The sequence below is a fragment of the Rhodococcus sp. NPDC058505 genome, from assembly GCF_042720095.1.
GTDB lineage: Bacteria > Actinomycetota > Actinomycetes > Mycobacteriales > Mycobacteriaceae > Rhodococcus_G.
On record NZ_JBHXNB010000001.1, the window covers coordinates 113,231 to 170,901 of the forward strand.

Annotated in this window: 36 protein-coding genes (2 of these 36 running past the window's edge); 13 read left to right on the forward strand and 23 right to left on the reverse strand. The window is 72.4% G+C overall.

Going from position 1 to position 57,671, the window contains the following annotated elements; all coding sequences use genetic code 11:
* Positions 1 to 346, forward strand: partial view of a prephenate dehydrogenase dimerization domain-containing protein gene (locus ACFWPA_RS00540; RefSeq protein ID WP_378507173.1) — the final stretch only. Its footprint begins 527 nt before the window's first position; only the last 346 of its 873 coding nucleotides appear in the window; its start codon lies off the left edge, out of view; it ends in the stop codon at positions 344 to 346.
* On the forward strand, positions 343 to 1,287 hold the full coding sequence (locus tag ACFWPA_RS00545) for a diiron oxygenase (RefSeq protein ID WP_378507172.1): 945 nt from the start codon (positions 343 to 345) through the stop codon (positions 1,285 to 1,287). The genes ACFWPA_RS00540 and ACFWPA_RS00545 overlap by 4 nt, the downstream gene beginning before the upstream one ends.
* Before the next feature lie 9 nt (positions 1,288 to 1,296).
* Here ACFWPA_RS00545 and ACFWPA_RS00550 read toward each other — a convergent pair whose 3' ends face one another.
* The 8 genes from ACFWPA_RS00550 to ACFWPA_RS00585 all read right to left on the reverse strand — a co-directional run bounded on the left by ACFWPA_RS00550 (position 1,297) and on the right by ACFWPA_RS00585 (position 32,033).
* Positions 1,297 to 1,749, reverse strand: a complete 453-nt coding sequence (locus ACFWPA_RS00550) for a VOC family protein (RefSeq protein ID WP_378507171.1) — start codon at positions 1,747 to 1,749, stop codon at positions 1,297 to 1,299.
* 78 nt (positions 1,750 to 1,827) lie between these two features.
* Positions 1,828 to 2,184 (reverse strand): hypothetical protein, encoded by a 357-nt coding sequence (locus ACFWPA_RS00555; RefSeq protein WP_378507170.1) that lies wholly within the window; start codon positions 2,182 to 2,184, stop codon positions 1,828 to 1,830.
* The gene (locus ACFWPA_RS00560; RefSeq protein WP_378569387.1) at positions 2,181 to 2,660 is read right to left on the reverse strand and encodes a hypothetical protein; all 480 of its coding nucleotides are present in this window, start codon (positions 2,658 to 2,660) and stop codon (positions 2,181 to 2,183) included. Before ACFWPA_RS00560 ends, ACFWPA_RS00555 begins: the two co-directional genes overlap by 4 nt.
* A 58-nt stretch (positions 2,661 to 2,718) precedes the next feature.
* Positions 2,719 to 3,258, reverse strand: a complete 540-nt coding sequence (locus ACFWPA_RS00565; RefSeq protein ID WP_378569389.1) for a hypothetical protein — start codon at positions 3,256 to 3,258, stop codon at positions 2,719 to 2,721.
* Between the two features lie 72 nt (positions 3,259 to 3,330).
* Positions 3,331 to 3,969: an RES family NAD+ phosphorylase gene (locus ACFWPA_RS00570; RefSeq protein ID WP_378569391.1), complete on the reverse strand. Its 639-nt coding sequence runs from the start codon at positions 3,967 to 3,969 to the stop codon at positions 3,331 to 3,333.
* Between the two features lie 8 nt (positions 3,970 to 3,977).
* Positions 3,978 to 4,574, reverse strand: a complete 597-nt coding sequence (locus tag ACFWPA_RS00575) for a hypothetical protein (RefSeq protein WP_378569393.1) — start codon at positions 4,572 to 4,574, stop codon at positions 3,978 to 3,980.
* A gap of 47 nt (positions 4,575 to 4,621) precedes the next feature.
* Positions 4,622 to 31,519, reverse strand: coding sequence for a non-ribosomal peptide synthase/polyketide synthase (locus ACFWPA_RS00580; RefSeq protein ID WP_378569395.1), 26,898 nt, complete (start codon positions 31,517 to 31,519; stop codon positions 4,622 to 4,624).
* 190 nt (positions 31,520 to 31,709) lie between these two features.
* On the reverse strand, positions 31,710 to 32,033 hold the full coding sequence (locus ACFWPA_RS00585; RefSeq protein ID WP_378507284.1) for a hypothetical protein: 324 nt from the start codon (positions 32,031 to 32,033) through the stop codon (positions 31,710 to 31,712).
* 315 nt (positions 32,034 to 32,348) lie between these two features.
* Here ACFWPA_RS00585 and ACFWPA_RS00590 point away from each other — a divergent pair, with 315 nt between their 5' ends.
* Entirely contained in the window at positions 32,349 to 32,687 is a 339-nt protein-coding gene (locus tag ACFWPA_RS00590; RefSeq protein ID WP_378507164.1) for an RNA polymerase-binding protein RbpA, read from the forward strand.
* A gap of 62 nt (positions 32,688 to 32,749) precedes the next feature.
* Here the strand turns inward: ACFWPA_RS00590 and ACFWPA_RS00595 are convergent, their stop codons facing one another.
* The 5 genes from ACFWPA_RS00595 to ACFWPA_RS00615 all read right to left on the reverse strand — a co-directional run bounded on the left by ACFWPA_RS00595 (position 32,750) and on the right by ACFWPA_RS00615 (position 37,886).
* A complete protein-coding gene (locus ACFWPA_RS00595; protein WP_378507163.1) occupies positions 32,750 to 33,526 on the reverse strand; it encodes a polyprenol monophosphomannose synthase in 777 nt (258 codons plus the stop codon).
* Positions 33,523 to 35,205, reverse strand: coding sequence for an apolipoprotein N-acyltransferase (lnt, locus tag ACFWPA_RS00600; protein ID WP_378507162.1), 1,683 nt, complete (start codon positions 35,203 to 35,205; stop codon positions 33,523 to 33,525). Before lnt ends, ACFWPA_RS00595 begins: the two co-directional genes overlap by 4 nt.
* Positions 35,195 to 36,772, reverse strand: a complete 1,578-nt coding sequence (locus tag ACFWPA_RS00605) for an amidohydrolase (protein WP_378569398.1) — start codon at positions 36,770 to 36,772, stop codon at positions 35,195 to 35,197. The genes lnt and ACFWPA_RS00605 overlap by 11 nt, the downstream gene beginning before the upstream one ends.
* Positions 36,773 to 36,778: 6 nt before the next feature.
* Positions 36,779 to 37,339, reverse strand: a complete 561-nt coding sequence (locus ACFWPA_RS00610; RefSeq protein ID WP_378507160.1) for an FxsA family protein — start codon at positions 37,337 to 37,339, stop codon at positions 36,779 to 36,781.
* Positions 37,340 to 37,526: 187 nt separating this feature from the next.
* Positions 37,527 to 37,886 carry an Rv2640c family ArsR-like transcriptional regulator gene (locus ACFWPA_RS00615; protein ID WP_378507159.1) on the reverse strand — a complete coding sequence of 120 codons (360 nt, stop codon included), beginning with the start codon at positions 37,884 to 37,886 and terminating at the stop codon, positions 37,527 to 37,529.
* 94 nt (positions 37,887 to 37,980) lie between these two features.
* Between ACFWPA_RS00615 and ACFWPA_RS00620 the strand changes: the two genes are divergently transcribed.
* Positions 37,981 to 38,475 (forward strand): ArsI/CadI family heavy metal resistance metalloenzyme, encoded by a 495-nt coding sequence (locus ACFWPA_RS00620; protein WP_378507158.1) that lies wholly within the window; start codon positions 37,981 to 37,983, stop codon positions 38,473 to 38,475.
* Between the two features lie 49 nt (positions 38,476 to 38,524).
* Here the strand turns inward: ACFWPA_RS00620 and ACFWPA_RS00625 are convergent, their stop codons facing one another.
* The 8 genes from ACFWPA_RS00625 to ACFWPA_RS00660 form a co-directional block, all read right to left on the reverse strand.
* Positions 38,525 to 38,938, reverse strand: a complete 414-nt coding sequence (locus tag ACFWPA_RS00625; protein ID WP_378507157.1) for an arsenate reductase ArsC — start codon at positions 38,936 to 38,938, stop codon at positions 38,525 to 38,527.
* A gap of 4 nt (positions 38,939 to 38,942) precedes the next feature.
* Positions 38,943 to 40,043, reverse strand: coding sequence for an ACR3 family arsenite efflux transporter (arsB, locus tag ACFWPA_RS00630; RefSeq protein ID WP_378507156.1), 1,101 nt, complete (start codon positions 40,041 to 40,043; stop codon positions 38,943 to 38,945).
* Positions 40,040 to 40,429, reverse strand: coding sequence for an ArsR/SmtB family transcription factor (locus tag ACFWPA_RS00635; RefSeq protein ID WP_378507155.1), 390 nt, complete (start codon positions 40,427 to 40,429; stop codon positions 40,040 to 40,042). The genes arsB and ACFWPA_RS00635 overlap by 4 nt, the downstream gene beginning before the upstream one ends.
* A gap of 61 nt (positions 40,430 to 40,490) precedes the next feature.
* Entirely contained in the window at positions 40,491 to 41,582 is a 1,092-nt protein-coding gene (locus ACFWPA_RS00640; RefSeq protein WP_378569400.1) for a hypothetical protein, read from the reverse strand.
* A 486-nt stretch (positions 41,583 to 42,068) separates the two neighbouring features.
* The gene (locus ACFWPA_RS00645; protein ID WP_378569521.1) at positions 42,069 to 42,830 is read right to left on the reverse strand and encodes an alpha/beta hydrolase; all 762 of its coding nucleotides are present in this window, start codon (positions 42,828 to 42,830) and stop codon (positions 42,069 to 42,071) included.
* A 231-nt stretch (positions 42,831 to 43,061) separates the two neighbouring features.
* Positions 43,062 to 43,673, reverse strand: coding sequence for an AAA family ATPase (locus ACFWPA_RS00650; RefSeq protein WP_378569402.1), 612 nt, complete (start codon positions 43,671 to 43,673; stop codon positions 43,062 to 43,064).
* A 49-nt stretch (positions 43,674 to 43,722) separates the two neighbouring features.
* Positions 43,723 to 44,574, reverse strand: coding sequence for a trypsin-like serine protease (locus ACFWPA_RS00655; RefSeq protein ID WP_378569404.1), 852 nt, complete (start codon positions 44,572 to 44,574; stop codon positions 43,723 to 43,725).
* Positions 44,575 to 44,659: 85 nt separating this feature from the next.
* Positions 44,660 to 45,745 carry a heparan-alpha-glucosaminide N-acetyltransferase domain-containing protein gene (locus tag ACFWPA_RS00660; RefSeq protein ID WP_378569406.1) on the reverse strand — a complete coding sequence of 362 codons (1,086 nt, stop codon included), beginning with the start codon at positions 45,743 to 45,745 and terminating at the stop codon, positions 44,660 to 44,662.
* Between the two features lie 100 nt (positions 45,746 to 45,845).
* Between ACFWPA_RS00660 and ACFWPA_RS00665 the strand changes: the two genes are divergently transcribed.
* The 6 genes from ACFWPA_RS00665 to ACFWPA_RS00690 all read left to right on the forward strand — a co-directional run bounded on the left by ACFWPA_RS00665 (position 45,846) and on the right by ACFWPA_RS00690 (position 51,519).
* The gene (locus tag ACFWPA_RS00665) at positions 45,846 to 46,517 is read left to right on the forward strand and encodes a response regulator transcription factor (RefSeq protein ID WP_378507282.1); all 672 of its coding nucleotides are present in this window, start codon (positions 45,846 to 45,848) and stop codon (positions 46,515 to 46,517) included.
* A gap of 115 nt (positions 46,518 to 46,632) precedes the next feature.
* Complete coding sequence (locus ACFWPA_RS00670; protein WP_378569408.1) at positions 46,633 to 47,673, forward strand: sensor histidine kinase; 1,041 nt, start codon at positions 46,633 to 46,635, stop codon at positions 47,671 to 47,673.
* Positions 47,674 to 47,870: 197 nt separating this feature from the next.
* The gene (locus ACFWPA_RS00675; RefSeq protein ID WP_378507281.1) at positions 47,871 to 48,935 is read left to right on the forward strand and encodes an integrase; all 1,065 of its coding nucleotides are present in this window, start codon (positions 47,871 to 47,873) and stop codon (positions 48,933 to 48,935) included.
* Positions 48,936 to 49,074: 139 nt separating this feature from the next.
* Entirely contained in the window at positions 49,075 to 49,374 is a 300-nt protein-coding gene (locus ACFWPA_RS00680; protein ID WP_378569410.1) for a hypothetical protein, read from the forward strand.
* 37 nt (positions 49,375 to 49,411) lie between these two features.
* Positions 49,412 to 50,107, forward strand: a complete 696-nt coding sequence (locus tag ACFWPA_RS00685; protein ID WP_378507148.1) for a response regulator transcription factor — start codon at positions 49,412 to 49,414, stop codon at positions 50,105 to 50,107.
* On the forward strand, positions 50,104 to 51,519 hold the full coding sequence (locus tag ACFWPA_RS00690; protein ID WP_378507147.1) for a sensor histidine kinase: 1,416 nt from the start codon (positions 50,104 to 50,106) through the stop codon (positions 51,517 to 51,519). Before ACFWPA_RS00685 ends, ACFWPA_RS00690 begins: the two co-directional genes overlap by 4 nt.
* Here ACFWPA_RS00690 and ACFWPA_RS00695 read toward each other — a convergent pair.
* Complete coding sequence (locus tag ACFWPA_RS00695; protein WP_378569412.1) at positions 51,478 to 52,530, reverse strand: alpha/beta hydrolase; 1,053 nt, start codon at positions 52,528 to 52,530, stop codon at positions 51,478 to 51,480. The two genes, ACFWPA_RS00690 and ACFWPA_RS00695, sit on opposite strands and share 42 nt — an antisense overlap.
* 148 nt (positions 52,531 to 52,678) lie before the next feature.
* Between ACFWPA_RS00695 and ACFWPA_RS00700 the strand changes: the two genes are divergently transcribed.
* A complete protein-coding gene (locus tag ACFWPA_RS00700; protein ID WP_378569414.1) occupies positions 52,679 to 53,266 on the forward strand; it encodes a dihydrofolate reductase family protein in 588 nt (195 codons plus the stop codon).
* 13 nt (positions 53,267 to 53,279) lie between these two features.
* Here the strand turns inward: ACFWPA_RS00700 and ACFWPA_RS00705 are convergent, their stop codons facing one another.
* Complete coding sequence (locus ACFWPA_RS00705) at positions 53,280 to 55,307, reverse strand: TerD family protein (RefSeq protein WP_378569416.1); 2,028 nt, start codon at positions 55,305 to 55,307, stop codon at positions 53,280 to 53,282.
* Between the two features lie 234 nt (positions 55,308 to 55,541).
* On the opposite strand from ACFWPA_RS00705, the gene ACFWPA_RS00710 reads away from it, so the two are divergent.
* Both ACFWPA_RS00710 and ACFWPA_RS00715 read left to right on the forward strand, forming a co-directional pair.
* Complete coding sequence (locus ACFWPA_RS00710) at positions 55,542 to 56,315, forward strand: TSUP family transporter (RefSeq protein ID WP_378507143.1); 774 nt, start codon at positions 55,542 to 55,544, stop codon at positions 56,313 to 56,315.
* A gap of 21 nt (positions 56,316 to 56,336) precedes the next feature.
* Positions 56,337 to 57,671: the 5' portion of a TldD/PmbA family protein gene (locus ACFWPA_RS00715; RefSeq protein WP_378569418.1), read on the forward strand. Its footprint extends 180 nt past the window's final position; only the first 1,335 of its 1,515 coding nucleotides appear in the window; its start codon is at positions 56,337 to 56,339; its stop codon lies beyond the right edge, outside the window.

Below are 57,671 nucleotides of genomic sequence, written 5' to 3' on the forward strand. Positions count from 1 at the left end.
CACCCACGCCGCGGTGCTCTCGTTCGGGTTGGCGCTGGCCGACCTCGGGGTGGACGCCGACGAGACGGCCGCGTTGGCGCCGCCGCCGTTCGCGGTGCTGTCGGCGCTGCTCGCGCGGATCACCGGCGGCACCGCAGAGGTGTACCGGGACGTGCAGGTCGCGAACCCGGGCGCGGCGGCGGCGCGGGAGGCGTTGGCGCGGGCGGTGTCCCGGCTGTCGGCCGCCGCGGCGGCCGACCCGGGCGACTTCGCCGGCCTGCTCGCCGACGCGGGCGCACCCCTCGCCGACCACGCCGCCGGGTACGCCGACCTGTGCGCGCGCCTGTTCGAGGGGACGGTCCGATGACCGGCAGGCTGCCCGCCCACGATCCGGCCGATCCGGTGGAGACGGCGGTGATCCGCGGCCTGGTCCGGAGCTGGCCGCGGCGGGCGACGGTGCGGCGCACCGAACCCGACCTGGACGGGCCGACGATGGACGACCTGTTCGACCCGGCCCGCGCCGACTACCCGGCGGCGCTGCTGCCGTTCACCGGGCATCCGGTGTACGAGGGGCTCGACGGGACCGCGCGGGCCCGGATCCGGTCGTGGGCGTGGATCGCCTACAACAAGAACGTGATGGACGTCGAGCAGGACGTGGTGACACCGGGTTTCGGGTTGCTGTTCCGGGATGCGTTCGGCACCGGCCTGTCCGACACGGCGCGGGCATCGGTGCTGCAGGCGATGGTCGACGAGGAATATCACACGCTGATGCACCTGAACGGGTCCGCGCTGGTCCGGCGCAGGCGCGGATGGCCGCTCCCGGACGCGGCGCTCCCCGACGCGCTGCTGGTGCGCAGGCACCGGGACGCGGTCGCCGCGGCGGACACGCCCCGCGCCGCCGCGTTGACCACGCTGGCGTACGCGACGGTCGCGGAGACGTCGATCGGCGACTACCTGGCGTTGATTGCCGACGACGACACGGTCCAGCCGGTGCACCGGGCGACCATCGCGCTGCACCGCCGCGACGAGTGCGCGCACGCGTCGGTGGCGGCGGAGCTGCTCGTGCTGGTGCACGCGGGGCTCGACGCCCGCGACCGGGGCACGCTGATCGCGGCGCTGCGCGCCGGTGTCGACGCGTTCACCGCCACCGACCTGTCGGTGTGGTCGGCGATCCTGCACGCCGAGAACGTGACCGGCGCCGACGCGATGCTGCGCGAGGTCGCCGCCGACCCCGACCGGCGCCGATTCCTGCAGGACTGCACCGCGATTGACCGCCTGCTTGACCGGTTCGCCGTGCCAGGTCCGTGATCGGCACGCTCAGGAGTCGCGGGCGGCGCTGCGCGTCAGGTCCTCGGCGAGCATCACGATGATGCCGCTGGGGCCGCGGACGTAGGTCAGCCGGTAGAGATCCCGGTAGGTTGCGACGCCGCGCAGGGGGTGGCAGCCGTGCCGGGCGGCGGTCGCGAGGGCGGCGTCGAGGTCGTCGACGGCGAACGCGACGCGGTGCATGCCGATCTCGTTGGGGCGGGTGGGTGTCGTCTCGATCGGATCGGGGTGCAGGTACTCGAAGAGTTCGAGGCGTCCGGTGCCGTCGGGGGTGTGGAGCATCGCGATGCGGGCGTGGTTGCCGTCGAGGCCGACGGCGGTGTCGGTCCACTCGCCGCTGACCGTGTCCCGCCCGAGGACGGTCAGGCCGAGGTCGGTGAAGAAGCCGACCGCCTCGTCGAGGTCCCGGACCGCGATGCCGACGTTCTCGAGTCGAATGGGCATACCTGTAGGCTAACGCGTCTGTGCCGCTTGCGTTCCTGGCATGCCGTGGGCGCCGTGCCCCACGGCCTGGAGATCGTCCTACTCCGTGGCCTTGGGGTGTCCGGTGCCCGCGGCCTTGAACCACAGGGTGCGCCGACCGGGATCGACGAGATACCACAAGCGGCCGCCGGCAGTGACCTCGTACTGCCACTGCTCCATCACCGACCCACCGTGCACGGCGGTCGCCAGCGAGCCCTTGAGCTGATGGTGTCGCGAGGTCGGGGCGGGAGTGTCCGGACGCGACCGCAGCTCGCGCCAGCAGGCGAGGGTGTTCGCCTGCGCCTGCTGACACAGCGCCTCCCAGCCCTTGACCGCGTCGGTGGTGGCGAACCGCAGCTCCCACCCGCCAGCCGGGTCCGCTGGCGGGGCGACCCGGTCGCCGCGTTTCGGGCTCACGCAGGGTCGCCGGGCGCGGGAACCTCGCCGAGGTCGTCGCCGGTGTCCGCGGCCAGGATCGCGGCCAGCTCTGGGTCGGCGAACGCTTCGGCGGTGTGCCGCCAGGCGTCGATCACGTGCACCACCGGGGTCGGGTTGTCGAGCGACTCGGCCGCCCGCAAAGTGGCGACCAGCTCGACGATGAACTCCTGCACGTCGTCGCGGGGCAGGAACGCCACCCACGGGAACACCTCGGGCAGCACATCGGTCACCACCTCCCGTGCCCGCGGGTCACGTTGCATCACCGCCACGAACATCCGCGTCGTCACCGACGCCGCGGTGTGCTCGAGCTCGGCCCGCGCCGCCGTGGTCAGTACCAGGTCCTCGGCGTCGCGACGGCGCACCAGCAGCGACTGGGCGGTCGAACGCCGCAACCGTTCGACCGTCGCCTTCCCTCGCAGTTGCAGGTCGGAGAACGACACTTCATCCACCGTCATGCATCTAAACTACTTCTAAAGTCTGCGGAAGTCGAGCTTCCGACAGGATCGGCCATGGTCAGCCGCGCCCCGGCACCACCGCGATCGTGCCGGTGCACACCGCGTTCTGCGGATTGACGAACCACCAGCCCGCGCCGGTCTGCACGGTGACGGTGAAGTCGACGGTCCCGACGCCGGTCCAGGTGCGGTTGATCGGGATGCCCGGCTTCTGCTGCCAGGCGGCCTCGTCGCTGACGCTGCGGCCGGAGGCGCCGGTGGTGGTGTTGTGCCAGTCGACGAGGACGCGGGTGCCGTACCAGTTGGGGCCGATGCTCGGGATCAGGCCGCCGGGCGGCGTCGGCAGTTCGTTGCCGCCGCTGAGCAGGATCGCCGGTTCCAGTTCGCCGCCCGGCGGGCGGGACTCCCCCGACGCGGCGTGCACGGTCCAGGTGAACGGCGGCGCCCAGAACAGCGGATTCGCGCTGGAGCAGGTCATCGTCGTCGAGGTCGGTGCCGGGTCCGCGGCCGCAACCCCGACTCCCCCGACGACGGTCGCGGTGGCCAGCCCGGCAGTGACGGCGGCCGCGGCGGCCGCCCGGCGCACGAGTCGAGTACTCATCATGTCCTCCCCTTGGTCATGAAGCATGGTCCTGCCAGGTTATTCGTTCGCGCAACGGAATTCATTACGGCGTCAGGGTGCGAGCGCGGCGTTGTGCGGGGTGAGCAGGGCGCCGAGCAGGTGGTGGCCGTCGGCCGAGTCCAACGGGATGACGCCGCCGACCGCGACGACGGCCGGATGCGAGGGCACGTCCGGGGGTGCGGCGAGCATCCAGGACAGCGTGTTCTCGTCGTGTCGGGGCCGGAACCCGATGCCGTCGGCGTCCGGGTTGGCGGCGAGAATGGCCGCAGCCCATCGCCGGGTGTGGAGGTAGCCGGACGGATCGCATTTGGTGAGCCACACTTCGGCGTTGATCCGGGCGGCCCCGGTCCCGGTCAGGTCGACCACCCGCACCGCGCGGGTGGTCTGCAGTTCGCTCAGCACCCGGCCCGCGATCCGCACGCGCGGGATCAGTCGGGGTGACTGGCCGACGGGCAGGCTCCGGCACAGCGTCTCGGCGACGGCGGCCGCCGGGCTGTCGCCCACGTACAGGTAGGCATACGAGCCGTCGAGACTGTCGTACCGGCCTCCGACGCGTGGTCGCGGCCGGGGGGTGGGATTCAGGTCGGCCGCGCCGCGGGCGGCGCTGTGAATCCGCCAGAGGGAGGTACCCGCCGCGATCGTGGTGATCCGGGCGGCGGGAAGCGGTACGGGTGGATCCGGGTAGGTCACGCCGCGGCTCAGTCTGCGGTCAGGTCATCGGCCATGTCGCGCAGGTCCTCGTCGTGCCCGCCGGCGGCGGCGAGCTCGGCGGGCGGGCGGGGGTCATCGGCGAACGCGGTCGGGGTGAGCCACCAGGAGGCGACGCCCCACGGGTCATCCTTCGCGCCGAGGCGGGCATTGATCTCGGCGACGATCGGCAGCACCCGCTTGCGCGCGGCATCGAATTGGAAGGCCGGATAGAGCTTTTGCCCGCCGACGGGCAGCGCGACGACGGTGCCCGACGCGGTGAGGCGACTTGCGGTGTTGCGGCTGGTGGCGGATCGGCCGAGCACCCGGCTGACGGTCGTGGAGTCGAGCATCTCGTTGGCGTCGACGATCGCGCCGAGGGCGTCGGTGACGATTCGGGTGCGGGCGACGGCCGCGGCCGCGGGATTGGTCACCACCCGCTCGTGGTGGAGCGCGAGCGTCGGGCTCATCGCGAGCAGCGCCGTGACGTCGTCGCGGACCGGTCGCAGGGTCGGCCGCCGGGAGATCTCCGCGGCGACGAGCTCGACGAGGTCCTCGTCGGACAGGGCGTGGATGGAGTCGCGGACGCGATCCTTGTTGGCGAGCATGGCGGCCTCCTCGGGTGCCACCACTGTATCGCGTACCTTCCGTGTCGTCACGGCGCGTGGTGCGTCGCCAGATACTCGTCGAGGACGGGCCCGACGACGGCGAGGACCTCCGGTTCGATCATCTGGTTGTGCTCGCAGTCCACCTCGACCTCCCGGATGCCGCCGGTGACGGCGCCGCGCCACTCCTGCGGCGAGTGGTCCCCGGTCGCGGACCGGCCCGCGCGGAAGAACAGCAGGTCGCCGTCGAACACGTCGGGCCGGAACGCCCGCATCAGGCGCGTCGAGTCGGTGAATCCGGCGTTGATCCGGTGCAGGTGCTCCGCGGTCAGGCCGGTGTCCTGTCCGAACGATTCGTCGAGCAGCTCGACCGCCCGCTCGTAGGTCAGGTCGTCGTCGCCCGCGGGCAGGTCCTCGATGCCGAGGCCGTGCAGCAGTTCCCCGACGGTGAGGGTGTCGGGGGTGTCGTCGTCGGCCTCGACGTAGCTGTCCATGATCGCCAGCGTCGCCACCTCCTCACCGCGCGAGCGGAGTTCGACCGCGACCGCGTGCGCGATCACCCCGCCGAGGGACCAGCCGAGCAGGTGGTACGGCCCGTGCGGCTGCACCGCCTGCAGCTCCCGCACGTAGCGGGCCGCGAGGTCGGTGACCGAGGTGATGTGCGGGCCGCCGCTGAGGACGGGCAGCTGCAACCCGTACGCGGGGCGGTCCGCGGACAGGTGCCGCATCAGCCCGGAGTAGCCCCAGGACAGCCCGATCCCGGGATGGATGCAGAACAGCGGCGCCTTGCTGCCCTGGGTGCGCAGCGGAATCAGCACGCTGAGGGCCCGGTCGACGGGAGCGGAACCGCCGGGTTCGTCGACGGCGAGCGCGATCCCGCGCGGCGTCGGGTCCAGGAACACCGCCTGCAGCGGCAACCGCACACCGAGCCGGGACTGGATCTCCGCGACCAGGCGGGTCGCGACGATCGAGTTGCCACCGAGGTCGAAGAAGCTGTCCACCGCCCCCACCCGCTCGACCTCAAGAACCTCCTCGAAGATCTGGACGACGGCGCGTTCGGTTGCGGTGGCGGGCGGCTGGTACAGGTCGGTGCGGGAGCCGAACTCCGGCGCGGGCAGCGCGCGACGGTCCAGCTTGCCGACCGGGGTCATCGGGACCCGGTCCAGGACGGTGACGGCGGCGGGCACCATGTGCGCGGGCAGCCGCGCCGCGGTGTAGGCGCGCAGCTCCCCCGGGTCCGGGCGCAGGCCGTCGACGCCGACGACGTACGCGGCGAGCATCGTCGCGCCGGACGGTCCGGTGTAGCCGAGGGTGGCGGCGAAGCCGACCGCCGGATGCCCGGACAGGACGGTGTCGATCTCGCCGAGCTCGATCCGGAACCCGCGCACCTTCACCTGGAAGTCGCTGCGGCCCAGGTACTCCACCACGTACCTGGTCGCCCCGTCGGCCCCGGCCGTGCCGTCGGTCGCCGGGCGGTCGGGCACGGCCCGCCACCGGACGACGTCGCCGGTGCGGTACATCCCGGTGCCGGGTTCGCCGAACGGGTTGGCGACGAACCGGCCCGCGGTCAGCCCGGGGCGATGGTGGTAGCCGCGGGCCAGACCCGGCCCGGCGATGTACAGCTCGCCGGGCACCCCCACCGGGACCGGGTGCAGCCGGGTGTCGAGGATCATCTCCTCGAACCCGATCGCGGGGCGGCCGATGTCGACGGCCCGGTCGGCGCTCATCGGTTCGCTGACGCTGGCCTGAATGGTGGTCTCGGTGGGGCCGTAGCCGTTGAACATGTGCCGGTTCCGGGCCCACTTGGCGACCAGTTCGGGCGGGCACGCCTCGCCGGCGACGGCGAGCACGGCGAGGTCGTCGAGCCCGTCGTCGTCCATCGACGCCAGCGCGGTCGGGGTGATGAACGCGTGCGTGACCCGTTCGCGGCGCAGCAGGTCCGCCAGCTCGGTGCCGCCGAACACGGTGGGCGGCACGATCACCACGTGCGCGCCAGCACCGAACGCCATCATCAACTCGAACACGGAGGCGTCGAAGCTGGGCGAGGCGAGGTGCGAGACCCGGGAGTCCGGTGTCACCCGGAACCGGTCGTGTTCCTCGGCCGTCAGGTTGGCGATGCCGCGGTGGGTGACGATGACACCCTTGGGCAGGCCGGTGGACCCGGACGTGTAGATCAGGTACGCCGGGTGCGCCAGGTGCAGCGGGGCGACGCGGTCGGCGTCGGTGACCGGGTCCGCGGACAGGGCGTCCAGCTCCCGGCGCAGCGCGTCGTCGTGGACCAGCCACGACACCGTGTCGGGGAGCCCGTCGCGGTGGTCGGGGACGGTCAGGCCGAGGACCGCGGCGGAGTCCCGCAGCATGTACTCGATCCGGTCCGTCGGGTACGTCGGGTCCACCGGGACGAAGCCGGCACCGGCCTTCGCGACCGCCCAGATCGCGAGCACCTCCTCCAGCGACCGGGACAGCCCGAGCGCGACGAACGTCTCCGGCCCGACGCCGCGGGCGATCAGGGCCCGGGCGAGACGGTTGGACCGCTCGTCGAGTTCCCGGTAGCTGACCCGGCGGTCCCGGAACGTCAACGCGACGGCATCGGGGTCGACGGCGGCCGCGTCGGCGAGCAGGTCCGGCCACAGCCGGGGGGTGCCGCCGGTCCGCCCGTGCGCGGGCGCGTACTCGGCCAGTTCGACGGCGCCGAGCAGGCCGACGTCGCCGACCGGGCAGGCCGGGTCGGCGGTGACCGCGCGCAGGATCCGCAGGAACCGGTCCGCGAGCGCGCGCACCGTCGCCGGGTCGAACAGGTCGGTGGCGTAGTCGAACGCCGCGGTCATGCCGTCCGGGGTGCCGTCGTCGTCGAACCGTTCGGCGAGGATCAGCTCCAGGTCCTCCTTCGCGACCCGGGTGGACAGGTCCATCGCCTCCGCGGTCAGCCCGGGCAGCTCCAGGTGCGGGGTCTCGGCGTTCTGGAACTCGAGGGACACCTGGAACACCGGCGAATAGGACGTGGACCGGGGCGGGTTCAGCTTCTCCACCAGCAGCTCGAAGGGCAGGTCCGCGTTGGCGAACGCGTCGAGGTCGAAGTCCTTGACGCGGGCGAGGAAGTCGGTGAACGACTCCGCAGCGTCGATCCGGGAGCGCAGCACGAGGGTGCCGACGAACATGCCGATCATCTCGTCGAGCGCGGCGTCGCCGCGGCCCGCGATCGGGGTCCCGATCGCGATGTCGTCGGTGTCGCCGAGCCGGGCCAGCATCAGCGCGTAGGCGGCGTGCACGGCCATGAACACGGTCGCGCCCTCGCCGCGGGCCAGGTCGGTGACCGCGCGGTGCAGGTCGGCGGGCACCGCGAACTCGACCCGGTCCCCGCGCATCGTCTGCTGCAGCGGCCGCGGCCGGTCCGCGGGCAACACGATCACGTCCGGCAGGCCGTCGAGCGCGTCCCGCCAGAACCGCCACTGCCGGGCGAGCAGCGACTGCTCGTCGTCCTCGGAGCCGAGGACGCGATGCTGCCAGAGCGTGTAGTCGGCGTACTGCGCGGGCAGCGGCGCCCACGCCGGGGCCCGGCCCGCGCTGCGGGCGACGTACGCGGACATCACGTCCCGGGCCAGGGTGGCGAGCGAGACGCCGTCGGCGCTGATGTGGTGCACCACCACGACCAGGGCGTGGTCGTGCGGGGCGAGGGTGTACAGCGCGGCGCGGACCGGGACCGCGGCACCGACGTCGAAGCCCCTGGCCGCGAATTCGGTGATCCGCGACGGGAGGTCGCCCGGTGTCGAGTGCTCCAGGCTGAACTCGGTCAGCGCCGCATCGGTCCCGACGATGCGTTGCGTCGGCCTGCCGTCGACGACCGGGAACAGGGTGCGCAGCGACTCGTGCCGGTCCAGCACGTCGGTGACCGCCGCGCGCAGCGCCGCGACGTCGAGGGTGCCGGTCAACCGGACGGCGAGCGGAATGTTGTACGCCGGTGAGGTGGTGTCGAACTGGTTGAGGAACCACATCCGCTGCTGCGCGAGGGAGATCGGGATGTGGTCGGGGCGGGGGCCCGCGGTCAGCGCGGGCCGGGCGCGGTCGCGGTCGCCCGCGTCGATGTGGGCGGCGAGGGCCCGGACGGTGGGCGCCTCGAACAGGGCCCGGACCCCGACCGTGGCGCCGACGGCGCTCGCGAGGCGGGCGGTGACCCGCGTCGCGATCAGGGAGTTGCCGCCGACCTCGAAGAAGTCGTCGTCGATGCCGACCCGGTCCACGCCGAGGACGTCGGCGAACACGTCCGCGATGGACCGCTCGAGGGGGGTGGTCGGGGCGACGTACCCGCCGGTGGTGGTCGTGAATTCCGGCCGGGGCAGCGCCGCCCGGTCCAGCTTGCCGACCGGGGTCAGCGGGATCTCGTCGAGGACGGTGATCGCGGCGGGCACCAGGTGCGCGGGCAGGCGGTGCGCGAGTCCGGCGGTCAGGTCGGCGGGGTCGAGGCGGTGCCCGGTCGCGGGCATCACGTAGCTGGCGAGGGCGGTGTCCCCGGACGGGCCGGGCACCGCGACGGTCACCGCGAACCCGACGCCCGGGTGCGCCATGATCGCGGCGTCGATTTCGCCGAGTTCGATCCGGAAGCCGCGGATCTTCACCTGGAAGTCGCTGCGGCCCAGGTATTCGAGGGTGTAGTCGCCGGTGCCGACGCTGCGCGTCCAGCGGACGATGTCGCCGGTGCGGTACATCCGCTCGCCGGGGGCGTACGGGTTGGCGACGAACCGTCCCGCGGTGAACCCGGGCCGGTCGTGGTAGCCGCGGGCCAGCCCGAGTCCGCAGATGTACAGCTCGCCCGGCGCGCCCACCGGCACCGGTTGCAGGTGCGCGCCGAGCACCAGTTCCTGCACGCCGCGGATCGGGCCGCCGAGGGTGATCGGCCGATCCGGGGACATCGGGTCGCTGATGTTCGACATCACCGTCGTCTCGGTGGGGCCGTACGCGTTGTGCAGCAACCGCTCCGGTGCCCAGCGGGTGACCAGGTCCGGCGGGCAGGCCTCGCCGCCGAACACCACGTGCGTGAACTCGCCGAGCCCGTCGGGGTCGACGGTGGCCAGGGCGGCGGTGGTGACGAACGCGTGGGTGATCCGTTCCGCCTTGATCAGCTGCGCGAGCTCGGTGCCGCCGTAGACGGTCGGCGGGGCGAGGACCATCGTCGCGCCCGCCCCGAACGCCTGCAGGTACTCGAACACGGAGCCGTCGAAGCTCGGCGTCGAGAAGTGCAGGGTCCTCGATCCCGGCGCCGCGGCGAACCGGTCGAGCTGGTCGCGGGCGAAGTTGTCGAGGCCGGTGTGGGTGACCACGACACCCTTCGGGGTGCCGGTCGAGCCGGACGTGTACACCAGGTAGGCGGCGTTCGCGAGGGCGATCGGGGCGCGCCGGTCGGCGTCGGTGACCGGGGCGTCGGACTCGGCGGCGCACCGGTCGGCGACCGCGTCGGAGTCGAGGTACAGCCACGGCACCGACTCGGGCAGGGTGCCGCGGTGCGCGGTCAGCGCGAGGCCGACGGTGGCACCGGAGTCGGTGAGCATGTGGGTGATCCGCTCCGGCGGATAGTTCGGGTCCACCGGCACGAACGCGGCGCCGGTCTTCGCGACCGCCCACATGCACAGCACCGACGACGGGGACCGCGCGATGCCGACCGCGACGAACGACTCCGGTCCGGCGCCGAGCCCGATCAGGACCCGCGCCAACCGGTTCGACTCGAGGTCGAGGTCGCGGTAGGTGGTGGTGTGCCCCTCGTAGCTCAGGGCGGCGGCGTCCGGGTCGAGGGCCGCCGCGTCGGCGAGGATCTGCGGCAGGGTGCGCACCGAGCGGCCGGTCGGCCCGGACACCGGCAGCAGTTCGGCGAGCTCGACCGCGTCGAGGGCGTGGGCCTGCGCGACGCCGGTGTCGGGGTGCAGCGCGAACAGTCGCAGCACCCGGTGCACCCGGTCCGCGATCACCGCGACCTCGCCGCGGCCGAACGCGTCGGAGTACTCGAATTTCAGGTTCAGGCTGTCGGTTTCGGAGGCGACCAGCGCCAGCGGGTAGTGCGCGGAGTCGCGGCCGTCGACGCCGGCCACCCGCATCCCGGCGATGTCGGTGTCCTCGCTCAACCCGGCCCGGTCGACGGGATACGACTCGAAGACGGTGAGGGTGTCGAACACCGACCCGGGGCCCGCGGCCTGCGCGATGGCGGGCAGCCCGAGCAGGTGGTGGTCGAGCAGGCCGGCCTGCTCGGCCTGGAGGGTCTCGAGCAGCTCGGCGAGGGTGTCGCCGGGGCGCAGGGTCACCCGCACCGGGATGGTGGTGATGAACAGGCCCACCATCTCCTCGATGCCGGGGATCTGCGGCGGCCGCCCGGAGACGGTGGCACCGAACACGACGTCGTCGCGGCCGGTCAGCGCGCCGAGCACGACGCCCCACGCGGCCTGCACGACGGTGTTGACGGTGACGCCGCAGGCGCGGGCCGTTTCGTGCAGCGCCGCGGTGTCCTCGGCGGGCAGCCGCAGGGAGTACTCGCGGGACCCGGCGGGGGCGGGCTGCCCCGGCGCGGTCGGCGCGAGCAGCGTCGGATCCCCCAGGTCGCCGAGATAGTCGCGCCACACCTGCTCGGACCCGGACCGGTCGCGGCGGGCGAGCCAGTGCAGGTAGTCCCGGTAGTGCCGCACCCGCGGCAGCACCGACGCGTCGCCGTCGGTGGCGTACAGGGTGAGCAGGTCCCGCAGGATCAGTGGGGTGGACCAGCCGTCGAGCAGGATGTGGTGATTGGTCAGGACCAGCCGGTACTCCCCCGGCGCGATGGTCACCAGCAGCATCCGCAGCAGCGGCGGCGCGGTCATGTCGAAGCCGGTGGTGCGGTCGGTGTCGAGGATCCGGACGAATTCGGCCTCGGCGACGCCGCGGCGCATCGTGGACAGGTCGACGACCCGCCACGGCAGCGCGGCCCGCGCGGGTACCACCTGGACGGCGGTGCCGTCCGGTTCCACCTCGAACGCGGCCCGCAGGTTCGGGTGCCGCTGCAGCAGCGCCTCGCCAGCGCGGCGCAGCCGGTCGGCGTCGACGGTGCCCCGCAGGTCCAGGGTCAGCTGCACGACGTAGGGGTCGACGGTGTGCTCGGTGAGCCGGGCCTGGAACAGCAGCCCGGCCTGCAGCGGCCCGAGCGACCAGATCTCCGTCAGCTGCGGGTAGCGGCGCTCGAGCCGGTCGATGGTGGGCTGGTCCAGGTCGACGAGTGGCACGTCGGACGGGGTGAGGCCGCCGGAGGCGGGGTCGGTGGCGTGCCGGGCGACGGCGGTCAGCGCCTGCACCCACAGGTCGGCGAGCAGGGTGACCTCCTCCGCCGACAGCACCCCGGACGGGAAGTCCCAGGTGGCGCGCAGGCGGGGGCCGTCGGGGCCGGCGAGGGTGACGGCGTTGACGTCGAGGACGTTCGCGACGGGCAGGGCGGGGTTCGGGGCGTCGTCCAGGTCGACGTCGGAGACCGGCATCCAGCCGTCGTCGGTGTCGGTGCTCGCGCCGCCGCCGAGCCTGCCCAGGTAGTTGAAGCCGACCTGCGGGGTCCGGGCGTCGGCCAGCGGCGAGTCGCCGGCCGCCGGGTACCGCAGCATCCCGAAGCCGATGCCATGCCCGGGGACGGCGAGCAGCTGTTCCTTGACGGCCTTGATCGCGGCGCCCGCGGCGGGGCCCGCGTCGAATGCCTCGTCCAGGTCGATGCCGGTGAGGTCGAGGCGGACCGGGAACATGGTGGTGAACCAGCCGACGGTCCTGGCCAGGTCCGCGCTGCCCGCCGACCCGGCGCCGACGGCGTCCTCCTCGCGGCCGTGGCCCTCGAGGGTGATCAGTGCGTCGGCGTGGAACTGGCCGCGGTCCGCGCGCCAGCGGGTCAACGCCAACGCGAGCCCGGTCAGCAGGCCGTCGTTGACGCTGCCGTGGAACGATTCCGGGACCGCGGTCAGCAGCGCCTCGGTGACGTCCGGCGGCACCTGCACCCGGACCCGCCGGGTGGTGGCGGCCACGTCGACGGCCGGGTCGATGGCGCGGGCACCGAGCAGCGGGTCCGGTCCGGCGAGCACCGACGCCCAGTGGTCGAGTTCGGCGCTGTGGTCGGTGCCGGCGAGGGCGTGCGCCCAGGTCCGCATCGACGTGCCGGTCGGGGCCAGGTCCGGTTCCGTCCCGGCGGCGAGCTGCGACCACGCGATCGCCAGGTCCGGGACCAGCACCCGCCACGACACACCGTCCACGGCCAGGTGGTGCACGACGAGCAGCAGCCGCCCGGCGCCGGTCGGCGGGTCGAACCACACCGCCCGCAGCACGATGCCGCGTTCCGGGTCCAGCCGCCCGGCGGCGTCGCGCAGCGCCAGCGCCGCGCCCGATTCGAAGCCGGGGCCGGTGACGGCGTCGACGGGCACCCGGGTCACCAGCGTGGCGGGGTCGACGGTCGCCGGCTCCGGCACCACGACGGTGCCGGTCGCCCGGTCGAGCCGGGCCCGCAGCATGTCGTGCCGGTCGAGCACCGCGCCGAGGACCCGCTCGAGCCGCTCCCCGGTCGCGTCCGGGGGCAGCGTCAGCAGCGCCGTCTGGGTGTACCGACCCAGATCGGCGGTGCCGCTGGCCCGGTCGAGGAACCACCGGGTGATCGGGGTCGCCGGGAACGCGCCGATCCCGCCGCCGGGCAGCTCCGCGAGCACCGCGCCGTCGTCCGCGGACGCGAGCTCCGCGACCTCCGCGAGCGCCGCCACCGTCCGGTGCTCGAACACCTGGCGCGGCGTCAACGTCAGCCCGGCGTCCTTCGCCCGGGCGACCAGCTGGATCGACATGATGCTGTCGCCGCCGAGCGCGAAGAACGAGTCGTCGACCCCGACATCCCCGGTCCCGAGGACCTCCGCGAACAGGTCGGCGACGGTCGCCTCGGTGCCGCTGGCCGGGGCCCGGCCCGCGCCAGCGAGGGCGCCGAAGTCCGGTTCCGGCAGGGCCTTGCGGTCCAGCTTCCCGTTCGCGGTCAGCGGCAGCCGGTCCAGCGCGACGAACGCGGCGGGCACCATGTGCGACGCGAGTTCGGCGGCGAGGTGCTCGCGCAGCACGGCGCGGTCCAGGGTGGTGCCCGGCTCGGGAACCGCGTAGCCGACGAGCCGGGTCCGGCCCGCGCCGTCGTCGTGGACCGAGGCGACCGCGGCGGCGACGCCGGGGACGCGGAGCATCTCGGCCTCGATCTCCCCCAGCTCGATCCGGAAGCCACGGATCTTCACCTGCATGTCGCTGCGGCCCAGGTATTCGAGTTCGCCGCCGCGGCTCCAGCGCGCCAGGTCGCCGGTCCGGTACATCCGGGTGCCCGGCGTCCCGGCCGGGTCGGCGACGAACCGTCCCGCGGTCAGGTCCGGGCGGCCGAGATACCCGCGGGTGAGCTGATCGCCCGCGACGTACATCTCCCCGACGACGCCCGGCGGCACCGGGCGCAGCCGCCGGTCCAGGATGGTCACCCGCAGGCCGGGGATCGCGCGTCCGACGACGCTCGCCGAGGACGCCGCGGCGAGCGCCGGGGTCAGCGGCAGCCGGGTCACGTGCACGGTGGTCTCGGTGATCCCGTACATGTTCACCAGTTCCGGCTGTGCCGCTCCGTGCCGGGCGTACCAGCGGCGCAGCTGCGCGAAGTCGAGGGCCTCCCCGCCGAAGATCACGTACCGCAGGCCCGACAGCAGGTCGGCACCGCCGTCCGCCCCCGTGTCGGCGCCGCCGACGGTCCGGTCCGCCTCCGCGAGTTGGTAGAACGCGGTCGGGGTCTGGTTCAGGACCGTGACCCGTTCCCGCTCGAGCAGGTCGAGGAACCGCTCCGGGGAGCGGGCGGTGTCGTGGTCGACGACGACGAGCCTGCCGCCGTGCAGCAGCGGACCCCACAGTTCCCACACCGAGAAGTCGAAGGCGAAGGAGTGGAACATCGTCCACACGTCCGTCGGCCCGAAACCGAAGCTGTCGCGGGTGTTCTCGAACAGGGTGAGCACGGCGGCGTGCGGAACGAGGACACCCTTGGGGCGGCCGGTGGACCCGGAGGTGTAGATGACGTAGGCGATGGACTCCGGGGCTAGGGGTGCGCGGCGGTCGGCGTCGGTGACCGGGTCCGCGGACGCGGCGGCCACCCGGGCCGCCACCGCGGGGTCGTCGAGCAGCAGGGTCGGGACGTCGCCCGTGGGCAGTCGGTCCAGGTCGGTGGACGCCGTCAGGGTGCACACCGGCGCGGCGTCGGCGAGCATGAATGCCAGCCGGTCCGGCGGGTAGCTGACGTCCAGCGGCAGGTATCCGGCGCCGGACTCGATCACCGCGAGCAGCGCGACGACCAGGTCGATGCCGCGGGGCAGCGCGACCGCGACCAGGGTGTCCGGGCCGGCGCCCGCCGTGACCAGCACCCGGGCCAGCCGGTTCGCCCGTTCCCGCAGCTCCCGGTAGGTGAGGGTGTCGGGGCCTGCGGTGACGGCCGCCGCGTCCGGGTCGGCCTGCGCGGCGGCGGTGAACGCGTCGGCGAGGGTGGTCCGGGGCGTCGGCCTGCCCGGCAGGTTCCAGTCGGCGGCCATCGCGTCCCGCTCGGCGGCGGTGCGCAGGTCGATCTCGGACACCGCCCGGTCCGGGTGGGCGCGCAGCGCCGTCACCAGCCGCCCGAAGCGGTTCACGATCGACGCCGCGGTCGCCTCGTCGAAGACGTCGCTCGCGTAGGTGAGGGCGCCGGTGATGCCCGCCGGGGCGCCGTCCTCGGTGAACGTCTCGGCGAGGGTCAGCTGCAGGTCGAACTTGGCGACCGGCAGGTCGGGCTGGATCGGGGTGACGGTCAGCCCGGGCAGCGTCAGCGTCGGCAGCTCGTTGTTCTGGAACTCGAGGAGCACCTGGAACAGCGGCGTGTGGCTGGTGGAGCGGTCCGGTGCGAGCGCGTCGACGAGCACCTCGAACGGCAGATCGGTGTGCTCGAACGCGGCGACGTCGCGGGCCCGCATCTCCCCGATCAGTTCCCGGAAGGTGCGCTCGGCGGGGACCGGGCTGCGGAGCACCAGGGTGCCGACGAACATGCCGACCATCTCGTCGAGCGCCGCGTCGCCGCGGCCCGCGACGGGAGTGCCGATCGCGAGGTCGTCGGCGCCGGTGAGCTTCGCCAGCAGCACCGCAAGCGCCGCGTGCATCGTCATGAACATCGTCGCGCCGCCGGTGCGGGCCAGCTCGGCCAGCGTGCGGTGGGTGTCGGCGTCGAGGCGCAGCGGGACCCGGCCGCCGCGCAGGGTCCGCTGCGCGGGCCGCTGCCGGTCCGTCGGCAGCGCGAGCACCTCCGGCAGCCCGGCGAGTTCGGTGGTCCAGAAGTCGAGTTGGGCGGCGTGCCGCGACTGCGGGTCGGCGGGGTCGCCGAGCAGCCGCCGCTGCCACAGCGCGACGTCCGCGAACTGCACGGCGAGCGGCTGCCCGCCGGGAGCCGTTCCCGCGGCGCGGGCGCCGTACGCGGCCATCACGTCCCTGGCCAGCGGGGTCATCGAGAAGCCGTCCGCGCAGATGTGGTGCACGACGATCGCGAGGACGTGCTCGGTGGAGACGTCCTCGAGCGGGGTGGGCGCGACCGCGAACAGGGCCACCCGGACGGGGACGGCCGCGGTCACGTCGAAGCCGTCGCCGACGAAGTCGGCGAGCCGCGCGGCGAGGTCCTCCTCGGTGACCGGCCGCACCGGCAGCTCGGCGGGGGCGTCGTCGACGCCGAGCACCACCTGTTCGGGCTCGCGGTCCGCCCCGAGCGGGTACACGGTGCGCAGGGTCTCGTGCCGGGCCCGCACGTCGCGCAGCGCTGCCGCGAGCGCATCGACGTCCAGGTCGCCGGACAGGCGGACGGCGAGCGGAATGTTGTATGCCGGTGAGCCGGTGTCGAACTGGTTGAGGAACCACATCCGCTGCTGCGCGGCGGACAGCGGCACTCGCTCCGGCCGGGGCCCGGCGACGAGTGCGGGGCGGTCGGCGCCGCCGGTACTGTGCGCGATCAGGTGCGCGACCTCCCGCACCGTTCGCGCCTCGAACAGGGCCCGCACTCCGACCGGGCTGTCGAGGGTCGCGGCGACCCGGGCCGCGACCCGGGTCGCGATCAGGGAGTTGCCGCCGAGGTCGAAGAAGTCGTCGTCGGCGCCGACCCGGTCGACGCCGAGCACGTCGGCGAAGACATCGGCGACGGTCTGTTCGATCGGGCTGGACGGCGGAACATACTGTGCGGCAGCAAAATCTGGTGCGGGGAGCGCGGAGCGGTCCAGCTTCCCGACCGGGGTGAGCGGGATCGCGTCGAGGAACGTGACGGTCTCGGGAACCATGTGCGCGGGCAGCCGGTCGCGGACGAACTCGCGCAGGGCCGCCACCGACGGCCGGGTGCCGTGCGTCGTGACGTACGCGACGAGATGGGTGGCCTCCCCCACCTGGTGGGCGAGGGTGACCGCGAAGTCGACGTCCGGGTGCGCGGCGACGGCGGAGTCGATCTCACCGAGCTCGATCCGGAAGCCGCGGATCTTCACCTGGAAGTCGGTGCGGCCCAGATACTCCAGCTGGTAGATGAGGTCCCCCGCCGTCGATGTCACCCCGACCACGTCGCCCGCCTCGGCGGGATCGGCGGGGATCCAACGCACCAGGTCCCCGGTCCGGTACATCCGCTCCCCCGGACCGCCGAACGGGTTCGCGACGAAGCGGCCCGCGGTGAACCCGAGCCGATGGTGGTAGCCGCGGGCCAGGCCGGGACCGCACAGGTACAGCTCGCCGGGCACCCCCGGCGGCACCGGCTGCAGCCGGGTCCCGAGCACCACCTCGGACACCCCGAGCAGCGGTCCGCCGATGCCGACCGGTCGGCCGGGCTGCAGCGGGCCGCTGATGTCGGCCATGACCGTCGCCTCGGTCGGCCCGTAGCCGTTGAAGAACCGTCGGGTCGGTGACGCCTCGACCCAGCGGGTCACCAGTTCCGGCGGGCAGGCCTCGCCGCCGACCACGACACCGGTGAACTCGTCGAGGCCCGCCGGGTCGACCGTCTCCAGCCCGGCGGTCGTCACGAACGAATGGGTGACGTGCTCGCTCGCGAGCAGGTCGGCGAGTTCCGCGCCGCCGTACACGGTGGGCGGGGCGATCACCATCGTCGCGCCGGGACCGAACGCGAGCAGGTAGTCCAGGACCGAGCCGTCGAAGCTCGGCGACGCGAAGTGCAGGGTGCGCCCGTGTTGGTGGGTGCGCAGCCGGTGCTGCAGTTCGCGGGTGAAGTTGTCCAGGCCGCGGTGCGGCACCACCACCCCCTTCGGGGTGCCCGTGGACCCGGAGGTGTAGATGACGTACGCGGTGTCGTCGAGGCGCAGCGGCGCCCGGCGGTCCGCGTCGGTGACCGGGGCGGCGGACACCGAGCCGAGCAGCTCGGCCGCGTCCGGGCCGTCGTTGACCAGCCAGATCACCCGGTCCGGCAGCCGGTCCACGGTGGCGGTGTCGGTGATGCCGAGGACCGCGCCGGAATCGGTGAGCATGTGGGTGACGCGGTCGGGCGGATAGTTCGGGTCCACCGGGACGAAGGCGGCACCGGACTTGGCGATCGCCCAGATCGCGGTCACCGACTCCACCGACCGGGCCAGGCCCATCGCGATTGCCGTCCCCGGGCCCGCGCCCCGCGCGATCAGCAGCCGCGCCAGCCGGTTCGATGTCGCGTCGAGGTCCCGGTAGCTGACCGAGCGGCCGCCACCGGCGCCGGGATCGCGCAACGCGATCGCGTCGGGGTCGATCGCGGCCGCGTCGGTGAGGATCCGCGGCAGGGTGCGGTGGGGGGTCGCGGGCAGACCCCTGGCCGGGACCAGGTCGGCGTTCTCGTCGGCGGTGAGCAGCCGCAGCCGCGCCAGCGGCAGGTCGGGGGTGGCGACCAGGGTGGTGAGGATGCGTTCGACGCGGCGGCCGAGTCGTTCGACGTGTGCATGATCGAACAGTTCCGGGAAGTACTCCACCTTCAGGGTCAGCGCGTCGTCGTCGGAGGCGATCAGCGCGACCGGGTAGTGCGCGGTGTTCGCGGTGTCGTGGATGCCGGTCACGTGCATCCCGGCGATGTCGGTCGCGGCGGTCAACGCGTCCCGGTCGACGGGGTACGACTCGAAGACGGTGAGGGTGTCGAAGACGGCGCCGGGACCGGCCGCGGTCTGAATGTCGGACAGGCCGACATGATGGTGGTCGAGCAGATCGGCCTGCTCGGCCTGCAGCCGGGTGAGCAGTTCGAGCAGCGTCTCGCGTGGGTCGAGGGTCACCCGCACCGGCAGCGTGTTGATGAACAGGCCGACCATCGTCTCGATGCCCCGCACCTGCGGGGGCCGGCCCGCCACCGTGCCGCCGAAGACGACATCGTCGCGGCCGGTCAGTTCGCCGACCAGGATTCCCCATGCGGCGCGGATCATCGTCGACACGGTGGTGCCGCGGTCGCGGGCCAGGGTGCGCAGCGCGGACGCGGTGTCGGCGCCGAGGTCGATGCGCACCTCGTCGGCGGTCGGTCCGGTGGGGCGGCCCCGCCCGAGCAGGGTCGGTTCGGTGACCCCGGCCAGCGCCTCCCGCCAGGCGCGCACGGACTCCTCCCGCGGGCGGCGGGCCAGCCACCCGAGGTAGTCGCGGTAGGACGGGACCCGGGGCAGCTGCCGGTCGTCGCCGTCGGTGACGTACAGGGTCAGCAGGTCCCGCAGCACCAGCGGCATCGACCAGCCGTCGAGCAGGATGTGGTGGTTGGTGAGCACGATCCGCTGCTCGTCCGGTCCGAGCCGGATCAGCATCAGGCGCAGCAGCGGCGCGGTGTCCATGTCGAAGCCGCGGGCCCGGTCCTCGGTCATCAGCCGGTCCAGCGCCCTGGCCTGCTCGGTGGGCGGATGCCCGGTCAGGTCGATCTCCGTCCACGGCAGGTCGACGTGCCGGTGCACGATCTGCACCGCGCGGCCGGTGTCGTCGGCGACGAACGCGACCCGCAGGTTCGGGTGCCGGTCCAGCAGCGCCTGCCCGGCGCGACGCACCCGCGCCGGGTCCGCGCCGCGCACCTCGAGGGTCAGCTGCACCGTGTACGAGTCGACGGCGCGCTCGCCGGCCGCGTCCTCGCCGTCCCTGGCGCTCGCGGCGTGGAACAGCAGCCCGGATTGCAGCGGCGACAGCGACCACACGTCCTGCAGGTCCGGGGTGCGTCGTTCGAGCCGGTCGATGGCGGGCTGGTCGAGCTCGACCAGGTCCAGGTCGGTGGGGGTGAGGCCGCCCGCGTCCGGCCCGGCGACGTGGCCGGCGAGCGCGGCCAACGCGGCCGTCCACAGGTCCGCGATCTCCCGGACGTCGGCATCGTCGAGGACCCCCGACGGGTACGCCCAGGTGGCCCGCAGCACCGGGCGGTCGTCGACGAGGGTGGTGACGGCGTTGACGTCCAGCGCCGCGGCGACCGGGCGGTCGTGGTCCTGCGCCCGCTGCATGTCGACGTCCGCGGTCGGGGTCCACATCGCGTCCGCGCCGTCGTCGGTGAGGTCGGTCGCGAACCGGCCGAGATAGTTGAAGCTGACCTGCGGGGCGCGGTGCCCGCGCAGCTCCGCCCCGGCCTCCCGGTCCAGGTAGCGCAGCAGCCCGTAGCCGACCCCGTTGTCGGGGACGGCGAGCACCTGCTCCTTGACGGCCTTGAGTGCGGCGCCCGCCGCGGCCGCCCCGGCGAACGCGGCGTCGAGGTCGAGGTCGGGCAGCCGCAGCCGCAGCGGGTGGATGGTGGTGAACCAGCCGACGGTCCGGGACAGGTCGGCGCCGCCGACCACCTGGTCCTCCCTGCCGTGCCCCTCCAACCCGATCAGGGTGTCGGCGTCCACGTCCCTGCCGTGCCGCCGGTGCCAGCGGGTCAGCGCCATCGCCAGTGCGGTGAGCAGTCCGTCGGTGACACTGCCCCGATAGGTGTCCGGGATCGCGGTCAGCACCGCCTCGCTGACAGCCGGGGGCACCTCGACGGTCACCCGCGCGACCGTCGACTCGACATCGACGTCGGGGTCGAGGGGCCGCGACCCGAGCAGCGGGTCGGGCCCGTCGTGCATGCCGCGCCACAACGCCAACTCGTCGCGGCGGCCGGTCGCCGCGTCGACGAGGGCGTGCGCCCACCGGCGCATCGACGTGCCGACCGGGGCCAGCGCCGGCTCCTGCCCCGCCGTCACGTGCGCCCACGCGACCGCGAGGTCCGGGACCAGGACCCGCCACGACACGCCGTCGACGACGAGGTGGTGCACGACCACCAGCAGCCGGTCCTCCCCGGTCGCCGAGTCCAGCCACACCACCTGCAGCATCACCCCGCCCGCCGGGTCGAGGCGGTCCTGCGCGGCGTCGAGGACGGCGAGGACCGTCGCCGCGTACTCGTCGGTCCCCGGTGCCGCCTGCACCGCGACGCGCCGCACGCAGGTCGCGGCGTCGACGGCGCCGACCGGCCGCACCTCGAGCACCGGGTCGCCGTCGGCGGCCCCGTCCACGATCCGCAGCCGCGCCCGCAGCATGTCGTGCCGGTCCACGACCGCCTGGACCGTGGCGATCAGCGGTTCCAGGGAGGTCAGGCCCGCCGGGGCGCGCAGCAGGGTCGGCTGCGACATCCGCTCGAAGCCGCCGCCGCGTTCGAGCAGCCACCGCACGATCGGGGTCGGCGGCATGTCCCCGACCCCGCCGCCGGGCAGTTCCTCGAGCGCGGGCGCCGGGACGTCGCCGGTCTCCGCGGCCGCGGCGAGGGCGGCGACGGTCTTGTGCTCGAACACGTCCCGCGGGGACAGATAGACGCCCGACTCCTTGGCGCGGGCGACGAGCTGGATGGACATGATGCTGTCGCCGCCGAGCGCGAAGAAGGAGTCGTCGACCCCGACCTCGTCGGCCCCGAGGACCTCGGCGAACAGCCCGGCGAGCACCGTCTCGACCGGCCCGTCCGGGGCGCGGTGCGTCGCGGCGCGGGCGGTGAAGTCGGGTGCGGGCAGCGCCCGGCGGTCGAGCTTGCCGACCGGGGTGACGGGCAGGTCGACGAGCACCATCAGCGCGGCGGGCACCATGTACGGCGCCAGCAGTGTCTCGGCGAACGCCAGCACCTCCCCCGCGTCGACGGTGGCGTCGGCCCGGGGCACCACGTAGCCGACGAGGCGGGTGCGGCCCGTGTCGTCGACGTGCGGGGTGACCACGGCCCGCGCCACCGACTCGTGCCGCATCAGCGCGGACTCGATCTCGCCGAGCTCGATCCGGAACCCGCGGACCTTCACCTGGAAGTCGCTGCGGCCCAGGTATTCCAGTTCACCGGACCGGTTCCACCGGACCAGGTCCCCGGTCCGGTACATCCGCTGTCCCGGATCGAACGGGTCGGGGAGGAACCGTTCGGCGGTGGTGCCGGGCCGGTTCCGGTAGCCGCGGGCCACGGCGGGCCCGGTGACGTACAGCTCGCCGGTCACCCCGGCGGGCACCGGGTGCAGCCGGTCGTCGAGGACGGTGACCGCGCCGCCGGTCGGGGGGCGGCCGATCGTCACCGGCCGGTCCGGGTGCATCGGGCCGGTCACCGACGCGACGACGGTCGCCTCGGTCGGGCCGTACGCGTTGAACATCGACCGGCCGGGCACTCCGTGCGGTACGGCCCACTGCCGGACCAGCTCCGGCGGGCAGTTGTCGCCGCCGGTGACGACGCACTGAAGGTCCGGCAGCGCGTCCGCGTCCACCGACCCGAGGGCGGCGGGGGTGACGAACGCGTGGGTGACGCGGCGGCGGCGCAGCAGATCGGTGAGTTCGGCGCCGCCGACGACCTGCGGCGGCGCGACGACCATCGTCGCCGCGGCACCGACCGCGAGGAACAGTTCCAGGATCGACGCGTCGAAGCTCGGGGACGAGAAGTGCAGGGTGCGGGAGTCGGGGGTGACGGCGTACCGGACGCGTTCGTCGGCGCCGAAGTCCGCCAGCCCCCGGTGGGTGACCATCACCCCCTTCGGGACGCCGGTGGATCCCGAGGTGTAGATCAGGTAGGCGGTGTGGTCGAGGCGCAGCGCGGCGGTGCGGTCGGCGTCGGTGACCGCGGCCGCGGGCCGGGCGGCGACGTCCGCGGCGGTGGCCGCGTCGTCGAGGGCGACGGCGGTCACCCCGTCGGGCACGATGCCGCGGTGGGCGTCGAGGGTGACGGTGATCGCGGCACCGGAGTCCTCGAGCATGTGCAGGATCCGGTCGTGCGGGTAGTGCGGGTCGACGGGGACGAACGCGGCCCCGGTCTTCGCGACCGCCCACACCGCGAGCACGGACCGCAGCGAGCGGGGCACCGCGACCGCCACCACCGCTTCCGGGCCCGCGCCGAGACCGATCAGCAGCCGCGCCAGCCGGTTCGATTCGGCGTCCAGGTCGCGGTAGCTGCGGGTGGTGTCGTCGGTGTCGATCACCGCGGCCCCGTCCGGGTTGGCAGCCGCCGCGGCGGCGAGGAGTTCCGGCAGGGTGCGGGCCCGCACCCCGGCGGGTCCCCGGACCGGGGCGAGCGCGGTGACGGTGTCGGGGTCGAGGACCGTGACGTCGCCGACCGGCGCGTCGGGGTCGGCGGTGACACCGTCGAGGATGCGCAGCAGCCTGCGCGCCATCTCGTCGATGGTGTCGGGGTCGAACAGGTCGGTGGCGTAGGTGAATCCGGCGTCGATGCCCGCGGGTGCGCCGTCCGAGTCGAACTGTTCGGTGCAGGTCAGTTGCAGGTCGAAGTTGGCGATCGTGACGGCCTGCTCGACCGTGCTGACCGTCAGCCCGGGCAGTTCGAGGTGCGGCCGCTCGTTGTTGCGGAACTCGAACATCACCTGGAACAGCGGCGAGTGCGCGGTGCTGCGGCCGGGGGCGAGCGCGTCGACGAGACGCTCGAACGGCAGGTCCGACTGGTGGAATGCCTCGAGATCGCGGTCCCGCACCGACGCGAGCAGGTCGGTGAACGAGCGGTCCCCCGGCACCGCGCTGCGCAGCACCAGGGTGCCGACGAACATGCCGACCATGTCGTCGAGTTCGGGTTCGCCGCGGCCGGCGATCGGGGTGCCGACGACGATGTCGGAGGTCCCCGTGGACCGGGCGAGCAGCACCGCGAGGACGGCGTGCATCGCCATGAACACGGTGGTGCCGCGGTCCCTGGCGATCGCGACGAGCCGTCGGTGCAGGTCGGCGTCGATCCGGAACGGAGCTTCGGCGCCGTGCAGGGACTGCGTCGCGGGCCGCGGCCGGTCGGTGGGCAGCGGAAGCAGATCGGGCAGGCCGTCGAGGGTGGCGGTCCAGTACTTCAGTTGCCGCGCCATCAGCGACTGCGGGTCGTCCTGGTCGCCGAGCACCCGCCGCTGCCAGGACGCGTAGTCGGCGTACTGCACCGGCAGCGGCGCCCACTGCGGGACCAGTCCCGCCGTGCGCGCGCCGTACGCGCCCATCACGTCCCGCGCCAGCGGCGCCATCGAGAAGCCGTCCGCGCAGATGTGGTGGACGACGATCACCAGCACGTGCCGGTCGGCGCCGGTGCGGAGCAGTCGGGCGCGCAGCGGCGGCGCGGCGGTGACGTCGAAGCCGACCCCGGTGAGGTCGGCGATCCGACCCTCGAGGTCGGTCTCGGCGACCGGTTCGGGTGTCAGATCCGGGGTGACGGTGTCGGTGGGGCGCACCTGCTGCACCGGCGTCCCGTCGACGAGCGGGAACCGGGTGCGCAGCGACTCGTGCCGTTCCAGCACGTCCGCGACCGCGGCCGTCAGCGCTGGCACGTCCAGGTCGCCGTCGAGGCGGATCGCCATCGCGATGTTGTAGGCGGGTGATGCGGTGTCGAACTGGTTGACGAACCACATCCGCTTCTGCGCCAACGCCACCGGGGCCGGGTCGGGGCGGGCGGTCCCCGATTCCGGCCGCAGCGGCGGGCGGTCCACCGCGGCCGCGGTCGCGGACGCGACCCGCAGCGCCAGCGTCGCCACCGTCGGCGCGTCGAACACCTCCCGCACCCCGATCCGGGCACCGAGCGCGCCGTTCACGCGGGCGACCAGACGCGCCGCGATCAGCGAGTTGCCGCCGAGGTCGAAGAAGTTGTCGTGCACCCCCACCCGGGTGGCGCCCAGCAGGTCGGCGATGGTGGCGCAGAGGATCTCCTCGACCGGGTTGCGGGGCGCGACGAACTCCGCCGACGCCAGCACAAACTCGGGTTCGGGCAGCGCCCGGCGGTCCAGCTTCCCGGAATGCCCGAGCGGGAACTCGTCGAGGACGAGGATCTGCGCGGGCACCATGTACGCGGCCAGCTCGGCGGCCGCCGCCGCCCGCACCGCCGCCGGGTCCACGTCGACGCCCGGCTCCGCGACGACGTACCCGATCAGGGAGTCGCCGGTGATGTCGTCGTGGTGGGTGACGGCCACCGCCTGCGCGACGCCGGGCGCCGCGAGGAGGGCGGCCTCGACCTCGCCGAGTTCGATGCGCTGGCCGCGCAGCTTGACCTGGAAGTCGGTGCGGCCCAGGTAGTCGAGGACGCCCGCGCTGGGGTGCCCCGGGGCGCGGCTGGGGCGTTCGAGCCAGCGCACCACGTCGCCGGTGCGGTACATCCGCTCGCCCGCGCCGCCGAACGGGTCGGCGACGAACCGGTCCGAGGTCAGGTCCGGGCGGCCGACGTAGCCGCGGGCGATCTGCACGCCCGCCAGGTACAGCTCGCCCCGCACCCCCACCGGGACCGGGTGCAGCCGCGAATCGAGCACGTACAGGCGGGTGTTCCACACCGGCGCCCCGATCGGGATGTCGGTGGTGTCGGCGGCGGACACCTCCCATGCAGTGACGTCGACCGCCGCCTCCGTCGGCCCGTACAGGTTGTGCAGGGCGGCGCCGCAGAACCGGCGGAACACCTCGGCCGTCGCGGGCGGCAGCGCCTCGCCGCTGGTGAACACCCGCAGCAGCCCCGCACATTCCTCGGGTCGGGCGGCGGACAGGAACGTCGCCAGCATCGACGGCACGAAGTGCACGGTGGTGACGTGCTCGGCGGCGATGACCCGGGACAGGTAGTCGGGGTCGCGGTGCCCGTCGGGGGCGGCGATCACCAGCCGGGCACCGGTCATCAGCGGCCAGAACAACTCCCACACCGACACGTCGAAGGTGACCGGCGTCTTCTGCAGGACCACATCGGACCCGTCGAGCGGGTAGCCGTCCTGCATCCACCGCAGCCGGTTGACGATCGCCCGGTGCGTGATGGTGACCCCCTTCGGGGTGCCGGTGGACCCGGACGTGTAGATGACGTAGGCGGCCGAGTCCGGGTGCGGCACCGGGAAGTCGGCGGCGGCGGTGTCGGGTGCGGTGAGGGTGTCGAGGTCGAGCACGTCCACGGTGTCGGGCAGAACGCCGCGGTGCTCGCCTGCGGTCAACACGCACACCGGTGCCGCGCTGTCGAGGACATGCCGGGTGCGGGCGGGCGGATGATCCGGGTCGAGCGGCACGTAGGCGGCGCCGGCCCGGATCACCGCGTGGATCGCCAGGAGCAGGTCGTCGGAACGGCGCAACGCCACCGCGACCCGGGACTCCGGCCCCACCCCGCGGGTGCGCAGCACGCTGGCGAGCGCATCGACCCGGTCCGCGAACGCGGCGTACGTCCAGGACCGGTCCCCGAAGACCACCGCGACCGCGTCGGGGGTCCGGTCTACCTGCTGCCGGAGCAGTTCGGGGAGGGTGCGGGCGCCGTCGACGGCGACGGCGGTGTCGTTCCAGTCCTGCACGACCCGACGCCGCTCGTCCGCGCCGACGGTCCGCAGGTCCCCGACCAGGGCCTCCGGGTCCGCGGCCACCTCCTCGAGGACGCGAACGAACCGGTCGGCCATCGACGACATCGTGGTGTGATCGAAAAGGTCACGGGCGTAGGCGAACTGGGTGTCGAGGGGGCCCGGTTCCCCATCGCTGCCGGTGTGCTCGGTGGCGATCACCTGCAGGTCGAACTTCGCGGTGCCGGTGTCCACATCGGTGACGTCGGCGTCGACGCCGGGCAGTTCGAGGTGCGCCTCGACCGCGCCCTGCAGCACCAGCATCACCTGGAACAGCGGCGAGTGCGCCGTGGTCCGGGTCGGGTGCATCGCGTCGACGAGGATCTCGAACGGTAGGTCGGTCCGCCCCATCGCGGCCAGGTCGCCGGCGCGGACCCGGTCCAGCAGCGCGGTGAACGGTTCGGCGGGGTCGACCTGTGCCCGCAGCACCAGGGTGCCGACGAACATGCCGACCAGGTCGTCGAGGCCCGCCTCCCCCCGCCCCGACACCGGCGATCCGATCGAGATGTCGGATTCTCCGCTGGACCGGGACAGCAGCACCGCCAGCGCCGCGTGCAGCACCATGAACAGGCTAGTGCCGTGCCGGTGCGCGAGAGCGTGCAGCCGCCGGTGCAATACCGGATCGACGGTGACGTCGACGGTGCCGCCGCGCATCGACGCCTGCGCGGGCCGCGGCCGGTCGGCGGGCAGGGACAACACCTCCGGGGCGCCGTCGAGGGCGTCGGTCCAGTACCGCAGCTGCCGGGACATCAGGCTGTCCGGGTCGTCGACGGACCCGAGCAGGGCCCGCTGCCACAGCGCGTAGTCCGCGTACTGCACCGGCAGCGGCGCCCAGTCCGGCGCCGCGCTGGCAACCCGGGCGGCGTACGCGGCGAGCACATCCCGGGACAGCGGCCCCATCGACAGGCCGTCGGCGGCGATGTGGTGCACCACCAGCACCAGCACGTGCGTGGTCGGGTCGATGCGCAGCAGCGTCGCGCGCAGCGGGGTGGCGGCGGTCACGTCGAACCCGGCGGTTGCCAGCGCCCGCACCCGCGGGCGCAGCCGGTCGACCGGCACGTCCACCGGCGTCAGGTCGGGGGTCGACTCGGCAGCGGACCGGACCTGCTGCACCGGCCCGGTCGGGGTGTTCGGGAAGACGGTCCGCAGCGTCGCGTGCCGCTGCACCACGTCCCCGAGCGCGGCGGTCAGGGCGGCCACGTCCAGGTCGCCGGTCAGGCGCACCGCGATCGGGATGTTGTACACCGCCGACGTCGTGTCGAGCTGGTTGACCACCCACATCCGCTGCTGCGCCATCGAGACCGGCACCGGCCCGACGTGCTCCCGCGCCACCAGTTCCGGACGGGACGCGCCGCCCGCCTCCCCGGCGCGCCGCGCGAGCAACGCGACGGTCGGCGCCTCGAACAGGTCCAGCACCCCCAGCGAACTGCCGAGCGCGGCGTTGGTCCGCGCGATCACCCTGGTGGCGATCAGGGAGTCGCCGCCGAGGTCGAAGAAGCTGTCGTCGACGCCGACCCGGGCGGCGGTGAGGACGTCGGTGAACACGGCCGCGATGCGGCGCTCGGTGTCCGTCGACGGCTCCCGGTACTCGGTGCCGGTCGCGTCGAAGCGGGGCTCCGGCAGCGCCCGTCGATCCACCTTGCCCGCCGGGGTCAGCGGCACCCGGTCGAGGACGACGATCGCCGCGGGCACCATGTGCGCGGGCAGGGCGTCCGCGGCGCGCGCCAGCAGGGCCGCGGTGTCGACCGCCGCGCCGTCGGCGGGAAGGACGTACCCGACGAGTGCCGTGTCCCCGGACGGCCGGGCGTGCCCGGCGGTGACCGCGAACGCGACGGCCGGGTCGCCGCGCAGGACCGAGTCGATCTCGCCGAGCTCGATCCGGAATCCGCGGATCTTGATCTGGAAGTCGCTGCGGCCCAGGTACTCGAGTTCCCCGAACCGGTTCCACCGCACCAGGTCCCCGGTCCGGTACATCCTGCTGCCCGGCCGGAACGGGTCGGCGACGAACCGTTCGGCGGTGGTGCCGGGCCGGTTCCGGTAGCCGCGGGCCAGGCTCGGGCCCGTCACGTACAGTTCGCCGGTCACCCCGACCGGCACCGGGTGCAGCCGCTCGTCGAGCACCATCGAGCCGCTACCGAGGGAGGGGCCGCCGATGGTGACCGGGCGGTCGGGGTCGAGCGGGGAGCTGATCCCCGCCACCACCGTCGACTCCGTCGGTCCGTACGCGTTGAACAGCACCCGGCCGGGCACTCCTCGCGGACTCGGGGTATGTGAGACTGCCCACTGCCGGACCAGTTCCGGCGGGCACACGTCGCCGCCGGTGATCACGCAGCGCAGGGCGTCGAGCCCGGTCGGGTCGACGGACGCCAGCGCGGCCGGGGTGATGAACGCGTGCGTGACCCGGTGGCGGCGCAGCAGCTCGGCGAGCTCGGCGCCGCCGTAGATGGCGGGCGGCGCGATCACCATCGTCGCGCCGGCGCCGACAGCGAGCAGCAGCTCCAGGATCGACGCGTCGAAGCTTGGGGACGAGAAGTGCAGGGTGCGGGAGTCGGGGGTGATCGTGAACCGCTCCCGGACGTCCTCGGCGAGGTTCGCCAGACCCCGGTGGGTGACCACCACGCCCTTCGGGACGCCCGTCGAGCCGGACGTGTAGATCAGGTAGGCGGCGTCGTCGAGGCGGGTCCCGTGCCGCGGTCCCGCCGCGCCGCCGTCGGGTGCGGGGCTGTCTGGTGCGGCGGCGGCGAGCCGGTCGAGGTCGTCGACGTCGAGCCAGTCGACCAGGTCGGGGACCTGCCGCCGGTGGTCCCGCGTGGTCAGTCCGAGGGCGGCGCCGGAGTCGGTGAGCATGTGCTCGATCCGGTCCGCCGGATAGTTCGGGTCCACCGGAACGAATGCGGCCCCGGTCTTCGCGACCGCCCACACCGCGGTCACCGAGTCAACGGATCGGGCGATCGACAGCGCGACGACGGAACCCGGGCCCATCCCGCGGGCGGCGAGCAGCGCGGCGAGGGAGTCGGACCGGGAGTCGAGTTCCCGGTAGTCGAGGGTGCGGTCGCCGTCGACGACGGCGACCCGGTCGGGTCCGGCGGCGACGGCGTCCGCCAGGATCCCGGCCAGGGTGCGGTCCGGGGCTGGCGCACCACCCCACACCGGGGTCAGGGCCCCGGCCTCGGTCGCGGACATCAGCGGCAGGTCGCCGCACGGCCGGTCGGGTTCGGCGACGGCGCGGGTCAGGACCCGGTCCAGGCGGGCGACGAGCGCGGCAACGACCTCGGGAACGGCCACGTCGTTGGCGTGGTGCACGACCAGCGACGGGGGCAGGTCCGGCGCCGTCGGCTCGCGGAACTGCAGCACCAGGTCAGCGTCGTCGGGCGTGGGCTCGGATTCGGGCGCGGTGATCGCGACCGGGAGGGTGGGGAGGTCGAGGTCGGCGGCGATCCGGGTGCCTGCCGTGCCGCCGTGGTCGGCGGCGCGGCGATACCGGTCGGCGACGGCGCTGACGAGGTCGGCGAACGGGGCGGCCCCATCGAGGACGGTGCGGATCGGGAGGCCACCGCCGCCCGCCGCGGCGACGTTGGTGGTGATCGCAACATCGTCGGTGCCGGTGAGGCGTCCGACGAGGACCGCAACGGCGGCGTGGCATACCGCGGCGTCGGGAACGCCCAGCGCCGCGGCGACACGGCGCACCCCGGCGACGGTGTCGGGATCGAGATCGAACTCGGTGGTGGTGTAGCCGGGTTGCCGCAGGCCGGGGTCGACGCCGGGCAGGGTGGGCGCGGTGGGCAGCCCGGCCAGCTCGGTGCGCCAGAAGTCGACGTCGGCGGCCGCCCGCATCGCCTCGGCGCCGACGGCCGCCGACTCGGGGTGGATCGTCGTGATCGGGGTTTCCCGGCCCGCGGCGAGGAACTCCTCGGTGAGGGCGACGAAGCTCTGGTGATGGTCGTGCAGTTCGTCCGATCCGTACCGGTTCGGGTTGCCGCGGAAGTCCACCAGCGTCCGGGCGGGCGATCCGCTCTGGTAGATGTTCACCAGCAGGTCCTGCACCGGGCCGGAGGTGACGATGTGGTACTCCCCGACCACCGACCCGAGGGTGATCTCCTGCCGGAACAGCATCACGTTGACCATCGGTCCGGACAGGCCCTGGCGGGCGCCGGTGAGTCCGGCGTCGCGGCGGATGTCCTCGATCGAGCATCGCTGGTGCCGCAGCGCGCCCATCAGTTCCAGCTGCACCCGCTGCACCAGGGTCCCGACGGTGTCGTCGTCGGCGACGGTGATGTTCAGCGGTGCGACGTTGACCAGCATGCCGCCGGAGCGTTGCAGCGGTGCGGTGGTCCGCGCCGACACCGGAAGGTTGACCAGCACGTCGCGGCGCCCGGTCATCCGGGACAGGTAGCACGCGAACGCGGCGATCAGCACCGCGGCCGAGGTGCCGCCGTACCGGTCGTCGGACGCGCCGAGGCGGTGCAGGCCCTCGGGTGAGAGGGCGGCACTTTCGAGGCGGCTGCGCGCGGACACCGGACCCTCCCGCCCGGCGAGGGTGGATCCGTTCTCGATGCCGCGCACGTGCTCCGCCCAGTACTCGCGGTCGGAGGCGAATCTGCCCGATTCCCGGTACTTGACGTCCAGGTCGTACACCTGACGCAGGTCCAGCGCCCGGCTCGGCTCCGGTTCGACGCCCTTCGCGGCCGCGGTGTACAGCGCGGCGATCCGGTTGACCATCGTCATGCCGCTGTAGCCGTCGAGCGCGACGTGGTGAATCCTGGTGTACCACAGGTAGTCGCGGTCGCCGACCTGGAGAATCGTCATCTCCACCAGGCGGTCCCTGGTGATCCGGATCGGCGTCACGTAGTCGGTGTCGATCCAGGCGTGCGCCGCGGCCATCGGGTCCCGTTCGCCGCGGAAGTCGAAGAACCCGATCTGGGTGTCGATCGACGGGTCCACGATCTGCCGCGGCTCGCCGTCGATCTCGACCAGCGTCAGGAACGGCGATTGGAACTCGTGTGCCGCGGTGAGCGCGGCCTCCCGCAGCAGCGGTATGTCGATGTCCCCGTGCAGTTCCACGTACTGCGCGATGAACGTCGGGACGGTGGGGTTGAGCTGCTGGGAGAACCACATCGTCCGCTGGACCGCGGACAGTGGGAAGGCACCGGACGCGCCCGACACGGCGGAGTCTGCGTCGCGGCCGGGATCAACAGAGGAAGAATCCTTCATCGTAATCCTCACGCAAAGGGATAGTTGCGATGCGGTTTCGGCGTGTTCTCAGATTCAACGTTGTGTTCAGCGTAATGGGCGCCGTACACCGCCGCCTGTGTAATTGTTCGTCTGTGGCTTTGTCGAGACCACGGACACCAGCGTTACCCGAACGGGCCCCTGTACAGGGCTTTTACAGGTGACGAAAAGGTCACCGAAGCCGTTCGGCGTTCCGGGCCAACCCGACCAGGGTCGCGCACAGTCGAGCGATCTCCTCCGGATCCGCGCCCTCCGCCGCCGCGGTGGCGACGTCCTCGGCGGCGCAGCGCACCTCGAACATCCGATCCATCGCGGCCTCGGCCTCGGCGGCGGTGAGGATCGTCGAGTCCGGGGCGATCGTCGTGCCCTTCACCGCCGACCGCTGCTCATATGCGCGCTGCCGACAGGACTGCCTGCAGTAGCGGCGCCGACGGCCGACACCGGCGTCGGGAACCTCCCTGCCGCACCACACACATGATTCGAGGCGACGGGAGATGGGCACGCGTCCCACCCTACTCGCGGGTAGGAGGAGGTGCGGACGGTGCCGTCGGCACGTGTCGTCTCGGCAGTTCATGGGGGCTCCTGCGGATGCCGGTGGGGTGGCCTGTCACGGGTCGACACTGCCGCAACCGGACGCTGGCCGGGAGTCACCCTTGGGGTGGGATCCGCCCACCCCACCGGTAGGATGGCGGTTGATTCTGCGCTCAGCGCGGGAACCATTCGGGAGTACGTGTCGTTGTAGTGGAGTGAACGCCCAGGGCCCACCGGCCCAGGCGTGCTCGCGTGACGACCGAGGAGAGGAATCACCACCATGGCAGATCGCGTACTTCGGGGCAGCCGTCTCGGTGCGGTGAGCTACGAGACCGACCGTGATCACGATCTCGCGCCCCGACGGATCGCCCGGTACCGCTGCGACAACGGCGAGGAGTTTGACGTCCCGTTCGCCGACGAGGCCGAAATCCCCGGCACCTGGCTGTGCAAGAACGGGCTGGAGGGCACCCTCCTCGAGGGTGCAGCGCCCGAGGCGAAGAAGGTCAAGCCGCCGCGCACCCACTGGGACATGCTGCTCGAGCGCCGCTCCATCGAGGAGCTGGACGAGCTGCTCAAGGAGCGCCTGGAACTCCTGAAGACCAAGCGCCGCGGCGCGTAGCGGACATCGACGAGAACGGCCCCGGAGGGTGATCCTCCGGGGCCGTTTCTGTCCGCTGCGGCCTACCTGCCGACCAGGGCGCGCAGCTTGCGCCACCGGTTGGTCATGCCCCAGCCGAGGACCTTCGTGAACGCCTCGGTGATGATGTTGCCGGACATCTTCGATTCGCCGAGCTCGCGCTCGGTGAACGTGATCGGCACCTCGACCATCGTGAACCCGGCCTGCAGTGCCCGCCACCCCATGTCGATCTGGAAGCAGTAGCCCGCGGACTCGATGGCGCCGAGGTCGAGGGTCTCGAGGACGGTGCGCCGGTAGGCCCGGTAGCCGCCGGTGATGTCCTTGATCTTCACGCCGAGCGCGAGCTGGGAGTAGATGTTGCCGCCGCGGGAGAGGATCTCGCGGCGCTTGGGCCAGTTGACGACGCTGCCGCCGGGCACGTACCGCGAGCCCGCGACGACGTCGGCGCCCGCGTCGATCTTGTCGAGCAGGCGGTGCAGCTGTTCGGGGGCGTGGCTGCCGTCGGCGTCCATCTCGACGATCACCTGGTAGTCCCGTTCGAGGGCCCACCGGAAGCCGGCGATGTATGCGGCGCCGAGACCGTTCTTCTCGGTGCGGTGCATGACGTGGATGCGCCCGGCGGTGTCGTCGGCGGCGAGCTTGTCGGCGATGTCGCCGGTGCCGTCGGGGCTGCCGTCGTCGGCGACGAGGACATGGGTGCCGGGCAGCGCCGCGTGCAGCCGCCCGATGATCAGTGCGATGTTCTCCCGCTCGTTGTACGTCGGGATGATCACCAGGGTGTGGGAGCTCGGCGTGTCCCCGGTCGGCGTGCCCGCGCTCATTCGATCCTCTCCCCCAGCCGAGGCTGGTTCTTTCCGTGAACATCCACACCGTCAGTTGAGGGTGCGGCCTGCCGCGCCCGCCTCTGCGCTGCGGAGTGCAGCGCGGCGGCGAGCAGGGCCAGGGCGGCGCCGACGCACAGAGCGAACTCCGGGATCGGGCCGAACCGAGTAGCCAGCGTAGTGGAGTCGCGCAGCGGAACCTGCGCCACCAGGGTCGTCGGGGTGAAAAGTGACGAAGATTCCTGCACGGTTCCGTCGGGGCCGACGATCGCGCTGACGCCGGAGGTTGCGGCGACGACAACGGTCCGGCCGTGCTCGACCGCCCGCAGCCGCGACATCGCGAGCTGCTGGTAGGTCATCTCCGTGTCCCCGAACGTGGCGTTGTTGGTGGGGACGGCGATGAGCTGGGCGCCGCCCCGCACGGCCTCGGTCAGGGCCCGGTCGAAGGCGACCTCGTAGCAGGTGGCGACGCCGACCGGGATGGTGGTCGGCTCTCCCGACCCCCGGCCGGTGGTCACCTGCACGACGCCGTCCCCGTCGCCGGGGACGAAGTTGCCCGCGCGGTCGGCGTACTCGGAGAAGTGCCGGAAGAAGTCGCGGTACGGCAGGTACTCGCCGAACGGTTGGATGATCTTCTTGTCGTGTCGGTCGCCGGGGCCGGTGGCGGGGTCCCAGACGATGACCGAGTTGGTGGTGGTGCCGTCGCCGTTGACGAGCACTGTGCCGACGAGGATGGGGGCGCCGACGGCGCGGGCGGCGGCGGTGATCGCGGCGGCGGCATCACGATTGCGGAGGGGGTCGATGTCGGAGGCGTTCTCCGGCCAGATGACGATGTCCGGCCGGGGCACGTCCCCGGCGTCCACGTCGGTGGCGAGGTCGAGTGTCTCGGCGACGTGGTTGTCGAGGACGGCGCGGCGCTGCGCGTTGAAGTCGAGGCCGAGGCGTGGGACGCCGCCCTGGATGGCGGCGACGGTGATCGTGCCGGTGTCGGTGAGGTCGCTGTCCGCGGCGTCCATGCCCGGCAGGGTCGGCGACAGCGCGGCCGCGAGGACCGGGGCGATCAGGGTGAGCGCGGCGGCCGGTGCCCAGCGTCGCGGCGTTCCGGTCAGCCCGGCGACCAGGGCGGCAAGGCCGGTACCGGTCAGCGCGACCGCGAAACTGACCAGCGGCGCCCCACCGATGCTCGCGAGGGACAGCAGCAGGCCCTCGGACTGGCCGAACGCCAGCCGGCCCCAGGGGAATCCGCCGAACGGCACCGATGACCGCAGCCATTCGGTCATCGACCAGGTGCAGGCGATCCACAGCGGCGCGAGCGGCAGCCGTGCGACCGTGACCGCGAGCGCACCGAACAGCCCGACGAACAGCGCCTCGACGGCGGACAGCGCAAGCCACGGCACCGGGCCGACGTACACGCCGATCCACGGCAGCAGGGGCAGCAGGAACCCGAGCCCGGCGAGGTAGCCGTACCCGAACCCGGCCCGCATCCGGCGCGGGCCGCTCCCCCATCCGGTGAGGACGAGGACGAGCAGCCCGATGCCGACCGGGGCCAGGAACCACAGCGGCCGCGGCGGGAAGCTCGCGAACAGCAGCAGCCCGGCGACGACCGCGGCGACGGAATCCCGCAGGATCGGCGCCGCCCGCCGCAGCAGGCCGGGCGCCGCGTCGACGTCAGCGCTCATGGATGGTGACGCCGCGGTGCACGGTGCGCAGGCACACCGGGTTCGGGGCGTCGTCGTCGAGCCGCGGCATCGCGGGCACCCGGGACCGCGGGTCGGTCGACCACCGTTGCACCGTGTCCTTCGCCGCGGTGACGACCAGGTCGCCCGCCTCCCACACCGCGTACGAGGCGGGGGCGCCGGGAACCAGGGTGCCTGCCAGCCCGTCCCGCACGCCGCCGGCCCGCCACGCACCGCGGGTGGCCGCGGCGTACGCGGCACGCGGCGAGATGCCGGCGCCCTCGGTGCGGTGGTGGGCAGCCGCGCGCAGCGAGTCCCACGGGTTCAGCGGCGTGACCGGGGCATCGGAGCCGATCGCGAGCGACACCCCGGCCGCGGCCATCGCCGCGTACGGGTTCATCGCGGCCGCGCGGTCGGCGCCGAGCGCGCGGGCATACATGCCGTCCGGTCCGCCCCACTGGGCGTCGAATCCGGGCTGGACGCTGGCAACGACACCCCACGCGGCGAGCTTCGCGGACTGCTCGGCGTCGATCATCTCGACGTGTTCGAGGCGGTGCCCGCAGGACGCGACCGCGGGCCCGCCGAGTTCGGCGACGACCCGCTCGATGCCCGCGACGGCGGCGGCGACGGCGGCATCGCCGATGACGTGGAATCCGGCCTGGATCCCGGCCTCGGTGCAGGACCGCACGTGCGCGGCGATCGCGTCGACGTCGAGGTGGGCGGTGCCGGTGTGCGGCCGGTCGGCGTACGGCTGCGACAGCCACGCGGTGCGGGAGCCGATCGCGCCGTCGACGAACAGGTCGCCGCCGAGGGCGTGCGCCCCGGTCTCGGCGATCATCGCCCGCGCTTCGTCGGGGCTGGTGACGGCCTGCCCCCAGTAGGCGCGGACCTGCACGCCGTGGTCGGTGGCGAGCAGTTCGGCGAGGTCGGCTCGGCCCGCGATGTCGGGCCCGGCGCATTCATGGACCGCGACGATGCCGTAGGAGGCGGCCCTGTCGAGGGCGGCGGCCCGGGCGGCGGCCCGTTGCCCCGCGGTGAGCAGGTCGCGGGCGGCGGCCCGGACCCGATGGTGCTCGTCCGCGGTGACGGGCGTCTCGCCGGGGACGCGGGCGGCGCTGCGCAGCGGCGTCGAGCAGGCGGCGGAGTGCGCGTCGATCCGGGACAGGTAGACGGCGCGGCCGGGGGCGGCGGCGTCGAGTTCGGCGGTGGTCGGTCCGCGGTCGGCGTCGGGCCAGCCGGTCTCGTCCCAGCCCTGCCCCCAGATGACGGCGTCGTCGTGCTCGGCGGCGTGGGCCCGCAGCAGGTCGAGGCATTCGCGCAGGGACCGGGCGCCCGCCACGTCCAACCCGGTCAGGGTGAGACCGAGGGCGGTGGTGTGGACGTGCGTGTCGACGAAGCCGGGGGCGACGAACGTGCCGTCGAGGTCGACGATCTCCGCGTCCGGGTGCAGGGCCCGCCCGGGCCGGTCCTCACCGACCCAGACGACGGTGCCGTCGGTGACCGCCATGGACGTCGCATCCGGTGCCGACGGGCTGTAGATGCGGCCGCCGACCAACAGTTGGGTACTCACGGGTTCTCAGTGTGCCCGCCCGCCCGTTCCGGGGTGTCGACGGGGATCGGGAAGGACCACCTCGCCCTCGATCGCGAGCGGGTCGGTGATCCGGGTCGGGGTGTCGGCGCCGTGGTCGACCACGACGTCCTCCACGATCACGCCGTCGACGACGGTGGTGCGGCGGGTGCGGGCATACATCCCGGCGCCCGCGGCGCCACCGGCGGTGGCCATCGCGAGCCTGCGCCCCCCGAGCAACACCGCAAGCGGGCGCAGCGCCCACCGCGTCGGCGGCATCAGCATCAGCAGCCCGAGGACGCCCGTGACCAGGCCGGGCACGACAAGCAGCACGGTGCCCGCGGTGACAAGGGCGCCGTCGGCGACCGCGCCGCCGACCGCGGCGGTGTCCTGGCCGGCGTCCCGGAACTGCGCGAGCACCCGGCGGAACTGCGAGCGGACCAGCCACAGGCCGACGGCCCAGATCGCGAGGAACAGCAGAATGGTCCAGCCGACGCCGATGGCGCTGCCGATCCAGACCACCGCCGCGACCTCGACGACGAGGTACAGCACGAACAGCGCGGGGATCATGTCGGTCCTTTCGATGGAAGCGCCCGTCACGGGAGGCTCTCGTCCTGTCAACGTCCGAGGCGCCCGATTTTCTCCCGGGCCGGGGACGGAAGACGTCACACGCGAGTTGGTTGTTTTCCCGTGATTCGGCGCCGGATCGGTGGGGAAACGACCAACTCGCGAGCGGCGGGCGCCGCCGATCCCCCGGTCAGGCGCAGCAGTGCGGGTCGAGGACCAGGCGCAGGGCGTCGAGGGAGTCGGCGCGGGGGCGGTGGAAGACGTTCATGCCGCGCCGCTCGGACTCGACCATGCCTGCCCGCTTGAGCTGGCCGAGGTGGTGGCTGACGGTGGACTCGGCGAGGCCGACGCCTGCGGCGAGGTCGCACGTGCACACCTCGCCGTCGGCGGCGGTCAGCAGGATCGACATCAGCTTGATGCGGACCGGATCGGCGAGCGCCTTGAGGCGCAGTGCCAGGTGCAGGGCGTCGTCGTCGCTGATCGGCGCGGCGGACACCGGTGCGCAGCAGATCGGTGCGCTGACGTCGATGACCGGCAGGGCTTTCGGCATGACGCCGATCCTACCTAGGCTCTTGACTTATGTCGAAAAGGTGGCGCACTCTGTAGTCGGAACACTTCGACATATATAGAAAAGGTAGGCGGTCATGTCACGCGCACAACTCGCACTCAACGTCGACGACCTGCAGGAGGCGGTCACGTTCTACTCGAAACTGTTCGGCACCGCACCCGCGAAGCTGAAGCCCGGGTACGCGAACTTCGCGATCGCCGAGCCCCCGCTCAAACTCGTGCTGCTCGAGAACCCCGGTAAGGGCGGCACGATCAACCACCTCGGGGTGGAGGTCGAATCGTCGGAGCGGGTGCACGCGGAGATCGCGCGGCTGACCGAGGAGGGACTGTTCACCGACGAGGAGATCGGCACCACCTGTTGCTTCGCCACCCAGGACAAGGTGTGGGTCACCGGCCCCGCCGGTGAACGGTGGGAGGTCTACACCGTCCTCGCCGACTCGGACACCTTCGGCACCAGCCCGGCGCATCTCGACGGCCCGCGCGGCGCCGACGGGGGCGTCTGCTGCGGCACCGGCGCGCCCGCGGACGAGCGTGTGGACGAGGACGCGGCGGCAGGACGCGGCTGCTGCTGAACGCCGGCGACCCGCGTCGGCCGCCCCGGGCAGCGGCGGCCGACGCGGGTCAGTCGGTGACCGGCTGCACGGTCAGTTCCGCGACAAGGGCCTCGACCCTGCCCCGGATCGCGTCGCGGATCGGCCGCACCGCCTCGACACCCTGCCCCGCCGGGTCGTCGAGGGTCCAGTCCCGGTAGGACCTGCCGGGGAACACCGGGCAGGTGTCGCCGCACCCCATCGTGATCACCACGTCCGACGCCTCGACGGCGTCGGCGGTCAGGATCTTCGGGTTCTCGGCGGAGATGTCGATGCCGACCTCGGCCATCGCCTGCACGGCGGCCGGGTTGACCCGATCCGCGGGCGCGCTGCCCGCGGACCGGACCTCGATGCGGTCGCCGGCCAGCGCGGCGAGGAAACCGGCGGCCATCTGGGAGCGGCCGGCGTTGTGGACGCAGACGAACAGCACGGACGGTGTTGCCATCGGGTCAGGACTCCTTCACCGGCGCCGCGGCGCCGATCGTCGGTGCCGGTGCAGCGAAGCGCCGACGCAGGGCGAGTGAGACGTACACCAGCGCGACCAGGACGGGCACCTCGATCAGTGGCCCGACCACCCCGGCCAGTGCCTGCCCCGACGTGGCGCCGTAGGTGGCGATCGCGACGGCGATCGCGAGTTCGAAGTTGTTGCCCGCCGCGGTGAACGCGAGGGTGGTGGTGCGCTCGTACCCGAGACCCATCGCCGCGCCGAGCAGGTAGCCACCGCCCCACATGACCGCGAAGTACGCCAGCAGCGGGATCGCGATCCGGACCACGTCCACCGGGTTGGAGGTGATCTGCTCGCCCTGCAGGGCGAACAGGATCACGATCGTGAACAGCAGCCCGTACAGCGCCCACGGCCCGATCCGCGGCAGGAACGTCGACTCGTACCACTCGCGGCCCCTGGCCTTCTCCCCGTAGCGGCGGGTCACGAACCCGGCGAGCAGCGGGATGCCGAGGAAGATCAGCACCGACTTCGCGATCTGCCACGGCGAGGCGTCGATCGTGGTCTGCTCCAGACCCAGCCAGCCGGGCAGGACCGAGAGGTAGAACCAGCCAAGGACCGCGAACATGATCACCTGGAACACCGAGTTGATCGCGACCAGGACGGCCGCGGCCTCGCGGTCCCCGCAGGCGAGGTCGTTCCAGATGATCACCATGGCGATGCAGCGGGCCAGGCCGACGATGATCAGCCCGGTCCGGTACTCGGGCAGGTCCGCGAGGAAGATCCAGGCGAGCGCGAACATCAGGGCCGGGCCGAGGACCCAGTTGAGCGCGAGCGATCCGATCAGGAGCCTGCGGTCGCCGGTGACGGTGTCGAGGCGGTCGTAGCGGACCTTCGCGAGCACCGGGTACATCATGATCAGCAGGCCGAGGGCGATCGGCAGGGAGATGCCGTCGATCTCCACGGCGGACAGGACGTCGCCGAGGCCGGGGATTCCCCTGCCGAGCAGCAGTCCGGCAACCATCGCGACGCCGATCCATACCGGCAGGAACCGGTCCAGGGTCGAGAGCTTGCCAACAACAGCGGGGTGGGCGGCGGTATCGGTCACCGGGATGCCTCCGCGGACCCGCAGGCCGAGCCAGCGACGACGCCGGACTCGGAGGACAGCACGGCCGACAACTGCGCGAGCGCGGACGGGATCACCCGGTAGTACACCCAGGTTCCGCGCCGCTCGCAGTCGAGCAGGCCAGCCTCACGCAGCACCTTCAGGTGGTGGGAGATGGTCGGCTGGGACAGGTCGAACGCGGGCGAGATGTCGCAGACGCAGGCCTCTCCCCTCTCGTGGCTGGCGATCAGGCTCAGCATTCGCAGCCGCACCGGATCCCCGAGTGCCTTGAACATTCGGGCCAAGTCCCCGGCCCAGTCCTCGGTCAGGGGCTCGCTCGTCAGCGGTGAGCAGCAGAGCTCGCCGCCCGAACCATTGTATATCGACATACATCAATATTGACAGACGTCGAATCAGTGTTCAACGTGCGGGTGACCACTACCCCGGGGATCACCCGGCTGCCCGGTCGCGGTCACCGGTCGGTTTCCGCGGAGCGGCGGTCGCTGCGCGAAGGTCAGCCAGCTGCTCGCGGAGCGCGGACTCCGCGGTCCGCGCCTGCCCGGCGTCGACGCGGGACTGCTCGAGTTCGTCGCGGAGCGTGTCGACCCGGTGCCGGGCATCGGCGGCGGCGCCGCGTTCGTGCTCGACGGACTGCTCGAGCCGCGCGATGGTGGTGGCTGCGGCCGCGGCGGCCTTCTCGGCCGCCGACCGCAGCTCGACGATGCGCTGTTCCGACACCGCCGTGACCTGAGCGAGGTGTCGCGCGGCGGTCTCGCCGTCCTCGGCGGCCCGCTGCCGGGCGGTGTCGGCGGCCAGTTCGGCGGTCGCGGCCCGCTGGTGTGCCGCCTCCGTCCGCCCGTCGGACTCGCGCAGCCGGGTGCGCAGCGCCTCGATCTCCGCCGCTGCCGCGGCAAGTCGGGAATCCCGGTCCTCCTCGAGCGCCACGATCTGCTCGGTGGTCTCCCCCAGTTGGATCCGGTGTGCCCGTTCGAGATCGTCGACGACGCTGCGGTGGTCGGTCGTCAGCCGGTCGACCTCGGCCCGGTGGTCGGCCAGCGCCGCGGCCAGTTCGGCATCGACCGCCTCCACCGCGGCGTCCGCATTGGTTCGATCGTCGAGGGCGGTCTCGTGCCGGGCACGCAGGTCCTTCAGTTCGGTCTCGTAGGCCGCCTTCGTCTGCGCGAGTTCGATGCCCGCGCGGTGCAGGGCGCCGTCGATCGCCGCCGGATCGGTCAGCCGGTCGACCGCCGCGGTGATCTGGCGAGCGGCGAGCGTGAACTGGTCGAGCGCGGTGCCGGTGACCGTCCGCAGATCCGTCAGCGTGCGTTCGAGGGACCCGACCACCTCGTCGGGCGCCGCGGACGAGGTGGCGTCGATGTCTCCCTGCTGGTCGCGGGTCTTCTGGCGGGCGCGAAACGCGCGGACCCGGTCGGCGTCGCTGGCGTACTTGCGTGGGCGCCCCGGCCGCGCGCGAGGCGCGCTTCCGTCGGATTCGGGTGCGGATTCGGGTGCGGTGCCATCCTCGATCATGTTGCGTAACATTACATTACATGTTACGTAACATGTGCGGTAATGAAACGCGAGATTCTAATCGTCATAATCCCCCCTTATGGTGAGTTAGAAATCCGGCCCGGATCCGCTCCGAACCAGGCGTGATCCTGCCCTCGACGGGGGTGGCGGGCGACCCTGTGGCCCGCGAAGCCGGGATGCGAAAACTGGGATGGCCGCGGCGCCGGACCGGGAACTGCGGCATCGACACGGAGGACGCCTGTTGACGCGCGTCAACAGGCGGGGTGTTTCGCCGCCCTCGCGGCGGCCCGGCAGGATGGCGTCCTGCGCGAGCGACACTGGACCCCCGGGGGCCTCGGTCAAAACGTCACTGTGACGGCAGATGTCTTGGCAACCGCGTCGTCTCACCCCGGCATCGGCGCACGGTTCAGCGCCGGAAGCCGCGTCCCGCTCCGGCCCTGACCGGCAAAAACGGGGTGGCGGTGCCCGGCACAACGCCGGACACCGCCACCGGTGACGTCAGCTCGCTGCCGGGCCTGCGCCCCGGCCGAGGTGGCGGACGAAGAGCGGCGCCGAGCAAGTGCGTTCGGGGTCGGGCACCTGATGGTGTCCACCCGAGTACGCGTGGAGGGTCTTGTCCGTCGACTCGAAGGCGTCGAACAACGCCACAGCGGCCGCACGGTCGATGCCCTCGGCGTCCCACGGAATCCAGCATTCGACCGGGACCGTGACCTTCCGCCCCGCCTCGATCAGCGCGTCGTCCACGAACACCGCCCCGAGGCTGAGTGCCGCGATCCGGGAGTCGGCCGCCGCCAGCAGCATCCCGGTCACGGCCCCCAGCATGACGCCGCCGTAGCCGACCGGCGCCTCGGAGCCGATCTCCGGCAGTGCCTGCAGGGCGTCGAGGGTCGCCCGCCATTCCGGTACCGCACGCTCGGCGACCGACCGGTTGAAATCGACGACGATCGGCGCGATCGGCTCGGATGCCGCCCGGGCCCGGTGGATCGCGTCGACCCACTGCTGGTCCCGTGCGTTGCGGGGGCGGTCGCCGTGCCCGGGTGCGTCGATGGCGGCGACGGTGAATCCGTGGGTGGTCACGCCGTGGAGTGCGGCGGCCACCAATCCCGGCGCCTTCTTGTGCATGCCGCCGCCGTGCCCCGACAGCAGCAGCGGTGCACCCGCGGTCCCGGCCGCCGGTGACCAGAGCACACCGGTGATGTCGCCGAGGGTGAAGTGTCGTTCGACGACGCCGTCCGCGGTCGTCTCCGACGTGACGTGCAGGTTCTCAGAGGTGAAGTGCATGGTGTTGCCTTTCGGGAGTGCCTCGTTTCGGGCGCTCCCGGCGACACCTACGTCGTTCGCCGAACCGTGAACACGAGTGGGAGCACCCACATGGTTACTGCGGTCATGGGTCTCACCTCCTGGCGTGATGTCACGGTCCCGCGCACGCTATCAACCCCGACGGAGGGGCGTCCACACAATTTCCGAGCGTGCGGGCAGGCGCGGAGGCCCTCACATCCTGATATGGCGGATCCCGACCGCCCCCCGCCGGAGCCGGGAGCGGGCGCCGCTCAGGCGGGCGTGCGCGAGGTCCAGACCGGCGCGGGCCGCGATCTCCTCAACGACGTCGTCGACGGCTCGACCATCGGTCCCGACGTGTTCGTCGAAGCGCTCGGTCGCGAGTGCCCGAACGCAGCGAGGAATCTGGCGCATCGCCCAGGTGTCCTGGCGCCCGGTGGCACGGCCAAGCCAGTAGTCTCCGCGCGCCCGCAGCCTGCGGCGGAGGGTGTCCGGTGCAGCGACGAGGGCGAAGTGCCTGACCTCGACGTTCCTGTCGGAGAGTCCGGCCATGATCTCGTCGAAGTAGTCCGGATGCACGAGGGTCATCGGAACGAGGACGGGTCCGTCGTGGGCGGCCACCGCGTCGGCGAGCGTCTCGATCACCGCCGATCTCCACTGGGGTCGGTCCTGGAAGTCGCCCCGCGCCCCAGCGGGCAGCATCTTGTGGATCGCGAACCCGATGAGCTCGGGGTCGGCGACCAGCGAGTTCGGCAGGCGGCGATGCAGCTCGAACGCAGTCTGTGTCTTGCCCGCACCGAACGCACCGTTGATCCAGATGAGCATCGTGCCGAGTGTAGCGATACGCGTGTCGGGACAATCGACGCTGCGCCGGCTACCCCGCGTCGGACTTGCCGCGCCCGCGCAGGACCACGACCGACGCGCCGATCGCCACCAGCACGCCGCCACCACCGCCGACCAGCCAGGCCGCGTTGAGGTCACCGCGACCGGGCGTGCCCGCATCGGCGCCCTGCCCGCCGCCGCTGATGGTCTCCATCACCCAGTCGTATTGCTCGGCGACGACCGCATACGCGGCGACGTCGGACATCCCGTCCTTGTCGTCCCCCAGGGAGGCCGACAGCGTGCCGACCACCTTTCCGTCCACGAACAGCGGGCCGCCGGAATCACCCGGCTGCGTCTTTCCGCCGTTGTGGGTGTCGACGTTGATCATCTGCTTGCCCTCGAACAGCGACATGTCCAAGAGTTCCGTGATCTCCCCCTCCGCGACCGGTAGCTTCGTTGTCTTGCCGCTGCCGTCCGGCGACCAGCCGTACAGCCGTGCGGCACCCAACCCGGGCACCGTGTCCGACACCGTCGGGTAGCTGGCCAACCCCATGTCCTCGACGGTGTGCAGCAGCGCGATGTCCCCCGCAGGGGCGGCCTCCCAGTGATCCACCTGCACCCGGCGCTGCTGGTCGCCCTGGCCCAACCGGACGCTGCCGCCCGGGGTCGGGAAGGGCTCGATGCAGTGCCGGGCGGTGAGCACCCAGTGCGGCGCGATCGCGGTGCCGGTGCAGTCGCCGTCGAGCGAACCGGTGTCGGCGATCTGCGCGGACACCACCGCAGCGGACTCGGCGTTGTCCGCGGCGAAGGTGTCGCTGTGCAGGGCGTGCGCCGTTCCCGCCGGCCCCATCGCCGCGAGCGCGAACCCGGCGGCACCGGCGGCGAACATACGGGAGGTGAACATGTTGATCCTTTCCATGGGCCGCGCATTCGGCGCGGCCACGAGTCCGTAGCGGAATGTGATTGCGAGGGCGGATGTCGGTGGCGCGCTACCCGCGCGCGAGTGCGGGGCGTGGCGGCAACGTGCGGTCGGCGGCGCGCGCGCAGCAGCGCGCCATCACCCACTCGCACGGCCCCTGCCGGAACCAGAGCGACAGCAGGGTCGAACCGGCAAGCGCCGCCACGATGGTGGTCCACCCCAGCACCGGCAGCGATGCGGGTGCGCTCGGGGTCGAGAACGGTCCGGCGGAGACGAGGTGGGCCACGTACACCGTGAGCGACATCGAGCCCATCGCCTGCAGCGGCCGCGTCCAGCTCACCGGCCCGCGGCACACCAGCAGGCACAGCGCCAGCGCCGCGAGCGCCCCGGCGGCGACGGTGACGGTATCGAGCAGTCCCCCGCTGTGCGGGGCTGGGTCGACGAGGGCAACGCCGATGAGCCCGTTGCGATCCCGGGCGGCCCGCGTGGCCTCGTAGTCGATCGCACCGTTGCGCAGTGCCGCACCGGCGATCGCGATGGCGGCGCCGACGACGAGCGTCCACACCTGCGCCGCGGTGGAACCGAGAAGCTGGCGGTACGTCAGGATGCCGGCCACGGTCAGCGCCGCCCACACGGTCACCGGGTACGGCGGCAGCAGAGGGACGGGCAGCGCCGTGACACTGGCCACCGCGTGGAGGACGGCCGAGGCCGCGACCAGCCACGCCGCAAGCACCGCAAGCGTTCTGGTGCGCCACCGCGGCGCGCAGGCCAGCGCGATGTAGCAGATGCCGATGGTCTGCAGCACCACGAAGATCGTGCCCGACACCGGGGCCACCAGTTGTTGGAGCGCGATCAACAGCACGCCGCGAACCATCAGGGCGTGGCGGCTGCCTGCGAGTTCGTCACCACCCGAACGGATGCCGCGGTCGGCCATGATCGCCAGCGAGACACCCGACAGCACGGCGAACAGTGCCGACGGGAATCCGAGGAATAGCCGCCCCCACGCGCCCTCCGGCGGCATGAGATGGGACACGATCATGCCGATGAGGGCGAGGGCGCGCGCAACATCGACGGCCACGATGCGCGCGCGACCGCCGCCGCCGGCTGTCGGCGGTGACTGTGCCGCGGCGGCGGCGAACGACTGGGTATCGAGCATGGGCACAACGCTACGAACGGCGGTGTTGTCATAGTGTTAAAGGACGTCCGCTGCGACCAGCAGCCGCCGGGCTGGGCGGCCACCGTATCGAGGAGTCACCATTCGCGTCCTGGTTGTCGAAGACGAGCCCTATCTGGCGCAGGCGATCGCCACCGGCCTGCGACGTGTGTCGATGGCGGTGGACGTCAGCGGCGACGGCGCCGAGGCCCTCGACCTGATCGCGTTGACCGACTACGACGTCGTGGTGTTGGATCGCGACCTGCCGACGGTGCACGGTGACGACGTCTGCAGGCACATCGCCGCCACCCACCCGGAGGTCCGTGTCCTGATGCTGACCGCCGCGCACGCGCTGGCCGAACGTGTCGAGGGTTTCGAGATCGGTGCCGACGACTATCTGGTGAAGCCGTTCGAGTTTCCCGAGCTGGTGGTGCGCCTGCGCGCGTTGGAGCGGCGCAGCCAGCCCGCGCGGGCACCCATTCTGGACGCCAACGGGGTGCGCCTGGATCCGCTGCGGCACGAGGTGTGGCGCGATGGTGAGCCGGTGCGGCTGAGCCGCAAAGAGTTTGCGGTGCTGCACACCCTGATGAAGGCCGCCGGTGACGTGCTGTCGGCGGAGACCCTGCTGGCGAAGGCGTGGGACGCGAACGCCGATCCGTTCACGGCGTCGCCGCGGGTCACCATCTCCCATTTGCGCAAGCGGCTCGGCAAACCGTGGGTGATTCAGACGGTGGTCGGCGTTGGCTACCGTTTCGGGGCGGCAGAGGAGGACTGACGCCGTGCATGTCCATGGTTTCGCCGCGGCCGCGCCGCAGACGCCGATCGGCCGGGCCCGCCGGTTGACCATTCGCGCCCGGCTCACCCTCACCTATGCCGCTCTGGTGACGGCCGTGGGCGCGGCGCTGATCGCGATCGTCTACCTATTCATGTACGTCATGTCGGTCAACTTTCGGTTGGCGGTGCCGGCGACCCCCGACGGCGTTCTCGAGGTGGATGTCCCGCTCACGGCGATGACGAACTTCCTGGACACCATGCTCGTCACCTCGATCGTCACGCTGGCCATCCTGGCCTTGGCCTCCGCGGCCGTTGGCTGGTACGTGGCGGGGCGGATGCTCGCTCCGCTGGCCGCGTTGAACGCGGCCGCGACCCGCGCCGCCGCCGGCGATCTGAGCCAGCAGCTCGCGCTGAGCGGCCCGCGTGACGAGCTACGCGACCTGGCCGATACGTTCGATCGGATGCTGACCGCTCTCGCCGAGTCGATGGACTCGCACCGCCGTTTCGCGGCGAACGCGTCGCACGAGCTGCGCACGCCGCTCGCCGCGACACAGACGATGATCGACGTTGCGCTCGCGGACCCGCGGGCCACCGCGGCGGAACTGCGGACGCTCGCCGAACGCATCCGGGACATCAATCGGACGAACGCCGACACCGTGACCGCGCTGCTCGAGTTGGCCAAGTCGCAGTCCGGTCTGCTGACACGCGAGGAGGTCGATGTGACCGCCCTCGTGCGCGACAGCCTGACGGTGGTTGCGCCCGAGGCCGCCGCGGTAGGGGTTGCCCTACCGCCGCCCCCGTCGCAGCCTGCGACGGTGAACGGCGACCGGGTGCTGCTGCGGCAGGCCGTGATCAATCTGCTCCGCAACGGGATTCGGCACAACAGGCCCGGCGGTGCCGTGCAACTGGGGTGCGAGGTCGATGCGGCGGCGGTACGCATCCTGGTGCGCAATGACGGCCCACCGGTGCCGGCCGAGCTGCTGGCAACGCTGACCGAGCCGTTCGTGCGCGGCAGCGGCCGCGCCCGCACGAACGACCGCGGCCACGGGCTGGGGCTGGCGCTCGTGGCGGCGGTGGCCAGGGCGCACGCCGGCGAGTTGACCCTCACCGCGAATCCCGGCGGTGGCTTGACCGCGCTGTTGCAGGTGCCGCGCTAGCCTGCGCCCTGACCCGCCCCGCCGCGGCGGACGCACGCGCCGCCACGATGTCCCCGGCGGACCGTATCGTCACGGAGGTGGCAACCGCGGCGGGACCGGAGAAGAGGAACGAGATGGGCGATGTCGGTGAGTGGCCCGCGCGGGCGGGCGCCCTGCCCGCCCCGGTGACCCCGGTCCCCGAGGACGTCGCGGCGGCGATGCACCGGCTCCGGTTCGAGTCGGTGTCCGCGAACACCCGCGCCGCGCAGATCAGCGACTGGACGATCTTCACCCGCTGGTGCGAGCGGGTCGGGCAGCGGCCGCTCCCGGCCACCCCGGACCTGCTCGGGTGGTTCCTCACCGAGAAGTCGGCGGAGGTGCGTCCGGACGGGCGTCCCGCATACGCGCCGTCGACGATGACGCGGTGGGTGGCATCGATCAACACGATCCACTCGCTGGCCGGGCACCCCAAGCCGGGGCAGGCCGCGGCCGTCCGCGAGATCCTGCGCGGCATCGCCCGCACCCGGGCAACGCCACCCGCACGACGGGAACCGCTGCTGACCGACGACGTTCGGGTGATCGTCGAACAGATGCGCACCCGGGCCTCGGCGGCGGCGTGGCCGGATCGGGTTGCCGAACGCCGGGATTCGGCGTTGCTGCTGATCGGGTTGACCGGGGCGATGCGACGCTCCGAACTCGCCGGACTGCTGGTGTCCGACGCCCGACCGCACCGCGCAGACGGGCTTTACGTGACGATCCGCCGGTCGAAGACCGACCAGGCCGCGGCCGGGCGCACCGTGACCCTCCCCTACGGGGCCTCGCCGGTGACCTGCCCGGTCTGCGCGTACTGGCGGTGGCGGGAGGTCGTCGACGCCTGGGACGGCGGGGGCAGGCCCGCGGTCGCGGCGCTGCTGTCCGGCCCGGAGGACGGGCACCCCGAGCACCGGTGCCGGGGGGTCTCCGGATCCCCGGACTCGGAGCCGCGGCCGCTGTTCCGGCGGGTGCACCGCACCGGCGGGCTCGGCGCCACCGCGCTGTCGGGGCAGGCGATCGCGTCGATGATCCAACGCCGCGCCAGGCAGGCGGGCTACGCGGAGGAGTTTGTCGCGATGCTCGGCGGGCACAGCCTGCGGGCCGGGTTCGTCACCCAGGCCGTCCGCAATGCGGCCTCCGCCGAGCAGATCATGACGCAGAGCGGGCACACCGACCAGCGGATGATCGCCCTCTACTCCCGGCAACACGCCGGCCTGCACGGCAACGCGGTCACCGCGCTCGGCCTCTGACCGGCCGCCGCCCGACTCTCACGGAGTTCTCATTCGCCGGCAATCAATCCCCCACGCTCTCCCCCTAGCCTTGAGGGCATAGAGGTTCCGGGAATCGAATCCCACTGGGAACCAGGATGTTTCGAGGATGGGAGATGTCATGTCGAGCATTCGGAGGGCTGGTCGGGAGCGGCGATGCATCACAACGACGACCGCCGAGCTGCGCAGCAGGGGCCTCGCCGTGATCGTCGCCGCCGAGCCGCAGTGCGGTGAGGTCCTCGTCACCGAACCCGGCCGCGGATGGATGGCGTCCGTCCTTCCCGGCGCAACGCCCGCCGACGAGGCCGATGTCCTGCTGTTCGCGACCGAACCGGCACAGCAGTGGACCGAGGACTACCGAGCCTGGGCCGCCGCGATGGAGTCCCTGCTGAGCCGGGGAGCGGCGGGCGAGGCGGCATGACCCGGCGGCAACCGGCGTCACCCGGCAAGATGAGGGAGTGGTCGCTGTCCACCGGGTACTGATCGTCGAGGACGACACCGACGTCCTGACCGCGCTGCGGCGCGGTCTCGAACTGTCTGGGTTCGAGACCGTCACCGCGGAGGACGGGGCGGCCGCCCTGCGTGCCGTCAACGAGCACGATCCGGACCTGATCGTGCTGGACCTGAGCCTGCCCGTCCTCGACGGCGTGGGGGTGGTGACCGCCCTGCGGGCGTTGAACAACGACGTGCCGGTATGCGTGCTGTCCGCGCGGAGCGCGGTCGGCGACCGGATCGCGGGCCTCGAGGCGGGCGCGGACGACTACATGGTGAAACCGTACGAGTTCGGTGAACTGGTCGCGCGGATCCGCGCCCTGCTGCGCCGCAGGCCTGATCCGACCGCGCAGACGCAGGCCGGGACGGTCCGCGTCGGACCGGTCACCGTCGACCTGCCCGGCCGCCGCGTCGGTGTCGCCGGCCGGGCGGTGCACCTGACCAAGCGGGAGTTCGACCTGCTCTCGGCGTTCGCCGAGAACCGCGGCATCGTGCTCACCCGCGAGGGGCTGCTCGAATCGGTGTGGGGGTACGACTTCGAGACGGAGACGAACGTGGTGGACGTGTTCGTCAGCTACCTGCGACGCAAGCTGGAGGCCGACGGCGCACCCCGGGTGCTGCACACCGTTCGCGGCGTCGGCTTCGTCCTCCGGGACCCATGACCACGCCGCGGGCGGGGACCGGGCGCCGGGGGCCGGTGTCGCTGCGGGCGCGGGTGACCGCGGCGGCGGCGCTCGGGACCGCGGTGGTCGTGCTGCTGCTCGGCGCGGTCGCCTGGATCGGGATCGAACGGCAGGTCACCGCGCAGCTCGACGCGAAACTCGACTCCGTCGCCCAGGTGACGGCCGCCAACCTGACCAGCCTGCGCGTGCTGCAGGGCCCGCTGCCGCTGCCCCCGGACTATGCGGGGACGGTGCGCGCGGGCGGGATCGTGCTGTCGACGACCGCCGCGACCCTCCCCCCGTCCCCCGAAGGCTGGAGCGACGCCACCGTGGACGGGACGCCGTATCGGGTGCGGACCGTCGTGGTGATCAGCGGGCTGGACGCGACGATCTCGGTCGGCGCGCCGACCGAGCCTGCCCGGGCGACGATCACCGGTCTGCACCGGTGGACGGTGGCGATCGGTGTCGCGGCGGTTCTCGTTGCCGCCGGGCTCGGGTGGCTGTTCGCCGGGGTCGCGGTCGCGCCGCTGCGCAGGCTCGCCGAACAGACCCGGAGGCTCGGTGCCGACCCCGCGGCGCCGCCGCCGCAGGGGTCGGGGGCGCGGGAAGCGGAAGAGCTGGCCGCGGCGCTGCGGCAGCTGCTCGCCGCCAACGCGGACGAGCGGGCCCGCACCGCGTCGGCTCTGGAGACGGCCCGCGACTTCGCGGCCGCGTCCGCGCACGAACTGCGCACCCCGCTGACCGCGATGCGCACGAACCTCGAGGTCGCGACGACGATGGACCTGCCAGCGGACACCCGCGACGAGATTCTGGCCGACACGCTGCGCACCCAGCGGCGCGCGGAGGGCACCCTCGGCGCGCTGGAACGGCTCGCGGCCGGTGACCTGACGTCGGGAGCCGACTTCGAGCCGGTCGATCTGGCCGAACTGTTGGACCGCGCCGCGCAGGACGCGGGCCGCGCCCACCCGGGGGTCGACATCCGGCTCGATGTGCCGTCCGCGCTCGCGGTCGTCGGGCTGCCCGCCGGGCTGCGGCTCGCGGTGGACAACGCCGTCACCAATGCGGTCCGGCACGGTGGGGCCCGGGTGATCGAGATCGGTGCCAGGGACGGGTGGGACGCGGTGTACATCGCGGTGACCGACGACGGTGCTGGGGTGCCCGTGGGCGAGCGCGAGGCGCTGTTCGAGCGGTTTCGGCGCGGCAGCGGCGCGGCGCCAGCCGGATCGGGTCTCGGTCTGGCGTTGATCCGTCAGCAGGCCCAGTTGCACGGGGGCACCGCATGGTTCGAGGACAGTCCGCTCGGCGGTGTCCGGTTGGTGCTTCGGCTGCCCCGCCCGCCCGCGGGATCCGGACGCCGCGCCGAGGCCGGGTCACCCGCCCGAATGCAACGCCGCCAACAGCATCGGCAGTGAACGGTGCAGTTCCCGTTCCCAGTACGGCGGGCTGTGCGTTCCCGCCGTGAAATGGGTGACCGGCTCGGCGCCAAGCGCCCGCAGCCGATCCGCAACGGCGCGACTGCTCTCGTGCATCACCGCCTCGGTCAGGTCCACCACGCCGGGCGGGAACTCCGCGGCCAACCGGTCGAGCTCGGGAAACAGCGTTTCCGCTGCCGTGCCGGGCGGGTCCAGATCGCCGACGGTGCCGTCACCGCTGGACAGATACACCGGCAGCCCGGTCAGCGCCTCGGCAAGGTGGTAGACGTCGTTCGCCTCCCACACCGCGCGGTCGCGCACCGGATCACCCCAGAGGCCGCGGTCGTCGACGCCGACGAACCGGGCCGCGGCCAGCACCACCTCGGCACGCCGCAGCGGGGCCAACCATCCGCTGTAGCTCGCGGCGGCCCGGAACATCCCCGGCCGCTGCGCCGCATACACCAGCGCACCGTATCCGCCCTGCGACAGGCCGGCGATCACCCGGTCCTGTCCGGTCCCGTAGTCGCGTTCGAGCAGCGGGACCAACTCGTCGAGATGGAATGACCGCACCGCGGGCGGCCCGCCGCGCCCCTGGTTGTACCGGTCGCTGTAGAAACCGAACATCGGCATGCCCGGCACCACCACCAGGACGTCCCGCAGTTCCGGAAGGGTCGCGATGTTGCTGTCGCTGGTCCAGCTCAGGTGATCGCCGTCGCCACCGGGCAGCAGGTAAAGCACCGGCCAGGTGCGGCCGGGCGCCCGTTCACCCCACCCGTCCGGGGTGAGCAGGCGGACCTGGGCCGGGCCGCCGAGCGCGGGCGAGTCGACGGTGAGGTCGACCACCCGATCACCGATCTGCTGTTGCTCGGTCACCGCGGCACCCGACGCACCCGCGGCGGGCGTCGGTGCAGGGTGTCCGGTGTCCGTCCCGCACCCGGCCACCAGTGATGCCGTCAGCAGCAGGCCGGCCAGGCCTGCTCCGAGCTTGTTTCCGCGTTGTCGATCAACCATGCCTCGACGCTAGGGAAGTTGGCCCGTCCCCACATCGGGGCCAACCCTGATCTGTCCCCGGATCTGCGCACCCGTTTCGCGCGGCCGATGAGTTCCACGGTCGGGGACGGTCGGTACGGAGGTCAGCACACACAGAAGGAGGTCCACGATGGGCAAGGTGTTCAGTCACATGACGATGTCACTCGACGGGTTCGTCGCGAACCCGGACGACGAGGTCGGGGAACTGTTCGAGTGGTACGAGGGCGGCGAGGTGACCGTGCCGAACCCGAACGAGACCGTCTCGTTTCGGGTCGACGATGCGGGCGCTCAGGCGCTGCGCGAGTTGACCGAGAACTGCGGAGCACTCGTCGCGGGCCGACGCCTGTTCGACATCGCGCACGGCTGGGGCGGCACCCACCCGGCGGGCGCCCCGGTCGTGGTGGTCACCCATCGTGCGCCGGAGGACGCTGCAACGGCCTGGCCGACAACGACCTTCGTTGACGGTGTCGCCGCCGCGGTCGCCCGTGCCAGGGAGATCGCGGGCGACAGGGACGTGACCATCGCGAGCGCCGCGATCACGCAGCAGGCACTCGACCTCGGCCTGGTAGACGAGGTGTGCGTCAGCATCGTTCCGGTGCTGTTCGGCGAGGGCATCCCCTATTTCGCGGCCCTGGCCCGCGGCCATCAACTCCTGGAGGATCCGTTCGTGATTCAGGGGCGCCGCGCCCTGCACCTGCGGTACCCCGTGCGCCGCTAGGTGTCCTGACGGCCTACGAGGGTTGTTCGTCGGCCGCCTCGGGAGCCGCAGGCTGGGTTTGCTTCGGTGCGGCGGGCACCCACTCGCGCAGCTTCTGGACCACCCCTCCATAGAAGGCGTCGGTCGATGAAGTGACGCTCGTGACGAAGTTCGCCGCGGTTCCCGAGCGCCGCCCACTCATCGGGAAGGTCTGTTCGAGACTGAAAGACACGATGTCGCCGGACCGATTGTCGGTCAGAACCTTCGGATTCCCGCGCACCACATCCAGGTATTCGCATGTCTCGTTGCCGCGTTCGGAGAACACCGCTTCGACCTGGACATCGCCGGGAACGTCCTTCAACTGCTTCAGAAGCCACGCCACCCTGCGGCTCGACGTTCCTTCATTCGGGGCGTCCACCGTGGTGCGGCAGCGGATCTTGCTGGTACGGACATCCGCGATCACGGTGAGATCGCCAGCGGTCTCGGGGATTCGGAGCACGGCCTCGAATACTCCATCGCCCGCCAACCGATCCACGACAGACGCGTTTCGTGCCGCAGGATCGTTGTTGTATCGACGAGCAACGATGTGCTTGACGGTGACACCGAGTTCAGCGGTCATCCGCAGGGCGAGGTGCCGCGACAGGGCCACCCACGACTCGGCCACCGTCAGCGCCTTCTGATCGCCTGAGCGGAGGGTTCCTGCCGTCACCGCGTCACGGATGGTGACCCAGTGACGACCCATGTCGACGAACTCGGTCGCACCGGACCGAGGGTGATCGAGATACCGGAGGAACTCGCTCAAAATCCAGGCATGGAGTGCATTATCGATGTCTCCGTGTGAGAGGAGCATCCGTGCCTCGTGCGCCACTTCGGCCCACGACAGATGTCGGAGGGCGACCTTGGCCAGCTTGCGCCGGTCGACCTCGACGGGGAGTTCTCCGGCACTGGCAGGGACGTCATTCGACAGGCTGACGACCACGTCGTACTTCTTCCTGCGGGCCACGTCGAGGTAGCTTTCAAGCTGCTCTCGTTTGAGCTTGCCGTTGCCGGTTTTGACCTCGAGCAGCCCGGTCCATTGACGGGATCCGCGGGCGACCTTGAGGACGGCGTCGGGGATCACTTTCGTCTCCCCCCGTTCGTACTGAACCTCGACGTAGCCTTCGAAATTGCCAGCAGGCGCGCCCATCCGTGCACACAGTGCGCGCGCGAAGGGACGCACTGCCTGCATGGTGGCAATCAAGGCCGATGTCGCGCGGCGTTCCTGCTCCTCCCCGGCGCCGACTCCGATGACCGAGAACAGCCGCGCAGGCTGCCAGGTGTCGTGCTCGGCAAGCGTGAACTCGATCGGTTTCGACTTCTTCACCACCCGCTTCGCGGTCCGCACGCCGCGCCGGCTCGCTTTCGCCGATCGGTCCGTGGTGGGTGTGGGCGGATCCTGCGGGACCCGGCCGGAGGAACCGCTACCTGCCGACGCGGGTTCCGCGTCGGCAGAGTCGGTTTCGAGGGCGTCAGTGGGGTGAGGGTCCGCGTCGTCGTCGATGTCCACGCCGAAATCCGCGGCGAGTCCGGGCAGCCCCGATTCCCAGCCCTGGCCGACCGCCCGCACCTTCCACTCAGTGCCACGTCGATACACCTCGCCGAAGACGAATGCGGACTCGGTGGTGGCGTCGGCCGTGACGTACTCCGCGAGCGAGTGTCCCGTTCCGTCGACCAGTCGGAGGGTGAGTTTGCCGAGGTCACCGAAGCTTCCGGTGCCGACGCTACCGACGAGTGCCACGGTGCACACGTCATCGGCAATGGCGGGCAGATCGATCGCGATGCGGGCCTGAGCGCCGTCCTCGGTCGCACCCGTGCCGAGGAACCTGATCGACCCGTCGGCGGATTCCGGCTGGTTGTAGAAGACGAAATCGTCATCCGACCGAACCTTGCCATCTGTGTTGAGCAGCAACGCCGACGCATCCACGTCGATCTCCGACTCGGTCCAGCCGATGACCACGTCGACCTGCACCACGTCGGTCGGGAGGGGCAAGTTCTGCCCCTTGGACAGCATCGGAATCGTCATCGGACACCTTTGTTTGACTTGGAGACGTAGTCGCATGCACGGCCGACCACGGCTGCGGCGACCGGCGCGTCAGACGGCATCCTAGTTGGGTACGGACCCCGGTCATGACCTGTCCTTCAGGTGAACGACACAGGCGGACAGGCGAAAACGACTTCTTCGGCCGCTCCCGGACGGCCCGAACATGAAGACGAGGCCGACACCCGCGGGGCAATACGTCTGCCATGTGGTTGGGTCATGTTCGTGGTGTGGACCGACTGGGGTGTCCTGATGGCTGCCGCGCTCGCGGCGGGCTGGGTGGACGCCGTGGTCGGGGGCGGAGGGCTGATCCTGCTGCCGGTGATCCTGCTGACGATGCCGCAGATGTCGCCGCAGGAAGCGTTGGCCACCAACAAGTTGACCGCCGTCAACGGCACCGCCGCCGCCGTCGTCACCTTCGCGCGGAAGGTTCGCCTCGAATGGCGGCTGATGGTGCCTGCCGCACTGCTCGCCGCGGCGCTGTCCGCGGCGGGGGCGGCGACCGTGTCCCTGATCGACAAGGACCTGTTCATCCCGATCATCATGGGGTTGCTGATCGCGGTGGCGGTGTTCGTCACCGTACGCCCGACCGTGGGCACCACCCTCGCCCGGCACCGGCCGTCCCGGCCGAGGATCGTCACCACCGTCCTCGTCGCCGCGGGCGCTCTCGGCTTCTACGACGGACTGTTCGGCCCCGGGACCGGCACGTTCCTGATCATCACGTTCGCGGTGCTGCTCGGCACCGAATTCGTGCGCAGCGCCGCGATGGCGAAGGTGATCAACCTCGGCTCGAATGTCGGTGCGCTCGCCTACTTCGCGGCCACCGGCCACGTGTGGTGGGCGCTCGGCCTTGCGATGGCGGTGTGCAACGTGATCGGTGCGGTCCTCGGTGCCCGCACCGCGCTGGCGCGGGGCGCGGGGTTCATCCGGATCGTGCTGCTCGTCGTCGTGGTGGTGATGGTGGTCCGGCTCGGGTGGCAGCAGTTCGGGTGAGAGTTCGGATAGGTTGACCGGGTGGCCGCACACGACGTCGATCCGGACTTCCTCACCCTGCCGTTGTCGGCACTCACCGACGCGGCGCTGACGGCGGCGCGGGCCGCGGGCGCCACCCACGCCGACCTGCGGGTGCATCGGCTGCGCACCCAGTCGATCCGGCTGCGCGACGGCGCCGTTCAGTCCGTGTCCGACGCGGACGAACTCGGGCTGGCGGTCCGCGTGATCATCGACGGCACCTGGGGTTTCGCGTCGCACGCCGAGCTCACCGCGGACTCCGCGGCCCGGACGGCGAGGCGGGCGGTGGAGGTCGCGCTGGCGCTGCGATCCCTGAACCGGGACCCCGTCGACCTCGCAGACGAACCGGTGTACCGGGACGCCGTGTGGGTGTCGGAGTACGACGTCGACCCGTTCGCGGTGCCGACCGCCGACAAGGTGGCCCTGCTGGCCGACTACTCGGGGCGACTGTCCGCCGCCGCGGGCGTCGACCACGTCACCGCCAGCGTGTTGCAGGTCAAGGAGCAGACCTACTACGCGGACCTGGCCGGCTCGCGGATCACGCAGCAGCGGGTGCGGCTGCACCCGGAACTGGAGGCGACCGCGGTCGACGCGGCGGCGGGTAGCTTCGAGACGATGCGCACCCTCGCTCCCCCGGTCGGCCGCGGGTGGGAGGCCCTCACCGGCACCGGCTGGGACTGGGACGACGAGCTCGCCCGGATCCCGGAGTGGCTGGCGGAGAAGGTGACGGCGCCGACCGTGACGGCGGGGCCGACGGACCTGGTGATCGACCCCAGCAACCTGTGGCTGACCATCCACGAATCCATCGGGCACGCCACCGAATACGACCGGGCAATCGGCTACGAGGCCGCCTACGCGGGCACTTCCTTCGCGACCCCCGACCTGCTCGGCACGCTGCGGTACGGAACCCCGGTGATGCAGGTGACCGCGGACCGCACCGAGGCGCACGGGCTGGCCACCGTCGGCTACGACGACGACGGTGTGGCCGGGCAGCGTTGGGACCTGGTCCGGGACGGTGTCCTCGTCGGCTACCAGCTGGACCGGGTGTTCGCGCCGCGGCTCGGGTTGTCCCGGTCCAACGGCTGCTCCTACGCCGACTCCCCGCATCACGTGCCGATCCAGCGGATGGCGAACGTGTCGCTGCGACCCGACCCCGACCGGGACACCAGCACCGCGGATCTGATCGCCCGCGTCGAGGACGGCATCTACGTCGTCGGCGACAAGAGCTGGTCGATCGACATGCAGCGCTACAACTTCCAGTTCACCGGCCAGCGGTTCTACCGGATCCGTGACGGCAGGCTGGACGGGCAGCTGCGCGACGTCGCCTACCAGGCGACG

What these genes read in the sequence shown, in the direction of transcription:
- ACFWPA_RS00625 (WP_378507157.1), bottom strand. Translation starts at nt 38,938, where the DNA reads ATGGCAACACCGTCCGTGCTGTTCGTCTGCGTCCACAACGCCGGCCGC.
- ACFWPA_RS00660 (WP_378569406.1), bottom strand. Translation starts at nt 45,745, where the DNA reads ATGCTCGATACCCAGTCGTTCGCCGCCGCCGCGGCACAGTCACCGCCG.
- ACFWPA_RS00650 (WP_378569402.1), bottom strand. Translation starts at nt 43,673, where the DNA reads ATGCTCATCTGGATCAACGGTGCGTTCGGTGCGGGCAAGACACAGACT.
- ACFWPA_RS00595 (WP_378507163.1), bottom strand. Translation starts at nt 33,526, where the DNA reads ATGAGCGCGGGCACGCCGACCGGGGACACGCCGAGCTCCCACACCCTG.
- ACFWPA_RS00610 (WP_378507160.1), bottom strand. Translation starts at nt 37,339, where the DNA reads ATGATCCCCGCGCTGTTCGTGCTGTACCTCGTCGTCGAGGTCGCGGCG.
- ACFWPA_RS00695 (WP_378569412.1), bottom strand. Translation starts at nt 52,530, where the DNA reads ATGGTTGATCGACAACGCGGAAACAAGCTCGGAGCAGGCCTGGCCGGC.
- ACFWPA_RS00575 (WP_378569393.1), bottom strand. Translation starts at nt 4,574, where the DNA reads ATGCTCGCCAACAAGGATCGCGTCCGCGACTCCATCCACGCCCTGTCC.
- ACFWPA_RS00690 (WP_378507147.1), top strand. Translation starts at nt 50,104, where the DNA reads ATGACCACGCCGCGGGCGGGGACCGGGCGCCGGGGGCCGGTGTCGCTG.
- ACFWPA_RS00620 (WP_378507158.1), top strand. Translation starts at nt 37,981, where the DNA reads ATGTCACGCGCACAACTCGCACTCAACGTCGACGACCTGCAGGAGGCG.
- ACFWPA_RS00635 (WP_378507155.1), bottom strand. Translation starts at nt 40,429, where the DNA reads ATGTCGATATACAATGGTTCGGGCGGCGAGCTCTGCTGCTCACCGCTG.
- ACFWPA_RS00565 (WP_378569389.1), bottom strand. Translation starts at nt 3,258, where the DNA reads ATGAGTACTCGACTCGTGCGCCGGGCGGCCGCCGCGGCCGCCGTCACT.
- ACFWPA_RS00655 (WP_378569404.1), bottom strand. Translation starts at nt 44,574, where the DNA reads ATGTTCACCTCCCGTATGTTCGCCGCCGGTGCCGCCGGGTTCGCGCTC.
- ACFWPA_RS00545 (WP_378507172.1), top strand. Translation starts at nt 343, where the DNA reads ATGACCGGCAGGCTGCCCGCCCACGATCCGGCCGATCCGGTGGAGACG.
- ACFWPA_RS00700 (WP_378569414.1), top strand. Translation starts at nt 52,679, where the DNA reads ATGGGCAAGGTGTTCAGTCACATGACGATGTCACTCGACGGGTTCGTC.
- ACFWPA_RS00560 (WP_378569387.1), bottom strand. Translation starts at nt 2,660, where the DNA reads ATGACGGTGGATGAAGTGTCGTTCTCCGACCTGCAACTGCGAGGGAAG.
- ACFWPA_RS00580 (WP_378569395.1), bottom strand. Translation starts at nt 31,519, where the DNA reads ATGAAGGATTCTTCCTCTGTTGATCCCGGCCGCGACGCAGACTCCGCC.
- ACFWPA_RS00550 (WP_378507171.1), bottom strand. Translation starts at nt 1,749, where the DNA reads ATGCCCATTCGACTCGAGAACGTCGGCATCGCGGTCCGGGACCTCGAC.
- ACFWPA_RS00615 (WP_378507159.1), bottom strand. Translation starts at nt 37,886, where the DNA reads ATGCCGAAAGCCCTGCCGGTCATCGACGTCAGCGCACCGATCTGCTGC.
- lnt (WP_378507162.1), bottom strand. Translation starts at nt 35,205, where the DNA reads ATGAGCGCTGACGTCGACGCGGCGCCCGGCCTGCTGCGGCGGGCGGCG.
- ACFWPA_RS00675 (WP_378507281.1), top strand. Translation starts at nt 47,871, where the DNA reads ATGCACCGGCTCCGGTTCGAGTCGGTGTCCGCGAACACCCGCGCCGCG.
- ACFWPA_RS00705 (WP_378569416.1), bottom strand. Translation starts at nt 55,307, where the DNA reads ATGACGATTCCGATGCTGTCCAAGGGGCAGAACTTGCCCCTCCCGACC.
- ACFWPA_RS00680 (WP_378569410.1), top strand. Translation starts at nt 49,075, where the DNA reads ATGTCGAGCATTCGGAGGGCTGGTCGGGAGCGGCGATGCATCACAACG.
- ACFWPA_RS00590 (WP_378507164.1), top strand. Translation starts at nt 32,349, where the DNA reads ATGGCAGATCGCGTACTTCGGGGCAGCCGTCTCGGTGCGGTGAGCTAC.
- ACFWPA_RS00640 (WP_378569400.1), bottom strand. Translation starts at nt 41,582, where the DNA reads ATGTTACGCAACATGATCGAGGATGGCACCGCACCCGAATCCGCACCC.
- ACFWPA_RS00710 (WP_378507143.1), top strand. Translation starts at nt 55,542, where the DNA reads ATGTTCGTGGTGTGGACCGACTGGGGTGTCCTGATGGCTGCCGCGCTC.